This window comes from Capnocytophaga sp. oral taxon 863 str. F0517 (genome assembly GCF_000466425.1).
In the GTDB taxonomy this organism is placed as follows: domain Bacteria; phylum Bacteroidota; class Bacteroidia; order Flavobacteriales; family Flavobacteriaceae; genus Capnocytophaga.
Genome location: NZ_KE992086.1, coordinates 21,006 through 76,470 on the forward strand (window position 1 = coordinate 21,006; position 55,465 = coordinate 76,470).

Annotated in this window: 64 protein-coding genes and 1 pseudogene (1 of these 65 running past the window's edge); 58 read left to right on the plus strand and 7 right to left on the minus strand. The window is 43.4% G+C overall.

Annotated elements, in window-relative coordinates:
- The first annotated feature begins 150 nt into the window (after window positions 1-150).
- Window positions 151-1,704, plus strand: coding sequence for a mechanosensitive ion channel family protein (locus HMPREF1551_RS00645; protein WP_231374941.1), 1,554 nt, complete (start codon window positions 151-153; stop codon window positions 1,702-1,704).
- Here the strand turns inward: HMPREF1551_RS00645 and radC are convergent.
- Entirely contained in the window at window positions 1,696-2,403 is a 708-nt protein-coding gene (gene radC, locus HMPREF1551_RS00650; protein WP_021627055.1) for a RadC family protein, read from the minus strand. The genes HMPREF1551_RS00645 and radC overlap by 9 nt on opposite strands.
- 524 nt (window positions 2,404-2,927) lie before the next feature.
- Between radC and HMPREF1551_RS00655 the strand changes: the two genes are divergently transcribed.
- From HMPREF1551_RS00655 to HMPREF1551_RS00685, 7 genes are all read left to right on the plus strand, one after another.
- Complete coding sequence (locus tag HMPREF1551_RS00655; RefSeq protein WP_021627056.1) at window positions 2,928-4,724, plus strand: InlB B-repeat-containing protein; 1,797 nt, start codon at window positions 2,928-2,930, stop codon at window positions 4,722-4,724.
- A 7-nt stretch (window positions 4,725-4,731) separates the two neighbouring features.
- A complete protein-coding gene (locus tag HMPREF1551_RS00660) occupies window positions 4,732-5,412 on the plus strand; it encodes a hypothetical protein (protein ID WP_021627057.1) in 681 nt (226 codons plus the stop codon).
- 116 nt (window positions 5,413-5,528) lie between these two features.
- Complete coding sequence (locus HMPREF1551_RS00665) at window positions 5,529-6,959, plus strand: ATP-binding protein (protein WP_034544027.1); 1,431 nt, start codon at window positions 5,529-5,531, stop codon at window positions 6,957-6,959.
- A 52-nt stretch (window positions 6,960-7,011) separates the two neighbouring features.
- Window positions 7,012-9,849 (plus strand): leucine--tRNA ligase, encoded by a 2,838-nt coding sequence (leuS, locus tag HMPREF1551_RS00670; RefSeq protein ID WP_021627059.1) that lies wholly within the window; start codon window positions 7,012-7,014, stop codon window positions 9,847-9,849.
- A 161-nt stretch (window positions 9,850-10,010) separates the two neighbouring features.
- Window positions 10,011-10,583, plus strand: a complete 573-nt coding sequence (locus HMPREF1551_RS00675; protein ID WP_021627060.1) for a Uma2 family endonuclease — start codon at window positions 10,011-10,013, stop codon at window positions 10,581-10,583.
- 13 nt (window positions 10,584-10,596) lie between these two features.
- The gene (locus tag HMPREF1551_RS00680; protein ID WP_021627061.1) at window positions 10,597-11,838 is read left to right on the plus strand and encodes an AAA family ATPase; all 1,242 of its coding nucleotides are present in this window, start codon (window positions 10,597-10,599) and stop codon (window positions 11,836-11,838) included.
- A gap of 2 nt (window positions 11,839-11,840) precedes the next feature.
- Complete coding sequence (locus tag HMPREF1551_RS00685) at window positions 11,841-12,464, plus strand: RloB family protein (protein WP_021627062.1); 624 nt, start codon at window positions 11,841-11,843, stop codon at window positions 12,462-12,464.
- Here HMPREF1551_RS00685 and HMPREF1551_RS00690 read toward each other — a convergent pair.
- Together HMPREF1551_RS00690 and HMPREF1551_RS00695 are read right to left on the minus strand one after the other, a co-directional pair.
- Entirely contained in the window at window positions 12,435-12,875 is a 441-nt protein-coding gene (locus HMPREF1551_RS00690) for a hypothetical protein (RefSeq protein ID WP_021627063.1), read from the minus strand. The genes HMPREF1551_RS00685 and HMPREF1551_RS00690 overlap by 30 nt on opposite strands.
- A gap of 37 nt (window positions 12,876-12,912) precedes the next feature.
- Window positions 12,913-14,223, minus strand: a complete 1,311-nt coding sequence (locus HMPREF1551_RS00695; RefSeq protein ID WP_021627064.1) for a DUF389 domain-containing protein — start codon at window positions 14,221-14,223, stop codon at window positions 12,913-12,915.
- 229 nt (window positions 14,224-14,452) lie between these two features.
- Here HMPREF1551_RS00695 and HMPREF1551_RS00700 point away from each other — a divergent pair, with 229 nt between their 5' ends.
- The 44 genes from HMPREF1551_RS00700 (at window position 14,453) to rplQ (ending at window position 48,818) form a co-directional block, all read left to right on the plus strand.
- Window positions 14,453-17,497, plus strand: a complete 3,045-nt coding sequence (locus HMPREF1551_RS00700; RefSeq protein WP_021627065.1) for a virulence factor SrfB — start codon at window positions 14,453-14,455, stop codon at window positions 17,495-17,497.
- Window position 17,498: 1 nt separating this feature from the next.
- On the plus strand, window positions 17,499-20,279 hold the full coding sequence (locus HMPREF1551_RS00705) for a virulence factor SrfC family protein (RefSeq protein WP_021627066.1): 2,781 nt from the start codon (window positions 17,499-17,501) through the stop codon (window positions 20,277-20,279).
- Window positions 20,280-20,289: 10 nt separating this feature from the next.
- A complete protein-coding gene (locus tag HMPREF1551_RS00710; protein WP_021627067.1) occupies window positions 20,290-21,099 on the plus strand; it encodes a hypothetical protein in 810 nt (269 codons plus the stop codon).
- A gap of 3 nt (window positions 21,100-21,102) precedes the next feature.
- Window positions 21,103-21,579 carry a hypothetical protein gene (locus tag HMPREF1551_RS00715; protein WP_021627068.1) on the plus strand — a complete coding sequence of 159 codons (477 nt, stop codon included), beginning with the start codon at window positions 21,103-21,105 and terminating at the stop codon, window positions 21,577-21,579.
- Window positions 21,579-23,024 (plus strand): S8 family peptidase, encoded by a 1,446-nt coding sequence (locus HMPREF1551_RS00720; protein WP_231374942.1) that lies wholly within the window; start codon window positions 21,579-21,581, stop codon window positions 23,022-23,024. Before HMPREF1551_RS00715 ends, HMPREF1551_RS00720 begins: the two co-directional genes overlap by 1 nt.
- A gap of 6 nt (window positions 23,025-23,030) precedes the next feature.
- Window positions 23,031-23,987, plus strand: a complete 957-nt coding sequence (locus HMPREF1551_RS00725) for a SoxR reducing system RseC family protein (protein ID WP_021627070.1) — start codon at window positions 23,031-23,033, stop codon at window positions 23,985-23,987.
- A gap of 4 nt (window positions 23,988-23,991) precedes the next feature.
- The gene (locus HMPREF1551_RS00730; protein WP_021627071.1) at window positions 23,992-25,392 is read left to right on the plus strand and encodes a hypothetical protein; all 1,401 of its coding nucleotides are present in this window, start codon (window positions 23,992-23,994) and stop codon (window positions 25,390-25,392) included.
- Window positions 25,393-25,404: 12 nt separating this feature from the next.
- Complete coding sequence (locus HMPREF1551_RS00735) at window positions 25,405-26,997, plus strand: hypothetical protein (RefSeq protein ID WP_021627072.1); 1,593 nt, start codon at window positions 25,405-25,407, stop codon at window positions 26,995-26,997.
- A gap of 2 nt (window positions 26,998-26,999) precedes the next feature.
- Window positions 27,000-27,689: a hypothetical protein gene (locus tag HMPREF1551_RS00740; protein ID WP_021627073.1), complete on the plus strand. Its 690-nt coding sequence runs from the start codon at window positions 27,000-27,002 to the stop codon at window positions 27,687-27,689.
- Window positions 27,690-27,701: 12 nt separating this feature from the next.
- Window positions 27,702-28,373, plus strand: coding sequence for a hypothetical protein (locus HMPREF1551_RS00745; protein WP_021627074.1), 672 nt, complete (start codon window positions 27,702-27,704; stop codon window positions 28,371-28,373).
- 10 nt (window positions 28,374-28,383) lie between these two features.
- On the plus strand, window positions 28,384-28,923 hold the full coding sequence (locus HMPREF1551_RS00750) for a hypothetical protein (RefSeq protein WP_021627075.1): 540 nt from the start codon (window positions 28,384-28,386) through the stop codon (window positions 28,921-28,923).
- 181 nt (window positions 28,924-29,104) lie between these two features.
- Window positions 29,105-31,498 carry a fibronectin type III domain-containing protein gene (locus tag HMPREF1551_RS00755; RefSeq protein WP_021627076.1) on the plus strand — a complete coding sequence of 798 codons (2,394 nt, stop codon included), beginning with the start codon at window positions 29,105-29,107 and terminating at the stop codon, window positions 31,496-31,498.
- A gap of 255 nt (window positions 31,499-31,753) precedes the next feature.
- Entirely contained in the window at window positions 31,754-32,167 is a 414-nt protein-coding gene (rpsL, locus tag HMPREF1551_RS00760; RefSeq protein WP_002666477.1) for a 30S ribosomal protein S12, read from the plus strand.
- A gap of 28 nt (window positions 32,168-32,195) precedes the next feature.
- Window positions 32,196-32,672: a 30S ribosomal protein S7 gene (rpsG, locus tag HMPREF1551_RS00765; protein ID WP_009642347.1), complete on the plus strand. Its 477-nt coding sequence runs from the start codon at window positions 32,196-32,198 to the stop codon at window positions 32,670-32,672.
- Between the two features lie 13 nt (window positions 32,673-32,685).
- Window positions 32,686-34,806: an elongation factor G gene (gene fusA, locus HMPREF1551_RS00770; RefSeq protein WP_021627077.1), complete on the plus strand. Its 2,121-nt coding sequence runs from the start codon at window positions 32,686-32,688 to the stop codon at window positions 34,804-34,806.
- Window positions 34,807-34,818: 12 nt separating this feature from the next.
- Window positions 34,819-35,124, plus strand: coding sequence for a 30S ribosomal protein S10 (gene rpsJ, locus HMPREF1551_RS00775; RefSeq protein ID WP_021627078.1), 306 nt, complete (start codon window positions 34,819-34,821; stop codon window positions 35,122-35,124).
- Window positions 35,125-35,322: 198 nt separating this feature from the next.
- Window positions 35,323-35,940, plus strand: coding sequence for a 50S ribosomal protein L3 (gene rplC, locus HMPREF1551_RS00780; RefSeq protein WP_021627079.1), 618 nt, complete (start codon window positions 35,323-35,325; stop codon window positions 35,938-35,940).
- The gene (gene rplD / locus HMPREF1551_RS00785) at window positions 35,940-36,569 is read left to right on the plus strand and encodes a 50S ribosomal protein L4 (protein ID WP_021627080.1); all 630 of its coding nucleotides are present in this window, start codon (window positions 35,940-35,942) and stop codon (window positions 36,567-36,569) included. Before rplC ends, rplD begins: the two co-directional genes overlap by 1 nt.
- A gap of 4 nt (window positions 36,570-36,573) precedes the next feature.
- A complete protein-coding gene (gene rplW / locus HMPREF1551_RS00790; RefSeq protein WP_021627081.1) occupies window positions 36,574-36,864 on the plus strand; it encodes a 50S ribosomal protein L23 in 291 nt (96 codons plus the stop codon).
- Window positions 36,865-36,872: 8 nt separating this feature from the next.
- Entirely contained in the window at window positions 36,873-37,697 is an 825-nt protein-coding gene (gene rplB, locus HMPREF1551_RS00795; RefSeq protein ID WP_021627082.1) for a 50S ribosomal protein L2, read from the plus strand.
- A gap of 7 nt (window positions 37,698-37,704) precedes the next feature.
- Complete coding sequence (gene rpsS, locus HMPREF1551_RS00800; RefSeq protein ID WP_009642339.1) at window positions 37,705-37,983, plus strand: 30S ribosomal protein S19; 279 nt, start codon at window positions 37,705-37,707, stop codon at window positions 37,981-37,983.
- A gap of 5 nt (window positions 37,984-37,988) precedes the next feature.
- Window positions 37,989-38,396: a 50S ribosomal protein L22 gene (rplV, locus tag HMPREF1551_RS00805; protein ID WP_021627083.1), complete on the plus strand. Its 408-nt coding sequence runs from the start codon at window positions 37,989-37,991 to the stop codon at window positions 38,394-38,396.
- Window positions 38,397-38,403: 7 nt separating this feature from the next.
- Complete coding sequence (gene rpsC, locus HMPREF1551_RS00810; RefSeq protein ID WP_021627084.1) at window positions 38,404-39,138, plus strand: 30S ribosomal protein S3; 735 nt, start codon at window positions 38,404-38,406, stop codon at window positions 39,136-39,138.
- A 17-nt stretch (window positions 39,139-39,155) separates the two neighbouring features.
- Entirely contained in the window at window positions 39,156-39,575 is a 420-nt protein-coding gene (rplP, locus tag HMPREF1551_RS00815; RefSeq protein WP_021627085.1) for a 50S ribosomal protein L16, read from the plus strand.
- 11 nt (window positions 39,576-39,586) lie between these two features.
- Window positions 39,587-39,778 carry a 50S ribosomal protein L29 gene (gene rpmC, locus HMPREF1551_RS00820; RefSeq protein ID WP_021627086.1) on the plus strand — a complete coding sequence of 64 codons (192 nt, stop codon included), beginning with the start codon at window positions 39,587-39,589 and terminating at the stop codon, window positions 39,776-39,778.
- A 16-nt stretch (window positions 39,779-39,794) separates the two neighbouring features.
- Window positions 39,795-40,052 carry a 30S ribosomal protein S17 gene (rpsQ, locus tag HMPREF1551_RS00825; RefSeq protein WP_009642304.1) on the plus strand — a complete coding sequence of 86 codons (258 nt, stop codon included), beginning with the start codon at window positions 39,795-39,797 and terminating at the stop codon, window positions 40,050-40,052.
- A 2-nt stretch (window positions 40,053-40,054) separates the two neighbouring features.
- Window positions 40,055-40,423, plus strand: a complete 369-nt coding sequence (gene rplN, locus HMPREF1551_RS00830; RefSeq protein WP_021627087.1) for a 50S ribosomal protein L14 — start codon at window positions 40,055-40,057, stop codon at window positions 40,421-40,423.
- 11 nt (window positions 40,424-40,434) lie between these two features.
- A complete protein-coding gene (gene rplX / locus HMPREF1551_RS00835; RefSeq protein ID WP_196800697.1) occupies window positions 40,435-40,749 on the plus strand; it encodes a 50S ribosomal protein L24 in 315 nt (104 codons plus the stop codon).
- 2 nt (window positions 40,750-40,751) lie between these two features.
- Entirely contained in the window at window positions 40,752-41,303 is a 552-nt protein-coding gene (gene rplE, locus HMPREF1551_RS00840; RefSeq protein ID WP_021627089.1) for a 50S ribosomal protein L5, read from the plus strand.
- A gap of 1 nt (window position 41,304) precedes the next feature.
- On the plus strand, window positions 41,305-41,574 hold the full coding sequence (rpsN, locus tag HMPREF1551_RS00845; RefSeq protein WP_002666758.1) for a 30S ribosomal protein S14: 270 nt from the start codon (window positions 41,305-41,307) through the stop codon (window positions 41,572-41,574).
- A gap of 18 nt (window positions 41,575-41,592) precedes the next feature.
- Window positions 41,593-41,991: a 30S ribosomal protein S8 gene (rpsH, locus tag HMPREF1551_RS00850; RefSeq protein WP_021627090.1), complete on the plus strand. Its 399-nt coding sequence runs from the start codon at window positions 41,593-41,595 to the stop codon at window positions 41,989-41,991.
- 19 nt (window positions 41,992-42,010) lie between these two features.
- A complete protein-coding gene (gene rplF / locus HMPREF1551_RS00855) occupies window positions 42,011-42,553 on the plus strand; it encodes a 50S ribosomal protein L6 (protein WP_021627091.1) in 543 nt (180 codons plus the stop codon).
- 11 nt (window positions 42,554-42,564) lie between these two features.
- A complete protein-coding gene (gene rplR, locus HMPREF1551_RS00860; protein ID WP_021627092.1) occupies window positions 42,565-42,918 on the plus strand; it encodes a 50S ribosomal protein L18 in 354 nt (117 codons plus the stop codon).
- Window positions 42,919-42,924: 6 nt separating this feature from the next.
- Window positions 42,925-43,449: a 30S ribosomal protein S5 gene (gene rpsE, locus HMPREF1551_RS00865; RefSeq protein ID WP_009642374.1), complete on the plus strand. Its 525-nt coding sequence runs from the start codon at window positions 42,925-42,927 to the stop codon at window positions 43,447-43,449.
- Window positions 43,450-43,461: 12 nt separating this feature from the next.
- Window positions 43,462-43,647, plus strand: coding sequence for a 50S ribosomal protein L30 (gene rpmD, locus HMPREF1551_RS00870; RefSeq protein ID WP_021627093.1), 186 nt, complete (start codon window positions 43,462-43,464; stop codon window positions 43,645-43,647).
- 15 nt (window positions 43,648-43,662) lie between these two features.
- Window positions 43,663-44,115, plus strand: coding sequence for a 50S ribosomal protein L15 (gene rplO / locus HMPREF1551_RS00875; RefSeq protein WP_021627094.1), 453 nt, complete (start codon window positions 43,663-43,665; stop codon window positions 44,113-44,115).
- 13 nt (window positions 44,116-44,128) lie between these two features.
- Window positions 44,129-45,457: a preprotein translocase subunit SecY gene (gene secY / locus HMPREF1551_RS00880; RefSeq protein WP_021627095.1), complete on the plus strand. Its 1,329-nt coding sequence runs from the start codon at window positions 44,129-44,131 to the stop codon at window positions 45,455-45,457.
- The gene (gene infA, locus HMPREF1551_RS00885) at window positions 45,457-45,672 is read left to right on the plus strand and encodes a translation initiation factor IF-1 (RefSeq protein ID WP_021627096.1); all 216 of its coding nucleotides are present in this window, start codon (window positions 45,457-45,459) and stop codon (window positions 45,670-45,672) included. Before secY ends, infA begins: the two co-directional genes overlap by 1 nt.
- A 32-nt stretch (window positions 45,673-45,704) precedes the next feature.
- The gene (ykgO, locus tag HMPREF1551_RS13270) at window positions 45,705-45,821 is read left to right on the plus strand and encodes a type B 50S ribosomal protein L36 (RefSeq protein WP_002666762.1); all 117 of its coding nucleotides are present in this window, start codon (window positions 45,705-45,707) and stop codon (window positions 45,819-45,821) included.
- A 3-nt stretch (window positions 45,822-45,824) separates the two neighbouring features.
- Window positions 45,825-46,199 carry a 30S ribosomal protein S13 gene (gene rpsM, locus HMPREF1551_RS00890; RefSeq protein ID WP_021627097.1) on the plus strand — a complete coding sequence of 125 codons (375 nt, stop codon included), beginning with the start codon at window positions 45,825-45,827 and terminating at the stop codon, window positions 46,197-46,199.
- A gap of 11 nt (window positions 46,200-46,210) precedes the next feature.
- Window positions 46,211-46,603 (plus strand): 30S ribosomal protein S11, encoded by a 393-nt coding sequence (gene rpsK, locus HMPREF1551_RS00895; RefSeq protein WP_021627098.1) that lies wholly within the window; start codon window positions 46,211-46,213, stop codon window positions 46,601-46,603.
- A gap of 86 nt (window positions 46,604-46,689) precedes the next feature.
- The gene (rpsD, locus tag HMPREF1551_RS00900) at window positions 46,690-47,295 is read left to right on the plus strand and encodes a 30S ribosomal protein S4 (protein ID WP_021627099.1); all 606 of its coding nucleotides are present in this window, start codon (window positions 46,690-46,692) and stop codon (window positions 47,293-47,295) included.
- 20 nt (window positions 47,296-47,315) lie between these two features.
- Window positions 47,316-48,308, plus strand: a complete 993-nt coding sequence (locus HMPREF1551_RS00905; RefSeq protein WP_021627100.1) for a DNA-directed RNA polymerase subunit alpha — start codon at window positions 47,316-47,318, stop codon at window positions 48,306-48,308.
- A gap of 33 nt (window positions 48,309-48,341) precedes the next feature.
- Complete coding sequence (gene rplQ / locus HMPREF1551_RS00910; RefSeq protein WP_021627101.1) at window positions 48,342-48,818, plus strand: 50S ribosomal protein L17; 477 nt, start codon at window positions 48,342-48,344, stop codon at window positions 48,816-48,818.
- A 49-nt stretch (window positions 48,819-48,867) separates the two neighbouring features.
- Here rplQ and HMPREF1551_RS00915 read toward each other — a convergent pair whose 3' ends face one another.
- The 3 genes from HMPREF1551_RS00915 to HMPREF1551_RS00925 form a co-directional block, all read right to left on the minus strand.
- Entirely contained in the window at window positions 48,868-49,629 is a 762-nt protein-coding gene (locus HMPREF1551_RS00915) for a hypothetical protein (RefSeq protein ID WP_021627102.1), read from the minus strand.
- A 96-nt stretch (window positions 49,630-49,725) separates the two neighbouring features.
- The gene (locus HMPREF1551_RS00920; RefSeq protein WP_021627103.1) at window positions 49,726-50,049 is read right to left on the minus strand and encodes a hypothetical protein; all 324 of its coding nucleotides are present in this window, start codon (window positions 50,047-50,049) and stop codon (window positions 49,726-49,728) included.
- A gap of 46 nt (window positions 50,050-50,095) precedes the next feature.
- Window positions 50,096-50,677, minus strand: coding sequence for a hypothetical protein (locus HMPREF1551_RS00925; protein ID WP_021627104.1), 582 nt, complete (start codon window positions 50,675-50,677; stop codon window positions 50,096-50,098).
- A 135-nt stretch (window positions 50,678-50,812) separates the two neighbouring features.
- Here HMPREF1551_RS00925 and HMPREF1551_RS00930 point away from each other — a divergent pair, with 135 nt between their 5' ends.
- The 6 genes and pseudogenes from HMPREF1551_RS00930 (at window position 50,813) to HMPREF1551_RS00950 (ending at window position 55,146) form a co-directional block, all read left to right on the plus strand.
- Window positions 50,813-51,190 carry a helix-turn-helix domain-containing protein gene (locus HMPREF1551_RS00930; RefSeq protein ID WP_021627105.1) on the plus strand — a complete coding sequence of 126 codons (378 nt, stop codon included), beginning with the start codon at window positions 50,813-50,815 and terminating at the stop codon, window positions 51,188-51,190.
- Window positions 51,191-51,222: 32 nt separating this feature from the next.
- Window positions 51,223-51,423 carry a hypothetical protein gene (locus HMPREF1551_RS00935; RefSeq protein ID WP_034544012.1) on the plus strand — a complete coding sequence of 67 codons (201 nt, stop codon included), beginning with the start codon at window positions 51,223-51,225 and terminating at the stop codon, window positions 51,421-51,423.
- Window positions 51,399-51,554 (plus strand): annotated as a pseudogene (locus tag HMPREF1551_RS14115) (virulence protein); the annotation flags it as partial. The gene HMPREF1551_RS00935 and the pseudogene HMPREF1551_RS14115, both read left to right, overlap by 25 nt.
- Before the next feature lie 69 nt (window positions 51,555-51,623).
- Window positions 51,624-52,442 (plus strand): purine-nucleoside phosphorylase, encoded by an 819-nt coding sequence (locus HMPREF1551_RS00940; protein WP_021627107.1) that lies wholly within the window; start codon window positions 51,624-51,626, stop codon window positions 52,440-52,442.
- 59 nt (window positions 52,443-52,501) lie between these two features.
- Window positions 52,502-54,160, plus strand: a complete 1,659-nt coding sequence (locus HMPREF1551_RS00945) for an RNA-binding domain-containing protein (RefSeq protein WP_034544015.1) — start codon at window positions 52,502-52,504, stop codon at window positions 54,158-54,160.
- A gap of 263 nt (window positions 54,161-54,423) precedes the next feature.
- Entirely contained in the window at window positions 54,424-55,146 is a 723-nt protein-coding gene (locus tag HMPREF1551_RS00950) for a Fic family protein (RefSeq protein WP_021627109.1), read from the plus strand.
- Window positions 55,147-55,206: 60 nt separating this feature from the next.
- Here the strand turns inward: HMPREF1551_RS00950 and HMPREF1551_RS00955 are convergent, their stop codons facing one another.
- Window positions 55,207-55,465: the 3' portion of an HmuY family protein gene (locus tag HMPREF1551_RS00955; RefSeq protein WP_021627110.1), read on the minus strand. It continues 845 nt past the right edge of the window; the window shows 259 of its 1,104 coding nt (coding positions 846-1,104); its start codon lies beyond the right edge, outside the window — the gene reads right to left on this strand; the stop codon is at window positions 55,207-55,209.

The following is a 55,465-nucleotide window of genomic DNA, read 5'->3' on the forward strand; positions in this document are numbered from 1 at the left end:
TTACTATATAAAGTATATTATTTTAACTATTGATCTGCATTAATGAATAATCCTGCTTGGGGGGTGGAATTGGCAGTATGAGGATACAGCGCAGCCAAGATTCGCTTAAGGTGAATGTACTGAAGCCAAGAGTTGCAATCACTGCTACTTATGGATACTCGGCATATAGAGACGGAGAAAGATTCCCTCTACAAAATCCAGCGCCAAGAAGAAATCAAGCGTATCTATTCCAAGGTCAATGGAGCTCCTGTATGCTTGGAGCATGATACCCTTTACACCATCTATACTACTTTGGGGCTTAATACTCCCTTGGAACGTACCGAATATACCAAGGAGAAACTCCGCAAGCTGGCCGAACTGCCTATTTTCCATAAGGATTCGCTTAAGATAAGTTCCTACAATAACCTTCTTATGGTAAGCTATCAAGGGGAATGGATCCAGGCTGTCAGTGAGGAAGATGCTATCTTAGCCTACCTTCCCCAAGAGGAATTGGCCAAATCCTTCCAAAGGGATATCTTGCGAGCGGTAACCCACTACAGGGAGGAACACAGTATGCAAAAGCGCCTTTTGCGTATAGGGGAATTGGTCTTGCTCATTACCGCCATTGCGATCTTGTTCTATCTGCTGAACTTTCTCTTTAGGAAACTACAGGAACAGCTGCTAAAGCATTCTTTCTTCAAAAAAGGAGTCAAGCTGAAGAACTATCAGATACTTAACCGAGATAATATGAAGTATATCTTGGGCAAGGTACTGACTTTGATTCGATTGATACTGTTTTTTATCATCATTTTTGTAAGTATTCCCTTTGCCTTGAAGCTCTTTCCCTCTACCCAGATGTGGGCGGAGCGGCTCTTGAAACTCATCTTAGACCCCTTAAGTGAAGTAGGAAATGCTATAGTGAATTATTTGCCCAACTTGGTAATCATAGGGATCATAGTCCTGATTGCACGTATGATACTGAACTTGATGCGCTTTTTCCTCTATGAGATAGAGCGGGGAGCGCTTAAGATCAAGGGTTTCTATAAGGAGTTTGCCAAGCCTACTTATAACATCTCGAGGATATTATTTATTTGTTTTATCTTTATAGTGATTTTTCCTTACCTACCAGGTTCTGGCTCCTCGGCTTTTCAGGGAGTATCTATTTTCTTAGGACTTTTGATTTCCTTTGGTTCGTCCTCTACGATTTCCAATGGATTGGCAGGGATTTTTATCATCTATATGCGTGCTTTTCGGGAGAATGACTGGATCAAGGTAGGAGACTATATAGGAATGGTAATCCATAGGGATAGCTTGGTAACGCGGCTTAAAACGATTAACAATGAAGAGATTACGGTACCCAACTCCATGATTCTCTCCTGCTCGACCATGAACTTTTCTTCGATAGGGCGTAGCATTGGGCTGGTGATCACCACTCAGGTGAAAGTGCGCTATGATGCTCGCTTGGAAGAGGTCGATGCGACCCTTATCGCAGCCGCTCAAGCCACCAAAGGGGTAACGGATAAGATCACCCCTTACATCTATCACATTTCGCTCAATGAGCTGAATGCCACCTATGAGATCAATGCGGTAACCTTCGAGCCACAACATATGTATATCATCAAGTCCGACCTGATTATGAATATCTATAACGCTTTCCGTGAGCGTGGTATAGAGCTCACCTCGGTTGAATTTGTAGAGATCAAGGGCAACACTCGCTCAGCATAAGCCCTCTTCGGCGAGGCTTCTGTAGTTTTTCTCGGTGATAATGACATGATCTAAGAGGCGGATGTCCAATAGCTGTCCTGCCTCTTTGACCCTCTGGGTAAGCTGGATATCCTCCTTGCTGGGGGTAAGGCTCCCTGAAGGATGGTTGTGTATCAAGATCATAGAGACCGCCCCTTGCTCCAAGGCCGTTTTCAGTAACAAGCGAATATCCACCACCGTATGGGTGATACCCCCTACCGAGAGCCGTGCCTTGTGCATTACCCGAGCGGCACTACTGAGATACAAGACCCAAAATTCCTCATGAGGAAGTTCGCCAATAAGGGGCTGCATAAGGGAAAAGACATCCTCGGCACGCTCAATCTTGGGGAGGGGTTCGGGTGTTTCTGCACTGCGCCTGCGCCCGAGCTCGGTAGCGGCTAAGATGGTAATAGCCTTGGCCTGGCCGATACCCTTGAAAGCCAGTAGCTGTGGGAGGGTCAGCTTGCCCAGAGCTGTTAGGCTATTGGCTACCGAGGCCAAGATACGTTGGCTTAGTGCCACCGCACTTTCGCTGGCACTGCCCGAGCCGATGAGGATAGCTAAGAGCTCGGCATTGGTGAGTACTGCTTTACCCTGGGAGATCATCTTCTCTCGTGGGCGATCGCTATCTGCCCAGTCCTTGATAGAGAGCCGCTGGGAGGAGGAAGGATTTTTAGTCATAAGATTTTTTGTATTTTTGAGTACAAATTTACGAAAAAAAAGACAATTGGTCAATGAGGCAATGTACTTTTAATCTATTGATATTTAGGATGTTTTTTTCTACATCCCCCCTCACATACTTCGCTCTTGCGAATACACATCCCCCCTCACATACTCCGCTCTCGCGGATTTGCCTCAAGGGGGGAGTTACAGAGTGGTATCAAGTAGAGTGGTGAAAGTTTAACCTAAATATACTGATAACCAGCATGATAGTTCAGCGTTCTACATCACATACTCCGCTCTCGCGGACTTCCCTCAAGGGGAAAGTCCGCGAGAGCGGAGTATGTGAGGGGGATGTGAAAAATAAACATTGATAATGAATTACTTACAAATTACATAAACACCTATGCTTCTATTTTTTAACTATTTATTTGAATTATTGGCAAATAATCCCTATCTTTGCCGAAAATTACCATGATGAGAACCATAAAGAAAGAAATTTTATTTGACACTATAAACTAATATAACTAAAAAAACACCTAAAAATGAAAAATAAGATTCAAAAGCTGATTGCGTTCCTACTGCTGACGCTTGGCATAAGCTTTGTTTCCCTTGCGCAGAGGCATTATAAAGAAACCGTTAGAACACAAGGGGAAGACGTCTCGATAGAATCTTTAGCTATCAATAAAAGACCTCGAGGCCCTGAATTTAAGCGAACTCGGATTTTAGCAAAAAATGGAGTAGAATTTGCTATTACCTTCCCAGAAAAATATCAAAACTTAAGTATTGTAAGAAGTAATCGAACGATTGAAATCCAAGGTAGAAAGGTGTTTGTTGTTGAAGCAGGAGTTTTATCTTTTGAGTTCTCTTATACTGAGAATGGGGTATCCTATATCTGCGATATCTTAGGTGATATAAACTACTATGGTGAGCTAAGTTACAATGGGAAAAGTGACCTCCAAGCAAATCCAATAGAGGTTAAAGCGACTAATGAAAATGATAAATTAGTTGTTCCTAATGTTTTCCCAGCCAAAGGATGGGGATTTGCGACTCCTGGACTAGACCCTGAAAATCTAACTCTTGAAATGCTTGAAAAATTTGAGGAAACTATTTTTTCAGAAAGTAGTGAAATGGCTCTCAAAGACTTATTGCGAATTGGAAGAGAGAAAGGATACTTTGTAAACGGTAAAGTAAAAATTGTTGTTGCATTTGGAGATACCTCTTCGAATGCACTTCCAAATGGAGTGCCTGGTGCATCAAGTCTTCAGATTATTACGCTTATAGACGCTCGAACCTATAATCTGAATCTCTCACAAGAAGGACAAGGCACCGTCTCTGTATCCAAGAATCAATTGAAGCCTGGAGAAAGCGCTACGCTTACCGCGCAAGCTGCTCAAGGCTGGAGATTCGATCACTGGGAAGAAAATGGTCAGAACGTAACTGAAAATCCCCTTACTATAACGATGGAGACTCAAGACCGCTCTATCAAAGCAGTCTTTACAGAGCTTCCTAAGCCGAAGGTTAATGTTGTCTTGCAAATCGTAGATACCAATGGAGGAGAATTAGCGCCATCTCAGTCTCAAGAAGTAACGAGTGGAGGAAGTGTAACTTTCCAAGTTCCAAACTTGGCAAATGTGAATTTTAAAGGCTGGAAAAGAAATGGTCAAATGGTTGATACAGGAAGTAGTTATACACTATCCAATGTCACACAAAATGAAACTATTCAAGCTATCTTTGAAGTTCCAGTGCAGTCACTTAGTCTTTCCTTCAGTACCTTAAGCCTTAAAGAAGGAGAAAGTAAGGGGTTGCCAAGTGTAACGGTGGTACCCTCCGATGCAGCAGACCAGGCGATCATATGGACGTCTAACAGCCCCGCGGTAGCGAAGGTGGAAAACGGCAAGGTAGTAGGCTTGGCAGCAGGAACTGCAACGCTGGAAGCGAGCTCCACCAATGGCAAGAAGGCGGTGCTTACCGTAACGGTAAGCCAGAGAGAGGAAACTCAACCTCAGCCCCAACCAAGTCCAGAGCCTCAGCCGCAACCCCAGCCATCGGAACCTTCTGAACAAGAAGCACTACCTCCTTATATTGCTTCATTCCCTACAGAGGTAGCCCCTCAAGAGCAGATCTCTTTGACCCCTTGGCAAGGCTTGGGTAGCATAGCTGTAGAACAGATACGCTACCACCTTACCGATGCCGATGGAAATACGCTATCGCAAGCCATTGGGAAAATAGAGAACCAAAAATTGGTCTTCACTCAGGCAGGTACTTACCGATTGGTAGCCGAACTACCCAATAACCCAGAGGGTTGGACTGATATAGAATACCTTATAACTGTAAAATAAAACTAAAATGAAAGCTATCAAAAGAACCTTCCTAATGGCTTCCCTATCGCTGACATTGCTTGTCAGTAGCTGTAAGAAAGATGAGGATCCTGTTGCTACTGCTCCAGTTGAAGAAACGAAACTTACCCTCACCCAAGGGCAAGGGGCTCCCCTTAGTGAGCATAGCGCCCTTACCATAGGGGTAGGGAGTAGCACCAGCCTAACGGTCAATGTACCTGAAAATGAATATACCGCTACGGTAAGCCCTAGCAGCTCTGCCCAGGCGGTGACCGTTACAAAACAAGGGAACCAACTTCTTATAAAGGTACTCCAACAGCCTACTGAGCCTACAAGTGTAGTGATCACCTATAAGAAACAGACCTTCACCCTGGGGATAGCAGTACCCCAGGTGGCTCCTCTGGTACAAGGACTCTACAATGCCCAAGGAGAACGCGTATCGGAGATCAAGTACGTAGCACGCAAGGCAAATGGACTTTGGCTTGCCCAAAATGTACAGAAGCTCTCCACCGATTACCTCAAGGTAACAGCTAACGAACCCCTTGCTACACTAACCGATGGAAAAAAAGTTCAAGTAACCGCCAAAGGGATAGACCCCACTAAGCTACAAGGCGACTTTACGGTAAAAGTATTCCCTAACCGATACCAGCTGAGCAATACACACTATACCATCGTAGTGAATAAGCCATAGAAAGAAGCGATAACTATAGAATGTGCTAATTAACTAATTTATTCATTAGCTAATTAGCACATTAGTTTTATTGGAGAATTGGCAAATTATCACTATCTTTGCCCAAAATTACCATGATGAAGCGTTCAGGACTTATTCCTTCTGAGAAAATAATAGAGCGGTTACAGTATGAAAATCCTTGGTGGACAAGTCATCAGATTCTTGATACCTATGAGAATATGCCACGTAGGTTGTATTTTGAGTGGTTTTATCCTTTTGTAGCTGACCTTAAGCTACGCCGTGCGATCGTACTGATGGGTCCTAGGCGGGTAGGCAAAACGGTGCTTATGTACCACACCATCGCACGCCTTATCAGTGAAGGGGTATCCCCTGGGAAACTATTCTTTGTAGGAATTGATAACCCTATCTATATCAATCTGAGTTTGCAGGACATTTTGGATATATGTCAGAAAGCGGTCAATGGTACCGATTTTAAGGGATGTTATGTATTCTTTGATGAGATACAATACCTCAAGGATTGGGAGCGACACCTTAAGATATTGGTAGATAGCTACCCTGAGACGAAGTTTGTCGTATCAGGCTCGGCAGCTGCGGCACTCAAGTGGCATAGTACGGAGAGTGGTGCGGGCAGGTTTACCGACTTTATGCTGCCCCCACTTACCTTTGAGGAATTTATTCATCTAAAAGGGGAAAGTCACCTATTACAACAACAGACCATCACTTATGCAGGAGCAGCGCTGCCCTATTGGACAACGCCCCATATAGGAGCGCTTAACCAGCTTTTTGTACAATATCTGAATTTTGGAGGTTATCCCGAAGTAGTTTTCTCTGAGAAAATACAGCAGGATATGGGGCGATATATCAAAAATGATATTGTAGATAAGGTGCTCCTAAGAGACCTACCCAGCCTCTATGGTATCAAAGATGTACAAGAACTCAATAGGTTCTTTAGCTATATAGCCTATAATACAGGCAATGAATTTTCCTATGAGAAGATAGCCAAGGAAAGTGGTATCTCCAAAGAAACCCTCAAGAAATACTTGGAATACTTGGAAGCGGCTTTTCTTATAAAGGTACTTAACAAGGTAGATATCACGGCTAAAAAACTGAAGCGGGTAACTAGTTTTAAGATTTATCTGACCAATCCATCGCTGCGGACGGCTCTTTTTTCACCTATCAAGGAAGATGATGAAGAGATGGGCAATATGGTAGAGACGGCCATCCTCTCCCAATGGATGCACCATGAACGTATGCATTTGACTTATGCACGCTGGAAGGAAGGACGTGGTGAAGGAGAAGTAGATTTGGTACGGATAGATCCTCAGCGCTTCAAACCCCAGTGGGCAGTGGAGATCAAGTGGAGCAATAGGTACTACCAAATGCCGCAAGACCTTACGAGCCTTATGAGCTTTTGTAAGGCAAACGCTCTGAAAAGTGCTTTTGTAACTACCAAAGATACCATAGGCACTAAATCTTTGGAAGATATGAGTTTTACCTTTGTACCTTCTGCCCTTTATGCCTATAATGTAGGACAATTAGCCCATTGACAAAATTATCACTATCTTTGCACTTAGAACTAATACCTCAAACCCAACACCTATGACCTATAATCACCAAGAAATAGAAGCCTATTGGCAGGCTTATTGGGCTGAACACCAAACCTTCAAAGCCCAGAATAACAGTACAAAACCTAAGTACTACGTGCTTGATATGTTCCCCTACCCCTCAGGGGCGGGCTTGCATGTGGGGCACCCGCTGGGCTATATCTCCAGCGATATCGTAGCGCGCTACAAGCGCCATAAGGGGTTCAATGTGTTGCACCCCCAGGGGTATGACAGCTTTGGCCTACCTGCCGAGCAGTATGCGATCCAGACAGGGCAACACCCTGCCCTGACCACTGCGAAGAATATCGCTCGCTATCGAGAGCAGTTGGACAAATTAGGCTTTTCCTTTGACTGGAGTCGTGAGGTGAAGACCTCCGATCCGGCCTACTACCGCCATACCCAGTGGATATTTGCTCAGCTCTTTAGCTCTTGGTATAACAACGAAACCGATAAGGCTGAGCCTATCGAAACACTTGTTGCCCTTTTTGAAAAAGGAGGTAATGTAGGGGTTAGTGCCCCTTGTGATGAGGATACGCCGACCTTCACCGCCGAGCAGTGGAAAGCCTTTACAGAGGGGGAGCAGCAACGTATTCTGCTTAAGTACCGCTTGACTTATTTGGCTGAAACGGAAGTGAATTGGTGTCCAGGCTTGGGTACTGTCTTGGCCAATGACGAGGTAATCAATGGGCTCTCCGAGCGTGGTGGCTACCCTGTAATTCGCAAGAAGATGACCCAGTGGAGCATGCGTATTACCGCCTATGCGGAGCGCCTCTTGCAAGGCTTGGACACTATAGACTGGAGTGAGAGCATCAAGGAAAGTCAGCGTAACTGGATAGGTAAGTCGGTAGGGGCGAGTATTGATTTTACAGTTGCCGGAGGCAGCCAAAAGATTACCGTCTTCACTACCCGTCCTGATACCCTCTTTGGGGTTACTTACCTTACTTTGGCCCCTGAGCACCCCTTAGTGCTTGAGATTACCACCGAGGAGCAACGTGGGGAAGTGGAGGCTTATATAGCCGATACTGCTAAGCGCTCCGAGCGCGATCGTATGGCCGATACCAAGACTATATCAGGCGCCTTTACAGGAGCTTATGCGGTACATCCCCTTACAGGGGAGCAAGTGCCTATTTGGATAGGGGACTATGTATTGGCAGGTTATGGTACGGGAGCGGTGATGGCTGTACCTGCGGGGGACGAGCGCGATTACGCCTTTGCCCAGTACTTCAAAGGAGCCAAGGGGATGCCTGATATGATTAATATTTTTGACAAAGATATATCAGAAAATGCCTTTACTGACAAGGAAGGAATGACTTACCAAAATTCGGATTTCTTGGATGGTTGCACCAGTTTCCAGGAGGCTTTTGATAAGGTCTTAGCCGCCTTAGAAGCTAAGGGAGCCGGTAAGGCTAAGGTAAACTACCGCTTGCGCGATGCGGTCTTCTCTCGTCAGCGCTATTGGGGTGAGCCTTTTCCTATCTATTACCAAGACGGTTTGCCACAGGTAATTGAGCAGCAGTACCTGCCTATCCTTTTGCCAGAAGTAGAGAAGTACCTCCCTACCGAAGAGGGCAATCCACCCTTGGGCAATGCCACCACTTGGGCATGGGATACAGTCAATCACGAGGTAGTGAGCAATGAGCTGATAGACCATAAGAGTGTATTCCCCTTGGAGCTTAATACCATGCCAGGCTGGGCAGGCTCCTCTTGGTATTGGTTAGAATATATGATGGAGAAAGACGACCGCGCTGTCTTCCCTACCAAAGCTGTAACCGACTATTGGCAAAATGTAGACCTCTATGTAGGAGGTAGCGAACATGCTACGGGGCACCTCTTGTACTCCCGCTTCTGGAACAAATTTCTCAAAGATCGCGGTTTTGCCCCTACGGAAGAACCGTTTAAGAAACTCATCAACCAGGGAATGATCTTGGGAATGAGTGCCTTTGTCTATCGCTTGGAGGGTACTCATACCTTTGTCTCCAAAGATCAGGTAAAAGGCCAAAAAGTCCAACCCATTCATGTGGATATTTCTCTTTTGAAAGATACTTCCGATGAGTTGGATATTGATAAATTTAAGGCGTGGCGCAAAGAATTTGCGGATGCTGAGTTTATTTTAGAAGAAGACGGCAAGTATATTACAGGGCGTGAAGTAGAAAAGATGTCCAAATCCAAATCCAATGTGGTCAATCCTGATGATATTTGTGAGCAATATGGGGCGGATACCTTGCGTCTCTACGAAATGTTCTTAGGCCCCTTGGAACAAGCCAAGCCCTGGAACACCGCAGGGATTTCAGGTACATACAATTTCTTGCGCAAGCTATGGCGCTTGTATTTCTCAGAGAGCGGCTGGCAAGTGACCGAAGAAGCCCCAACGGCCGAGATGCTCAAAGCGCTCCATAAGACGATTAAGAAAGTTAATGAGGATATACAGAGCTTCTCGTTCAACACCTCTGTAAGTCAGTTTATGATCTGTGTCAATGAACTGACTGCCCTTAAGTGTCACCATAGGGCTATTTTGGAGCCTTTGGCGGTACTGGTAGCTCCATTTGCACCCCATATAGCGGAGGAACTTTGGAAACACTTGGGTCATAACGAAAGTATCACCTATGCGCCTTATCCGACCCACGAAGAAAAGTATTTGCAAGAGGATAGTAAGGAATATCCTGTATCATTTAACGGCAAAGTACGCTTCAAGCGTGCCTTCCCTACCGATATGTCTGCTGCTGAGATAGAGCAAGCCATCCTTGCCGATCCTCAGACCGCAGAACAACTCCAAGGCAAAGCCCCTAAAAAGGTCATCGTAGTGCCAAATAGGATTATCAATGTAGTGAGTTAGTTATTAGTGGTTAGTTGTCAGTGATTAGAAATTGAGGGCTAACCACTTAAACAACTTGGAGCATGTAGGTACTTATTATGAACTCAAATAAAGTAGGCAAAAATATCTAAAGTATAACATTTGAGGGATAAATATTTAGTAACTCAAAACTTAAAACTATTATGGTAACGGATATCAATCAGTTAGACCCTATCAATGGGTTATATACCTATGCAGAATATCTGCTTTGGAAGTTTGAAGAGCGTGTGGAACTCCTAAAAGGGAAACTCTTTAAGATGGCAGGCCCTTCTATTGATCATCAACGAATATCAAGGAAATTAATGCTTACCATAGGTAATTACCTTGAAGGGAAGCCTTGTGAGCTTTTTGCAGCTCCCTTTGATGTGGTGCTTCCTTCAGCTGACGGTAAGGAGAATACCGTACTACAACCTGACTTGTGTGTGGTATGTGACCCGAAGAAATTGGCCGATGGCAAGCGTTGTTATGGAGCGCCTGATTGGGTTGTAGAGATTGTCTCACCGAGCAACGTAGAGAAGGAGCTTAGTAAGAAATTAAGTATCTATGAGGAAGCAAAAGTAGGGGAGTACTGGGTTGTACGCCCTGACCATAAGGAAGTAGATATCTTTGTCTTACAAGGAGATACCTATATAGGTCTCAGACCACGCTTTGCAGATGAAACCATCTCGCCTGTGAAATTCCCAGACTTACAGATCAATCTGGCGGAGATTTTTTAAATCCTTTATTGAGATGATTGTAAATTTTAGCATACAAAACTTTGGCTCCATAAAAGATAAACAGATATTGTCGTTTGAAGCTGATACTTCTGAACATTTGGAAGATACTTATGTAGTACGTGCAGCAGGTAAGCGACTCTTGAAGTTGGCACTTATCTATGGAGCCAATGCTTCAGGTAAAACAACAGTACTTAAAGCCCTTGATTTCTTAAGAGATTTGGTAGTGAATCCTAAAGAAAAAAAGACAGATATACTGGATTTCTCACCTTATCTTTTTGATGCTAATACACCTGAGCAATCTACCGAACTTACTATAGAGTTCGTGCAAGAGGAGGTTTGCTATGAATATGGAGTTACTTTTACAAGCCAAGCAGTCATTTCAGAAGCCTTGTACAGAGATGCTCCTGAAAAAAAATTAGTGTATAAGCGTACTACTGATATAGAGGAACAGCTTACTAAAATTAACTTTGGGAATCTAATAGCACTTGATAAAAGCGCTCAACAAGTATTAGAACTCAATACCTTGTGGAACAATACCGTACTGGGAGGTTTTTTAAAGACAAATATCAATCTCGAAGAATTTAGACAAGTAATGGATTGGTTTGGAAGTTATTTGAAGTCTATTATAGCACCTGATACAAAATTAGACACTTATATAACCAATAAAATAGATGAAAAAAAATTAACTAAGGGAGAAGTTCTAGAGATATTAAAGAAAGCTGATTTTAATATCTCAGATATGGTTATAAGAAAGAAAGAAGAAATTATCCCAGAAGACTTACTAAGATTTTTTAAAGGACAAATAGAGATTAAAGGGCGTATTATTGTTCAACATACGATTAATGATACTCATTATAATCTACCAATGGAGCAAGAATCCGAAGGTACTAAGCGTTTTTATGGATTTGCAGGGTTATTAGCATTGCTTATCAAAAAACCTACTATCTTCCTTATTGATGAATTGGAAAGCTCTTTGCACCCCGACCTTTATACTCATTTCTTACTTTCTTTCTTACAGAATGCTCGGCAGTCGCAACTGATTGCCACTACTCACAATCGAGAGCTTTTGGGCGATAGGGATATTTTTAGAAATGATGTGATATGGTTTACTGACAAAGGAAGAGATTGTGCTACTGAACTTTATTCCTTGGCAGATTTTGATACCTCTGCTATAAAGAATGTACTGAATGCCTATAAGATAGGGAAATTCAGTGGAGTACCTCGTTTGTCTGATACTTTTATTGATGTAGAGTAGTTATGAGAAGAGGAAGAAACAAACTTACCAAACAAGCTTTTGCGGTAGTGGTAGATGGCCAAACAGAATATTGGTATCTGCAAATGCTCAAGCAGAATGAACCCAATATCCTTTTTGACATAACGCCTAAAATTCTACAGAAAAAGAATATTGACCAACAATATGAATTGGTTATAGCCCTCTCAGAGCAGGAGTATGATAAAGTTTTTTGGATTGTAGATCTTGATGTATTCCTAAAAGAAGAACGAGAGAAGAAGAGTAATTCCTCATCACTTCAAAAGTTTTTAGCCTATTACAAGAGTCTTTCAAAGAATCAAAAGGTAGTGGTGATAGTAAATAATCCTTGTTTGGAATATTGGTTTTTATTGCATTTTAGAAAGACCACAAAAGTATTTGCAGCCTGTGCTGATGCTGAAAAGGAAGTTAGCCAGCACCTGAAAGACTATGAGAAAACAGAAAAATTCTTTAAGAAAAGCAATAATGACATTTATAAGCAACTAAAGCCTTATCTCAAAACAGCCATAAGCCATGCTACTGCTTTAGGGAACTTTGATACCCAAGCATATAATAGGGCTATGTGTGAGATGCCTTTGCTATTAGAACCCGTATATATTGACAATAAGTGAAAAGGTACGTCCTTTGAAGCTGGTTTCTTCTTTGAAGGGGAAGGATTGTCCCCAGTAGAATTCTAAGACCCCAAGCAGTGAGATACCTATACGGGGTGTTATGGCCTCCGTATTTACAGAGACACCGGCGCCTACGGGTAAGATAAAGAAGGCATCGGTGCCTATTTCGGGGATTAGCCGCCAGTGGTCGCGCTTTCCTATGTGAGTGCCTGCATATACCTTAGCCCCTATGGCGGCCAGGCCACTGCGATCTACAGCGATACTATTGAGCGAGGCTCCTACAAAGCCGAAGTCGCGGCTGCCATTGGTATGGGTATAGGCGGTACGTACCCCCCATTTGTCCAAGGGTTCAAATAGTTGTGCCTTGACTGATAAAGAGAATAAGGATACGAGGAATAGAAATAATCTCATAAGGTAAAAAGTTAAGTACCTGCCAAAGAACTATCATTTACTCCTTGATAATCTTGATATGCTTGTCGGCAAACTTTTGGGCAAGCCACTCTTGGAGGCGTGCTATATCGACCTCTTTATCCACTTCCTTGCCCTTGACTTGTTCCCTGATAGGGGTATAGAGCATGAGCGTAGTGGTGGAGAGGCTATCAGAAGCAAAACTATTTAGGCGACCAAAAGAGAAATCCCTGATATTAGGAAACAGAATCTTCACTTCCTTGGCAAAATCGGAATCTTCTATTTTATACTTTTCTAACTCCTCGGTAAGCTGTTTTATTTTTACATCTTTGCTGGAGAGTGAAGCCTTATTTTTGTTGATTTCAGAGAGTATTTCTTGACTAATATCCGATTCTTTTTGGCGGATAATAAGCTCTGTATTGGAGATATTGAATTTTCTGAGGTTGTCTTGTAGGTTTTTCTCCTCTTCATCGCTGAATTTCTTATCTAAGAAAGCCAATTCAATTGTTTTAGGAGAGGCATTGTAGCGGATACGTTTGTAGATGATTGTATAGCCATTGTTTTCAAACTCAGTGGTGATATAGTGAGCGACATTCTCATGGAAACGCTTTTCCTGAAAAAGCGTATAGGCTAAGTAAAGGCTGGGAGTGGTAATGAGAATCACCAAGGAGGTAATCACATAACGTAGGCGTTGGTTGAGTTTTTCATTGCCTGTATTCTTAGGTGTATATTTCAGGTATTTGATAATTAAGAAAGTAGCGATTCCAATAAAGAAACAGTTGATGCTATAGAGGTAGAAAGCGCCTAAGAAATAGCTTAAATTACCTGTTGCCAAGCCGAAGCCAGCGGTACAGAGGGGAGGCATAAGGGCGGTGGCGATGGCTACCCCTGGGATAGGGTTTCCCTTTTCTTCTCGGGTGAGGGAGATAGCGCCCACTACACCACCGAAGAAGGCAATCAGTACATCATAGATAGTGGGGGAGGTACGTGCCAATAATTCTGATTGGGCATCTTTGAATGGGCTGATATAGAAGTAGATAAAGGATACCAATAGACTGACGATAGTGGCTATCAGCAGGCTGCGTCCGGTCTTCTTAAGCAGATCGAAGTCATAGGTAGCCAAGGCAAACCCAGCCCCGACGATAGGCCCCATCAGTGGGGAGATGAGCATGGCTCCGATAATTACTGCTGTAGAATTGACATTCAGCCCAATGGAGGCAATGAGAATGGCACAAGCCAAAACCCATAGGTTTGCTCCACGGAAGGAAATATTACTTAGGATATCCTCTATCACCTTTTCTTTTTTCTCCTCTCCCTGATGTAGGTTTAGGAGGTTCTTGAAGAAACTCATACTTTTTCGAATAAGAATTTTACGACTGCAAAGATAGGAATTAATATTCAATTAAACAATAATCAATGACGAGATGATAATATAATGATAATCAATCGATTAGATAAATATAAGTAAAAATGAGGATAAAAAAATCTTCTAAAATTTTTATTTATCCGAGGAAATGTTGTAATTTTGACGAATTTAAGGTACACTATTTGCCAAGATAAGTTAATGAAAAACAAAAAGGATGAAGAAAACAACACTGATTGCCAATTCGGGCATCCAATATTTAAAATTTTCGACGGCTATAGATAAGGATTTCGGGAAACGTCCTGAGAATATCCTCTATTATAGAGATTCTTTCAATACTCATACAGATGAGTACGTATTGGATCCTCTCTTTAAGTATACCAAGGAGGGGGATACGGTCTATTATAGATGGCAGCAGCTTCAGGAAGGAGACTTTGTGGCCAATGGCCGTATCAAGGAGGATATGGATAGGAGTGGTTTGCAGGAATTCATGGATGCTTATCAGGAGCGCGACTTGATCAAAGCACTCAAAAAGTTCCAACGCAAGTGGATTCCGTTGCCTTATTTCAAGGACAATGCGATCAATAAGGATGTACTCTATCCTACCGATTGGGTGCGGGTATTCATCGATTGTGAAGAGACAGAAGAGGGCTTTACCTCGGCAAAGATTATTTTAGCGGTAGATACGCTTTTAGCCCAGAATGCCTCGGATAAGACCAGTCCTGAGCTGAGCCTGAATGAAGATGAAAATATCTTTAGGTTGGAGACCTCGGCACTGAATATAGGGCATGTACTCTCGGATCCTGATTTTGCATCTCCGTGGATTAACAGATATATAGAAGACCTTTATTATGGTAAGAATGAAGACTTACGCTTGGAACAGCCTTATAAGCAGTATGTAGCGAGTTATCTGATGCTACTTCGGTGGTTGGGCAGCCTTTCGCAGATGCCAGAGATACAGCTTTTCTCGGATAGGACGAAGAAAAAAGAGGTAGACTTGGTGATAGATATAGGCAATTCGGCTACTTGTGCCTTACTTTTTGAGAATAAGGATGATAACACCTTCAATTTCGAGAGTGTCAAGAAGCTCATTATACAGGACTATACCTATCCTCATCGGGAATATGCAGATCCTTTTCCTATGAATGTGGTCTTTTCTGAATCCAAGTTTGGGGAGATCAATGATACCTCGGACAATAAGAAGTTCACCGTACCGAGCCTGGTGCGTATCGGCTGGGAGGCAGAGCACCTGATTGGTTCCCTCTCGGTGGATTTCTCTCGAGGCTACGAACTGAAGGCTTATAACTCCAGTCCGAAGCGCTACCTATGGGATGATGGTGCTTCGGAACGGGAGTGGGAGTTCAACCCTAAGGATGCACGCAGTGTCAAGAAGGTATACCTCAATGGAATTACCAACCAAATCAAGAATGATGGGGAGCTGGTCACCGGCCATGAGATGTTCATGTCCAAGCCGCTTTTCTCCCGCAAGTCACTGATGAAGTTTGTCTTCTTGGAAATTTTGGTACATGCCTATGCCCAGATTAACTCCTATGCTTTCCGTGAGGAACATGGGGATATGAAGATTCCCCGTACGCTCAAGCGTATTACCATCTCCTGTCCTACGGCCATGATACAGGCCGAGCAAGTAGCCCTACGCCAGGCAGCCGAAGAGGCCTGTGAGCTGCTGAAGAACTATGTGGCCTATTACTTTGACGATGAGAACTATAAGGAATTTTGGTTCGAGAAACCTGAAATTATCCCTTCTACTGCCGATATCAAGAAAAACCTCTCCCAGCTTGAGGAGCGTAAGGACTGGAGCTATGACGAGGCTACTTGTTGTCAGTTAGTCTTCCTCTATAGCCTTATACTGAAGAAGCTCAAGGGGGATAACTATGTGATAGACAACTATTTGTTCAAAGGGAAGAATACCCTCAGGGTAGCCTCGGTAGATATAGGGGCTGGTACGACCGATATATTGGTGAACCAATATCAGCTCAAGGAAAACGGTAAGGACTCCGACTTGCTAATTCCGACGCCTTTGTTCTGGGACAGCTTTAGATTTGCCGGAGATGACCTCTTAAAAGACCTGATTCAGAAGATTATTATAGAAGGAGAAGAACAAGAGGAGCAGGATCAGGGCTGTGTAGGGGTGATAGAGAACTATGGTAGGAGAAAAGGGATTGGTAACATGTCCGAACGATTGAACAATTTCTTTGGGGAGAATGCCAATAATATGGGACAGAAAGGACGTATCAATCGCCAAATCTTTGTTCATCAGGTGGCTATTCCCATTGCGATGGCCTACCTTAAGAGTGCCAATGCGCCTGATAAAGAGCTTGAAACAAAGACCTTTGAGGAAATCTTGGGCAGGAAGTTCCTTAACAAAGACCTATTAGACTATTTTGAGAAGCACTTTGGCTTTAGCCTATTGGAAATCCCTTGGCGTATCAGTCCCAAGCAAGTCAATAAGATAGTGTCTTCGGTATTCGATAGCCTTATTCGCCAGATAGCGGTTGTTTTCAACCAATATCAGTGTGATTTTGTGGTGCTTTCCGGCAAGCCTGCTTCTTTGAACAGCTTTGAGGAACTGTTCAAGAAGTATCTGACCATCTCACCCAGTAAATTGATCAACCTCAATACCTATTGGGTAGGGCGTTGGTATCCCTTTGCCGATGGGAATGGCTTTATAGAAGACCCCAAGACGGTAGTGAGTGTAGGGGCAATTGTCGCCCTTATGGCCGGGAAGCTCTTCAAGATACAGGACTTGCGGTTGGAGACTCAGCAGCTGACCCAAAGGCTTGTTTCTACGGCTGATTACATCATCCGTACCCATACCGGAGAGAAGGAAGCCATCCTCAGTCCTAAGAAGAATGAAAATGAGTGGGTAGTGAGTACCCTCCCTTATCACTTTGGCTACTCCAAGTACCTAAGTAAGAACTACCCTTATGCGGATCTGTATAGCATACGTGTCAATGACAGGGAGTTGGAAGCCCATGTAAGGCGCAAATACCCCACTCAGGGGGAGGACTATATCAAGCGCCAAATAGAGGTAGAGAAGAACGCTATCCGCCAAAACCTTCCCCTTAAGGTACAGCTCTCTAGAGACTATGAACTGAGCAAGGAAATCATTAAGATAGAAAGTGTAGAGGATGCCCAAGGCAATGAAAAGCCTCATAAATACTTTACCATGCACTACCAAACCTTGGAGGATGAGAAAGGCTATTGGTTGGACAAATGTGAATTTATATTAAACACCAAGTAAGATGCGAACAAACTATTCCCAGCAAGATATAAGCCAAATCAAGGATTTTATTCTACAGAAGAAGGCTGTAGTGGATGATACGGTCAAGTGGGTGGAGAAAAACCTCAAGTACGAAGAGCGCAATGAGGTACTCTTGCAGCTCAAATCGGCTACCAATACCTTTGCGAAGATCCTACAACATATTGATTCCAAGCCTGTGATGGCGCTTTTTGGTGCCAGCCAGGTAGGGAAGTCCTACCTGATCAAGAACCTCCTTTCCACCGAGGAACATCCTTTTGAGATTCGCAATGGGGAGCAGTCCTTTGACTTTCTCCAGCGCATTAATCCGGCAGGAGGGAAGGAAAGTACCGGCTTGGTTACCCGCTTTACCATTAGCCAAACAATCAAGTATGCGGACTTTCCGCTTGCTGTGAAGCTCCTCTCGCCTAAGGATATCCTTATTATGATCTTGGATACCTTCTTCTTGGATCTGAAGAAGATTCCCGCCTTTCTCTCCAAGCGAGACTTAGAGGCACATATCAATCGGTATGAGAACCAGTCAGGTGTTCCACAACAGGAATATCTCAGTGAGTTTGACGTATTGGAGGTAAAAGATTATTTTGAAAATCACTTCTCCAAGCATACCAATTCTATTTTCTTTCAGTGCTTGGTGGAGACCCATTTTTTCCAACGCATCGCACGGCTCATCTCCCTTTTTGACTATAGGCAATGGGGGGCTATCTTTGAAGTGTTGTGGAACAAGAATGTACACCTGACGGCTATTTTCAATCAGCTCTTAGAGCGGCTGCATAGCCTGAATTATGCTAAGGAAGTCTACCTGAAGTTCGATACTGTCCTAAGGGACGGAGGTGCCATCCTGGATGTGGAGCGTATCAAGCAACTGGGCAAGGTACACAAGGATACAGTGGTGAAGACCGCCCAAGGCCAGGAAGTAACCATAGACCTGAACTTCCTTTCGGTACTCATTCAGGAGCTGATATTTTCTATTCCGGAGGCTTTGGCCACTTCCAAACCCTTTTTGCAAAATTCCGACCTATTGGACTTTCCGGGGGCACGTACCCGCTTGGCTATAGAGGAAGAAGGTATTGAGAACGAAGACAACCAAAAACAGATGCTTATCCGTGGTAAGGTATCCTACCTTTTCAATAAGTATTCGGATGACTATTCTATCAATAACCTACTGTTTTGTAATAACGACAAGCAGTTGGAAATCAATGAATTGTCCTATTTGCTATTTAACTGGATTAGCAAGAATATAGGTGCAGATGCCCAGGAACGTACCCTTGCCTTGGCCAATGCGCCAGTACCTCCGCTTTTTGTCATCTATACCTTTTTCAATGAGCAACTCTACTACAAGGATGGGGCGGACAATGAGTATTTGAACGACTATACCGCGCTGAATCACAAATGGATTGCCCGGTTCAATGCTATTTTCGAAGGAGAGATCGTTACCAAATCGCGCGATTGGCATACCCATTGGTCGCTATCGGCGCCGAACTTCAAGAATATGTACCTGCTAAGGGACTTCAACTATTCGAAACATACCTTTGATGGGTTCGAACAGTTCAAGCGAGAGACCCAATTGTGCCCTGATCGACAGGATTTTATGAACGCCCTACGCAAGTCCTTTGTGGAATTTGACTTTGTCAAGAAGCACTTTGAGTCACCTGAAATCTCTTGGGATGCAGCTACTCAAATCAATCAGGACGGTTCGGAGCTGATTGTGAGGAATTTAGAAAAGGTATCGACCAATCTTACCAAGATCAACCATTACATCAGTCTACTGAACCAAACCTTAGAGCGCCTCAAGGAGACCCTTTCGGGGCATGTACATACGGACGATATACAAGCAGCCCGAGCGAAGAACATGCAACTGGTGGGTCAGTTCCAGCTACAGTTCAATATGGCACTCACCCGCGAGTTCGGCCTTTTTAACCGATTCATAGAGCAGCTGAGTGTCTCCCCCATAACCATTTATAATCTGCTGAATGACCACATCATCATAGATATCAAGCAGGAAGAGAACAAGCACTTGGATGCCGCAGCGGTACTCCATACCCAATATCCGGAATTGGCACAAGCCAGCTCGGAGGAAGAGGTTGTGGAAATCCTCAAGCGCCATATGTGGCTAAGCTCCAAGGAGGAAGTGCTCCAGCAACTCTCGGCCTTTGGCATAGCCATAGATGACCTCTATACCGCCAAGCGCTCCCACAGCAAGTCCCAGCACTATACCCAGCTGATGCTCGATCACTGGTATGAGCAATTGGATAACAACACCTATGAGGACTTTACCCAATACATGATAGGCAAGCACAACATTGTAGCTATAGTGGATCACCTCAAGACGATTGTTCAGAAACGAGGCATCGCCCAGAAGCTCACCAAGCTATTTGACAACCGAATATCCGAGATCAAGGGGATACAGGGAGAGGAAGTCTTCATGGCTGAGACCTTTTCCTTGCTGATCAATACGATCGTCTATGATTTTGATATGCAGTTTCTTAGCACAGAGGAATACCGAGAGATTAAGCAAATGGTCTCCGATAAGCCTCATTCTTTCTTTGCCAGAGAAAAACCGACGGATGAGGCCACCATTGCAGCCTTGTTCGACAACAGTAAGATGGATGTCAATACCATAGCCTTGGAGAAATACAATCGCTGGATAGAGCTCTTGCGTATTTCGCTACTGATTAACAGTGGCTTTGTCACTTACGATGAGGCAGAGAACAATGCCCTCAAAGCCCTTTTGGAAGCCTATGAACCCTTTGTGATAGCCCACTAAAAAGATATTTATGAACCAATTTTTTACCCTTTCCACGGATAAGTTTGTTCCTATCTCTTATGATAACAAACACCTGTTCAATACCTATGAGCTGGTGAACAACTTTATCCGTACTCGTATTTCATCCTCCTTCAAGAATATATTAGCCAAGCCTATCCTTGAGAATCATCAGGTGGACTGGTATTCCCCCTTTTCGGGACTTAAGGAGACGGTGGAGGTAGCCGCTCAGCGCAAGTACTTTGCCTTCAAGGACGAACTGCAACAGCATATAGCGAACCTCTCGCGCAGCAATGATCCCAATGCCCACTATTGGGTAGGGCTATTGCAGAAGGTATTTGAGCAGAAAGACAACATACTCTTTACCAATGGGCAGGATATTTGTGTGGTGTGGGGATGGGCTTTTGATAACTACCAGATACAGCGCCCTGAAATAGATGCATCGCAAGAAAAGCCCCAGGAAGCTCCTATGGAGGAGCCTTTTGCTGTGGTACTTCCCCCCCAGGAGACAAAGCCTGTGGAGGCACCCACCCCTGAACCCCCGAGGGAGGAGCCCCCTCTGCCGGAAGAAGAGGAGGAAGAAACCCCTGAAGAAGAGGAAATCCCTGAGGAGGAAGAAACTCCTGAGGAGGAAGAAACCCCTGAGGAACCCCTTGCTGAAATCCCTTGGCAGGAAACGCCTCTTGCTGAAGCGCTCCCTCAGGAGCAAGGTAAGTCTTTCTTAGAGTTCCTTAAGGAGTTTGCCGCGACCTATTGGTGGTTTTTGGTATTACTTTTAGCACTTATCAGTGCCGTATTTTTTGTCCAATCATTCATATATTAGGCTATGGAAAAGAAATTTTGGTATAGAAATTGGTGGTTATATTACCTACTATTCTTTTTACTTTTAGGGCTATTGATTTATGCACTATTATGGAAGCCCCGTTGTGAGGGTGCTTATACTCCTCCTACAGCCTCTCAGATCTCTGAACCTCAAGAGCCTCAAGAACCTTCGCCAGTTGAAGTGGTGGAGTGTAATGCGACGGTAGAGTCGGGCGGTCAGGGGCGTACGGTGATCAAACACATATTAGGCAATAAGCCTGGTAGGGTAGTGGTACAATATCAGATGTATAGCCAGCCCGATAGGCTTACTATTACCTATAAGGGAAAAGTAGTGGCTACCACTAAAGATTTGGTATCAGGGGAGGGTATATTGGAGTGGAACTATACCCCCAAAGAAGGAGATCCTCAAGAATGTGAAGTGGAGATGTATGCACCTCAAGAGGGTACTGAGTGGGATTATCAAGTCAATTGTCCTCAATGATGATGAGAGATCGGTATCCATTCTATTACAATCTATATCTGTACTTAGCACTTCTACTGGGCATAGGAGTGTGGTACTTAGTCTATACAAACACAGCAATGATGAAAAAATACCCAACACATTATTATTTTTGGTTGATCTTGGCTTTTCTGCTAAGTATCTTCTTTTGGGTGGCGGTACTTTGGAAGTTCCAAAGGCCTGCACAGGCAGCCCCTCCCTTGGTGGGCTTTCCTACTCAAAGAGCAGGGGGTGTGCGCTCCCTACCGGATCATTATTACCAAATACAGCCTATTGATAGAGACCGTATTATCCGAGATAGTATCAGTCACCGAGAGATCATATCAGACTTGGTCAATATAGCTATTAAGGATACTACCTACCGCACCGAGCAGTTTGTCAAGGACTTCGAGGGGAAGTATGATCCTACTGAATATCTCTTTAGCTATGTGGATAGCACGCTGAACTATGTACAGGTACGCGTGCCGGAGGGAGAACGGATGAACTTCAAGGCAGAAGTCAAGCAACGGATGAGTGGTTATAAGCTCTTGGTATGGGATGAAGCCCTATTTAACATGTCCGCAGGGGCGCAAGATGCCAATGATGTGGCCTGGAGAGGGGAGAACCTCTATCCCTTACGAGGGGTGGATGCTCGGCAGCTGACTGTAGCGGTGATTGATAATGGCTTTGATCTTAACCATCCCACCCTTAAGGGCAAGAGTATCAAGCCCTACAATGCTACTGATGGAAGCACAGATGTACGCCCAGCCCAGCAGAACCATGGTACAGGGGTAGCTTCGCTGATTATGGGAAGCCGCTTTGAGGATATAGAAGGACTGGTACCCTCCTGCCGACTGATGCCTATCAAGGTAGCCGATGCCAATGAACTGATGAGCAACTCCTCGGTCATTCGTGGAGTGCTCTATGCCATCAAGAACCGCGCCGATGTGGTCAATCTCTCCTTGGGTGCCAACCTACAGATGCTACAGGGAGCTCCAGAGGCCTACCAACAGGCCTATATAGAAAGGGAAGGCAAGGACGAAGAGGCCTTTTGGGAAGAACTCTTTGGCTATGCCCAGCAGAACAAAACCATCATCGTAATGGCCGCAGGCAATGACAATGTGATGACCGGTTTCGATCCCTTTCAGCGCTCACAGACCACCATCAAGGTAGGGGCTACCACCCCCGATGGACAGAAGGCGGAGTTCTCCAATTATGGCAGCTATACGACCCTCTATGCCCAAGGGGAGGAACTGAAGGTCGCTCGCCCAGGCAGTCAGTCGGAAGTGATGCAAGGGACGAGCTTTTCAGCGCCTATTGTCAGTGCCTTTATGATCGCTCTGAAGGCCAAGTATCCCGATTATGACGGGGATCAGCTCTTAGCCAAGTTGCTTAAAAATACTCAAAGGAAGCATAACTTAACTATTTTACATAACAAAACATTCTAATACATTATGTTCAAGCAAGAAAATTTTACCTTTGTCGATGTAGTATCCCTGATTTTCCTCCTTTTGCTCTTTGTAGGGAATTTTGTAGGAGCCCTTTTTCTATTCTCCAACCTTTGGGTAGCTGTAGGGATAGGTCTGCTGATTTTCTTAGGATACTATGGTATTATCCGATTACTTAAGCGCAATAAGCAGACCCTTGTGAGCAAGCACTATAAGACCCCTTTGAGTGTACTCTTTGTGGGCTTTTTGCTCTTAGCACTTGCCAGCGGTGTCCTTACTGCCCACACCATCAATATACAGACGAATGTCAAAGAAAAGGTACAAGCTGAAGCTCAAGAAAAAATAGCCCAGGTAGCAGATCTTTTTGCTATCTATCGCGATGCGGAAGAGGCCTCCATGCAGCAGTATCATGGGCAATTGGAGCGACTGCTCAAGGCCTATAAGAAGAAACCTACCCATGGGCTCGAAGATCAGCTCTTAGCCCCTCCTTATGAGATAGATGAGCAGACCTTAGCCGATATCAAGCACAATTCTATCAAAGATATTATCGCTTCTCGCAAAGGAGCCTATGAGCTTAAGATCCGCGAACATTTCGATCAGCTCAATCAGATCATGGCAAAGGATAGGGCTTATGCAGAAAACTTTAAGCATTGGAATTGGTTTAAGGTAGCCACCGATTATCAGGAGCTGAATCAGTTTGTACAGCAGAGTTATGATGAGGTAGGGCAAATGCTTGCCGCGCTTCCTTTCCCTGCTGAGGTGCCCCTCTCCTTGGAGATGGATAACACTCGCTTACCCTTGGATAGCTTCACCGAGCTCAATGAGCAGTATTCACCTAATTACCTGCTTATTGTAGGGGTATTTGTAGTGATCCATTTCTTTATACTCATTCCTTATTTCCTGCATAAGGTAAGAGCCTACAAAACCGAACAAGAAAAAGACGACCGAATCATAGAATACTAAGCACATGGAACCTATCAAGAAGAAACGTATCCTACAGGATAACGCCCTTATCAACTCATTTCCTATAGAGAAGTTAGACCAATATGTAGCCCAGGGAGATATCAGCATAGAAGAGTTCAAACAGTACAACCTGGAACTCTCCAAGGTAAAAGAGCTGGAGCGCCTCGATGATTTGCGCAAAGGGATTGTCAGGGAACCTGAACCAGCTGCTGTGAAGGTAGCTCAAGAGGCATCCGCCCAGCCGGCAGCCTCCTCTATAGAAGATCAGATTTCTGACTTTTTCAACAGCTTAGGTGGGCAGCTCAGCCCCAATCCTGTCCCTACTAAGGTCGCTCAGGAGCCTTTTGTGCCCCCTACCTCGTCCTCTGTAACACCTCCCTCCAATACTAAGAAGGAGCTTATTGATAAGGTTATAAGAGAAGAGGTAGGTATAGACCAAATAAAAAAGGAACTCAATAACAACCTATATACCTATAGCGATTTAGAATCCGCTGGAGTACCCAAGCGCATCATCCATGCCATGCAATACTACTTCCAGTTGCGCCCTATTCGTTCCTTTGCCATTGAGGACTTACCCCCTATGGATAAGGGACGAACCGACCTTTTCTTTGTAGGAATCGCCGGTTCGGGTAAGTCGGTCATGCTGGCAGGGCTGTTACAGTATGCCAACAAGAAAGGCATCATGATCCCTGATTCCTATAACCAAGAAGGGAATAAGTACTCCGCCCAGCTGACCTCTGACCTGGAGCGCGGTATCCTCCCCCAAGCGACCGTATCGGGTAGCTATAACTATATAGCCGCCTCCTTCAAGGATGATGATAGGGTGCCCCATCCCCTTAATATCGTAGAGGTGCCAGGGGAGAACTATGCTAAGATATTTGAAAATGGCATACAAACCGAGGAAGTAAGCGGCTTTGTCAATTATATAAGAAATGACAACCGCAAGATACTCGTCTTTGTGCTCGATGCCTTGGAACACCGCAATCGCTTGGAGAACTTCTATAGCACCTATAAGCAGGGAGACATCTATGCCTCTATCCTAAATATGCTCAAGGACAACAAAATCTTGGAAAAGACCGATGCTATCTATATAGTAGTCAATAAGTTCGATGTAATCAAGAAGGAGAAAGACCCAACGAATCAGGCCAAAGACATCACCTTAGCAGGAGAATTTGTAGAGGAAGAGTTCCTGAACCTCTTAGAGAACTGTAAGACAGCCAAGGAAGAGACCCATAACAAATTTATGATAAAGATATTTCCCTTCTCCATAGGGGAGGTCTGCTATGACAAAATACTAAAGACTTATCATACCCAATACTCACAACTCATTATGGAACAAATTCTCAAGGATAGCTTCGTGGTCAAGGATGGCGGTTTCCTAAGGAGTTTTTTCAAACGTTTTTAAATACAGATAGTTATGAATCAAATAGGACTTCTCATACAACGCACCTTCAATGGGCTGACTATCGAATACAGCAGCAGCCCTGAGTATCAAGCACTTTCCCCATCGCTTTTCCTTACCGATGAGCGTACGATGGCCATGCAGCTCTCACCGGATACCCCAGTGGTCTCCATAGCGCAAGACACCCGTTATAAGTGTTATTCCTTTATCAATGCGACTTTGGACAGGGAAAGGCGCAGTGGCTTCTATGCTGTTCGTTTGTTCGTAGAGGCAGGCAAGGAGCTGGATCACGTCACACAACACCTGATGCGTATTACCAAAGCCTATGCAGTGGGGCTGGAGCATCAGCAGCCATCGCATGATTATGCGAATCTGCTCACCGAAGCACAAAAAGATATCAAGGACAGTCCCTACACCCTTACCGAGACGAATATACAAAAGGGGAACTACTACCTGGCTGGGGCAGAGGGTGCCAACTTGGATGCGGTCTTTTCAAATAAGGAAGCCGCTTTTGTCGAGAAACTCTACGTATTTAGGAAAGCGATAGCCCCTGACCATATACAAGAGTTTCAGCTCAAGCCCTTGAATCATATCTCAACTAAGGAGGTGTATTTTCATGATCCGGTAGGGCATATCAAAGGCTCTGTATATATCAACGGGAAAAAGGTTAACCGCTATAACCTCAAGGGATCCAATGGAACAACCCTGACCATGTTGGCCTCCGATAAGCTCTCCTATGAGGAAACCTCTGGAGGAAAACAAAAGGAGTTTGTAGGGAAAGAACTTGTCACCCGAGAGGTCACTATAAAAGGGCCTTTGGATTATATCAAGGCACTCTATATCAATGGCCAAGAGGTAGCCCTTAGCAGCCACCTTACGATGCTCACCTCCGATGTATTCTCCTATCAGCATATCTATGATAAGCAGCTACATCACTTTGGAGGAAATATCCTTGTTATCAAGACGTTAAAGGTAGATAATCAAGAAGGACAGCTGGAAGCCCTATGGGCTGAGAATACTCCTATTCCCTTGAAAAACAAGGTGCAGCTGGTATATGCCTTGGAAGGGGAGGCTTTCTATTACAAAGTAAAGGGAGGGCAAAGGCAAAAGCTACCCGACGGACAAGCGACCCTGCTCTCTCCCCACAAGCCCGTACAGAAAGGCGCTACAACTTCAGGCGTATCCTCTAAGGAGCGTCCTATGGATTGGCTCTTACTTATCTTGGTAGCTCTTGCAGGGCTTCTCTTGGGTGGCATAGCAGGCTGGTACTTTACCAATAAAAGTGAGGAGCTTGCACAAAAGAACCAAGAGATAGCTGAACTTGACAAGCAGTTAGTAGCTAAAGATCAGGAAATCAAAGCACTACAAGACCTCCAAGCTCAAAAGCAAGAGACAGAAGCCAAAGCAGTGGCTGATAAAGAAGCAGCCGAGAAGGCTAAGAAGGAAGCTGAAAAAGCCAAGGAAGCAGCTGAGAAGACTAAGAAGGAAGCAGCCGAAAAAGCTAAGAAGGAAGCTGAAAAGGCCAAGGCTAAAGAAGCAGCCGAAAAAGCCAAAGCTAAGGAGAAAGCTAAACCAGCACAAAAACAGGGAGAAACTAAAAATAAGTAGTTATGAAAGGTAGATATTATGTCCTAATAGGGTTGCTTGTGATAGGCGGTATTGTGTTCTTTACCATTGCCTCCTCCAAAGAGGTAGTCGTCCCACAGGTGGGAAATACTTATGTATCAAGTAATTATGAAGCTATAGAAGCACAATTCGAAGCTAAGATAAAAAGCTTGGAATCCCATAATGTAACCCCAGAGCTGTATAATAAGTACCGCTTGGAGATTCTCAACTATACGGATTTGGACAAAACCATACGAGAAAACCTCCAGAATGAACTCAAGGAGCGCTATATAGAGAAGTCTCGTGAGCGTGCTCAGGGGCTACTCTCCAAGGATCCGGAACAGAGTTCCGCTATCTTGGAGCACCTTAGAACCATTGGAGTAGAAGACAGGGCACAGGTAAAACAGCTCAAAGAAATCAGTACCAAACTCAAGTGGTATTATCATTATATTCAAAAACTTCCCAATGAGATAGAGGACTTCTGTGCTCAGGAAAATATTCAGATAGAGGAACAGGATTTCCAAGCACAGCGGCAAAAACTCTCCATAAGCTATAACGAATTTAAGAAAAACCAAAAACTCCTAACGCTAAAAGAAGCGATGGAGAATAAGCTACAACAGCGCAAAGATCACTGGAGTGAAGAGAAAATGGAGATCAGAAGTATCTATGATAAGCGATACTATTATAACGACTAATGATTGAAAAAGATGTATAAAAGACTATTATTTCTATTATGCCTATGGGGGGGAACCCTTTGGGCACAGCGTGAGGATAGGCTTCTTTCGGCCGTTAAGGAGTTTAAAAACAATAACTACCAACAAGTACTGACCCTCTTGGAGGGAGAGGACTTGAAAAAGAATTTGGATGCCTACTTCTTAGTAATCCAATCCCAATATGCCTTGGTCACTCAGGATTATCATAAGAATATTGTCAAGTTCGACTTCAATCGCCTGATACAGCTTCGCCAAAGCATAGATGACTATCTCTATCGCTCGACCAATGCTAAAGGGATAGCCCGAGTACGGGAGATTAAGGAAGCCTTGGCGAAATATCCTACCCTTGAGTTAGACTTTATCATCGCTCGTTCTGAAAAAGCCCAACAGCAACAGTTGGACTCTCTCCGATATAGCTTAGATCGTCGCCGCTATACCAAGCTCTTGGACTTGGTAGAGGAGTACGAACAAGATAAGGTCTTGGCACCTTTCCATTTGGAGTACTATAGACTTATGGCATTGGCCAAGCAGTACAACAAGCGCACCACTCCCCCCGAGCAGAAAGCAGCACTTAAGGAGCAGCTCAAGGCCTACAAGGAAGCCCATCAGAAGAAGAACATTCTCTATGATCAAGCCATAGAAGAGGCTTTGCGAAAGGTTCGATAAAAATTTGATTATGAAACAGATAAGGTATTTTCTTTTTCTTTTGATCTTAGCTCAGCAGGCAATGGCTCAGCCTAAGACCTCACGGGCTGAGGAGCGAGCAGCCTATTGGGGACAGTTCTTAGCCTTTGGCTACGAGGGGGGAACGATAACCCCCTATGGTATCCGAGCCGAATCGGGGAGAAGTGATCGCTTCATAGGTGCCTTTTTGAGCTTTAGAACCTCCATGCGTTTTGCTTCCCAATTGGAGAAATATACCAAGGAGAATTTTCCAGCCAACAAAAGCGAGTTTGTGGGCGGTATCTCCCTGCGATTGGATCACCAGCTCTACCTTAATGTAGGGGCAGGAATAGGGGAGCATTATTACCCCTTCTATAACGAATATAATCGCAGTCAGAGCCTGGAGAAAAAGACTTATCTGCCGGGCTACTTAGGAGCTACCTTCCGACTGACAAGGCGGCTGAACCTCATAGGAGGGATGTCCTATATTGCCTTTACCGAAAAGCTATATGCCCCCGAATATACCTTCGGATTTACTATAAACGTTAAATAGTGACTGGTGACCAGTGAACAGCGAACAGTGAATAGTGAACAGCGATTAATAATTGAGTGTCTTGTAGGGGCTAATGGCAATTAGCCCATTAACCATTGATAATTGACAATTAACCATTAATAATTAACCATTGATCATTGACCATTGACCATTATTATTGACTATTGATTCCTAAGTATTTATGAAAAAATATCTATTATGTATCCTGCTGTGTCTCTCTTGCAGTAAGGAGTCGTATAATTTCGCAGAGGTGTTCCCTTCGGTGTTCAAGGATTTGGGCGTATTGGAGCTTAAGGGGGCGTCGGTGACACTCTCCATCACCATTGCACAGGACTACAATCGTATGGTTACCCGCAGGGGGTTCTATTACGCCACTACCCAAGAAGCCTTAGCCGACCCTACCACCCGTAGGGTTTTCAAAGATCCTTCTTTTGGGACAGGGCACTTCACCGCTCATATAGAACACCTTTTGGCCGAGACAACCTATTACTATCAGGCCTTTGCCACCAATGCCCAAGGAACAGCTTTGTCCGAAATTAAGAGCTTCACCACCCTGCAAGGGACACCCGCTCAAGTGGTTACAGAGTCCCCTCGTATCGAAGAGCATAAAATCATGCTCAAGGGTAAAATAGCCGATACAGGCGGCTATCCCATCACCGAATATGGCTTCTACTACTCCACCACTCAGAGAGAACCCTCCGATGCCGACCTTACCCTACATAGGGAATCCCCCTCCTACCGAAGAGCAGAATTTGCCATTCCCTTGGAGGACTTTCAGGCAGGAGCACGCTACTATGTAAGAGCCTTTGTAGTTACCCGTATGGGCAAATCGTTGGGAGAGGTCATTACCTTTGACACCAACCAAGCTCCCCCTATCTTGGAGGTGAGCCTCGAAGCCCATGAGCAGGTGACCAATACCTCCGCACGGCTGAAGATGAGAACGACCCAGGGAAGGGATATGACAGGTTATATAGAAGGATTCCTCTATAGTGAGTTTGTACAAATCCCAGTATTAGAAAAAGAAGGCGTTCTCCAAAAAGGAGCCACCAAATCCGCTGAACACCAGTACTATGCGGATCTTATGGACTTACGCCCAGCCAAGAGATACTATGTACGGGCTTATCTGCAGAACCAAGCTGGGATCGTCTATAGTGAGCCCTTGACCCTACATACACTGCCCACGAAGGTTCCTCAGGAAGTGCGTTTGGATCATTATGACCGCCTCACCTCCCATTCGGTGGTATTCTATGGCTCGGTAAGCTCAGCCGAAGGAGGGGTAATCACCCACCGAGGCCTTGTCTATAGTACCTCAAGCGAATCTCTAACCATAGAAAGAGGCCAAAAGCTTGGTGTTTTACCTGAAACGGGAGATTTCTCGGCCCATCTTACCTCACTTGAACCAAACACACAGTATTTTGCAAAGGCCTATGCAGCCAATGAATATGGTATCGCCTATAGTGAGCCGATGACCTTTGTAACCGAGCCTATAGGAGAACCCTCACAGCTACGTATCACCTTCAATCAGGCTACAACCAACAGTATAGAACTCCGCGCCACAGTAAGCCAAGAAGGGGGCGGTACAATCCAAAGCCGAGGCTTTGTCTATAGTGCCTCCCATAACCAACCTACCTTAGAGCACCAAAAGCAGGAAGCAGGCAGTGGCTCGGGTAGCTTCTCGGCGATACTCTCCGGCCTTCGTATGAATACCACTTACTATGTACGTGCCTATGCGACCAACCAAAGAGGTACTTTCTATAGTGAGACACACCCTATCACTACCCAAAATATAAGCCTCCCGACCTTGTCCACCGTGACTCCGCGCGAGATTAGCTCCACCAAGGCCAAGCTCATAGGCGAGCTTACCTCCAATGGAGGAGGGCATATCCATCGTTATGGCTTTATCTATAGCCCACGTGATACATCGCCTACAATAGAGGGAGATGCCATCCATCTCTCCTTCTCAGGGGAAGTATCGGGGGTATTTCAAGGGGAACTTACCGGACTGGGTAGGAATACCACCTACTATGTACGAGCCTATGCAATCAACGAACGAGGGGTGAGCTACTCGCCTGTATATTCCTTCAAGACAGCCTCTCTTAGTATAGGTGATAGCTACCAAGGCGGTGTAGTGGCCTACCTTTTCACCCCCTCCGACATAGGCTATGTAGAAGGACAAGCCCATGGCTATCTGATCCCCCCTATAGAACGATGGCCAGCGATGCCTTACACATGGGGCTGCGACCTATCTCCCCATACCACTGGTATCCTCTTGGGAACAGGACGAGACAATACCATCATGATAGCAGAGGAATGCTCCAACACCTCGGCCAGTTATTATATCAAGCATTATTTCAGAGTCTCAGGGCATGAGGACTGGTTTATCCCAAGCCGTATGGAGTTTGCCAATATAGCCGATCAGCGAGCTCGCTTGGGCTTACCCACAGGAGAATACTGGACATCCAGTCAAAAGGACAAGGAACAAGCCTACTATATGTCCATTACTCCCACTACAAGCCGTATCGGGGTAGCTGGCAAAAGTGAGACTAAAAAAGTGATTCCTATAAGGGAGTTTTAAGTAATGGGGAAATAGTAATATGCTATATGGTTTCTACCCTGTTAATAACTTTTTTCAAGAAAATTTTTCTTTTTAAAGTATTCTATGAGAATAATTAAAAGTATTGAAAATCAATTAGTTGTTATAGATTAGAAAATGAAAAGTGGTAAAAATCACTATGTTAGCAGGCAGGGGATATTGAAAATAAATGATTTACATTTTGTTAGTTTGCAAAAAGTTTGTATCTTTGCCCTCGCTTAAAAAAATATTTTATAAATGCCAACAATTTCACAATTAGTACGAAAAGGAAGAGCTAAAATAGCCAAGAAGAGTAAATCGGCTGCTTTGGATTCATGTCCTCAACGTCGTGGCGTATGTACGCGTGTGTACACCACTACCCCTAAGAAACCGAACTCTGCGATGCGTAAGGTAGCGCGTGTTCGCTTGACTAATGGTAATGAGGTCAATGCGTATATCCCAGGAGAAGGACACAACCTCCAAGAGCACTCGATAGTATTGGTAAGAGGCGGAAGAGTAAAAGATTTACCAGGGGTACGTTACCACATCGTACGTGGTGCACTGGATACTGCTGGGGTAAATGGAAGAACCCAAAGACGCTCTAAGTATGGAGCTAAACGCCCTAAACCAGGACAAGCAGCTGCTGCACCAGCAAAAGGAAAGAAAAAGTAAATTTTTAACAATCGTCTAAAACAACCAAATGAGAAAGAGACAAGCTAAAAAAAGACCTCTTTTACCAGATGCAAAGTACAATGACCAATTGGTAACTCGCTTTGTAAATAACCTGATGTGGGATGGTAAAAAGTCAGTGGCTTTTAAGATTTTCTATGATGCGATCGATATCGTAGAACAAAAAAAGAATAATGATGAGAAGACAGCCTTGGAAGTGTGGAAAGATGCCCTCTCCAATGTGATGCCTCATGTGGAAGTACGTTCTCGCCGTGTGGGTGGGGCTACTTTCCAAATACCTATGCAAATCCGCCCAGACCGCAAAGTGTCTATGGCAATGAAGTGGCTTATCGGCTATGCGCGTAAGAGAAATGAAAAATCTATGGCGCAGAAGCTCGCAGGAGAGATCCTCTCTGCTGCTAAAGAAGAAGGGGCTGCTGTGAAGAAAAAAATGGATACACATAAGATGGCAGAGGCCAACAAGGCTTTCTCCCACTTTAGATTTTAATTCGTGAGGTAGTATGAGTAGAGATTTAAAATATACAAGAAACATTGGTATTGCAGCACACATTGATGCTGGTAAGACTACTACCACCGAGCGTATCCTTTTCTATACAGGTAAAACTCACAAAATAGGGGAAGTGCATGATGGAGCCTCCACCATGGACTGGATGGAGCAAGAGGCTGAACGTGGAATCACTATCCAATCAGCTGCTACCACTTGTAAGTGGAACTTCCCAACTGAAAATGGAAAACCTACAGCGGATGCTCAGGAATACCATTTCAATATTATAGATACCCCAGGCCACGTGGACTTTACCGTGGAAGTGAACCGCTCTCTCCGTGTATTGGACGGATTGGTGTTCCTCTTCTCTGCCGTTGATGGGGTAGAACCACAGTCCGAAACCAACTGGCGCCTTGCCGACAACTACAAAGTACCTCGTATGGGCTTTGTGAATAAGATGGACCGTCAAGGTTCTGACTTCCTTAAGGTGTGCCAACAGGTGAAGGATATGCTCAAGTCCAATGCCGTGCCTATCGTACTTCCTATAGGGGAAGAAGCTGATTTCAAAGGTGTGGTGGATTTGATAAAAAACCGTGCTATCATTTGGCATGAAGAGACACAAGGAGCTACTTTCGACATCGTAGACATTCCTGAAGATATGAAAGCCGATGTAGCCAAATATCGTGCACAACTTATCGAAGAGGTGGCCGGATACGATGAAGGTCTCTTGGAGAAATTCATGGAAGATGAGAACTCTATCTCCGAAGAAGAAATCCACAAAGCACTTCGTGCAGCTGTAATGGACATGGCTATTATCCCTATGACCTGTGGATCTTCTTTCAAAAACAAAGGAGTACAGTTCATGCTTGATGCAGTATGCCGCTACTTGCCTTCTCCATTGGACAAAGAAGCGATTGAAGGAACAAACCCTAACACCGGAGAGCCTGCACTTCGCAAGCCTGCGGTAGAGGCTCCTTTCGCAGCCTTGGCCTTCAAGATTGCAACAGACCCTTATGTAGGTCGCTTGGCGTTCTTCCGTGTATATTCAGGACACTTGGATGCAGGTTCTTACGTGCTTAACACTCGTTCTGAAAGCAAAGAACGTATTTCTCGTATCTACCAAATGCACGCTAACAAGCAAAACCCTATCGAATATATCGAAGCTGGAGACATTGGAGCTGCTGTAGGGTTCAAGGATATCAAAACAGGGGATACCCTTTGTGATGAGAAATATCCTATCATATTAGAAAGTATGGTGTTCCCTGATCCAGTAATTGGTATCGCGGTAGAGCCTAAGACTAAGGCAGACGTGGATAAGCTCGGAATGGCCTTGGCTAAGCTTGCAGAAGAAGACCCTACCTTCCAGGTAAAAACAGACCAAGCCTCTGGACAGACTATTATCTCTGGTATGGGTGAGCTTCACTTGGATATCATCGTTGACCGCTTAAAACGTGAGTTCAAGGTAGAGGTAAACCAAGGAGAACCTCAGGTAGAGTACAAAGAAGCTATCACCGGTAAGGCAGATCACCGAGAAGTATATAAGAAACAAACAGGTGGTCGTGGTAAGTTTGCCGATATCGTCTTCACTATGGAGCCTGCCGAAGAAGGAAAAACAGGATTGGAATTCATCAACGAAATCAAAGGTGGTAACATTCCAAAAGAATACGTTCCTTCTATCGAAAAAGGATTCAAGGAAGCCATGAAGAACGGGCCATTGGCTGGCTTCGAAATGGATGCGATGAAGATTACCCTTAAGGATGGTTCTTTCCACCCTGTGGACTCTGACTCCTTGTCATTCGAATTGGCAGCTAAGTTAGGTTACAAAGAGGCCGCTCGTGCAGCGAAGGCTGTACTTATGGAACCTATCATGAAGCTCGAGGTAATTACACCAGAAGAGAACATGGGGGACATCGTAGGAGACCTTAACCGTCGTCGTGGTCAGGTAAATGACATGGGCGATAGAAATGGAGCAAAGGTAATCAAAGCCAATGTACCACTTTCTGAAATGTTCGGTTATGTAACCACCCTAAGAACCCTTTCTTCAGGACGTGCTACTTCTACTATGGAGTTCTCACACTATGCAGAAACCCCTTCTAATATTTCAGAAGAGGTGATCAAAAAAGCAAGAGGTAATTAATTTGTAAAAGAAATGAGTCAAAAAATTAGAATAAAGTTAAAGTCATACGACCACAACTTGGTAGATAAGTCTGCTGAAAAAATCGTAAAGACCGTAAAGGCAACTGGTGCAGGGGTAGTAGGACCTATTCCACTTCCTACCCACAAGAAGTTATTTACAGTACTTCGTTCTCCGCACGTGAACAAGAAAGCCAGAGAACAGTTTCAGCTTAGCTCCTACAAGCGCCTATTGGACATCTATAGCTCTTCACCAAAGACTATCGATGCACTTATGAAGCTTGAGCTACCCAGTGGAGTGGAAGTAGAGATCAAAGTGTGATAAAAGCAAAGCGGAAGTTTTGCTTGACTTGTCCCAAAACAATAGCGTGAGGGAAAAACGGTAAAACTATTGATATTCAGGGTTTGAAATAGTAACCCTGAATATCAAATTATAGAATCAGGAGACCCCAAGGGCAGAAGTCCATAGGAGTTCCCCTTGATTTTGTATCATATTAGTAAATTCATTAAATATTTAAATATGTCTGGGTTAATCGGAAAAAAAGTAGGTATGACCAGCATTTTTGATGAGAATGGAAAGAATGTTCCATGTACCATCATAGAAGCAGGGCCATGCGTAGTTACCCAAGTCAGAACCAAAGAGGTTGACGGGTATGAAGCTCTTCAGCTTGGTTTCGATGACAAAAAGGAGAAACACACCAACAAGGCAGAGGCAGGACGTTTTGCCAAAGCAGGAGTGACTCCTAAAAAGAAATTAGTCGAATTCCAAGGATTTGAGAGCACTTACAAAATAGGCGACGTGATAGCCGCTGATTTTTTTGTAGAAGGAGAATTTGTGGATGTAACAGGAACTTCCAAGGGGAAAGGATTCCAAGGGGTAGTTCGCCGTCATGGCTTTGGCGGGGTAGGACAATCCACTCACGGTCAGCATAACCGCCTTAGAGCCCCAGGTTCTGTAGGAGCGTCCTCTTATCCATCACGTGTATTCAAAGGAATGCGTATGGCAGGGCGTATGGGAGCTGAAAAAGTAACAGTACAAAACTTGAAAGTGTTGAAAGTAGTCGCTGAAAAGAACCTCATTATCCTAAAAGGTTGTATTCCAGGACACAAAAATGCTTACGTAACGATTCACAAATAATGGAAGTAGCAGTATTAAACATACAAGGAAAAGAAACAGGAAGAAAGGTGACCCTTTCCGAGGCTGTTTTCGGGATCACCCCTAATAACCACACTATTTATTTGGATATCAAACAGTATTTGGCCAACAAGCGCCAAGGTACTCACAAGTCCAAAGAACGTAACGAAGTGGCAGGAAGTACCCGCAAGATTAAGAAACAAAAAGGAACTGGTACCGCTCGTGCCGGTAGCGTGAAGTCTCCAGTGTTCGTAGGTGGAGGTCGTATCTTCGGACCACGTCCAAAAGATTACACACAGAAGCTGAACAAGAAGGTAAAACGCTTAGCACGCCGCTCTATCCTAAGCCAAAAAGCACAACAAGGAGCGATCATCGTCTTAGAAGATTTCAACTTGGAAGCGCCTAAAACTAAGGATTTTACTCAGATTTTGGCTGCCCTTGGTATCCAAGATAAAAAATCACTTTTTGTATTGACAGATACAAATAAAAATGTATATTTGTCCTCTCGCAATATCCCAACTGTAAATACTGTAACAGCCAGTGAGCTAAATACTTACGATATTGCCAATGCAACAAGTGTAGTCCTTTTGGAGGGAGCTGTAGAGGTTATTCAGTCAAATTTAACAAAGTAATATTATGAGTATATTGATCAAACCTATCATTACAGAGAAAGCGACCTCTGATGCAGAATCAAAAAATCGCTATACTTTTTCAGTAGATAAGAAAGCGAACAAGATTCAAATCAAAAAAGCAGTAGAGGCAGCCTATGGCGTTACTGTAGAGAAAGTACATACACTCAACTATGCCCCTAAGCGTTCGGTACGTTATACCAAAAATGGCTTACAACTTACCCAAACCAACGCGGTGAAAAAAGCGGTAGTGAGTGTCAAAGAAGGAGAAACAATCGATTTTTATAACACAATTTAAAAGACTGTATGTCAGTAAGAAAATTAAAACCCACGACTCCTGGTCAGCGTTTTAGAGTGGTGAATAATTACGATGCGATCACCACTGATAAGCCGGAAAAGAGCTTGCTCGTTCCGTTAAAAAAGACTGGGGGTAGAAACAATCAAGGGAAGATGACCATGCGCTACATCGGTGGTGGTCATAAGAAAAAGTATCGTATTATCGATTTCAAGAGAAACAGATTCGATGTGCAAGCCACTGTTGTTTCTATTGAGTACGACCCAAACAGAACAGCCTTTATCGCCTTGGTGCAATACACCGACGGAGAGAAGCGATACATCATCGCACCGGCAGGCTTGAAAGTAGGTCAGGTAATCGTATCAGGAGAGAAAGTAGCTCCTGAGATTGGAAATGCGATGCCTCTTTCTCAAATTCCGCTTGGTACCGTAATTAGTTGCATCGAGCTTCGTCCTGGACAAGGAGCCAACATCGCCCGCTCTGCCGGTACTTTTGCACAGTTGATGGCCAAAGAAGGCAAATACGCCACTGTGAAAATGCCTTCAGGTGAGACCCGTATGATTTTGCTTACTTGTCTGGCGACTATCGGAGCCGTATCGAACTCCGATCACCAGTTAGTCCTTTCAGGAAAAGCAGGTCGCTCTCGTTGGCTTGGTCGTCGTCCTCGTACACGTGCTGTAGTAATGAACCCTGTAGATCACCCCATGGGTGGTGGTGAAGGACGTGCCTCAGGAGGTCACCCACGCTCACGCAAAGGTATCCCAGCCAAAGGTTACAGAACTCGTTCTAAAACCAAGGCTAGTAATAAGTATATTGTAGAACGTAGAAAGAAATAAGTAAGATATGGCTCGTTCATTAAAAAAAGGTCCTTATGTTCATTACGCCTTGGAGAAGAAAGTACTCCAAAATAAGGAAACAGGAAAGAAAACCGTGATCAAGACTTGGTCAAGAGCTTCGATGATTACCCCTGATTTCGTAGGTGAAACCATCGCAGTACACAACGGAAAACAATTCGTTCCTGTATATGTAACCGAAAACATGGTAGGACACAAATTAGGAGAATTCGCACCTACTCGTTCCTTCAGAGGACACGCAGGCGCAAAAAATAAAGGTAAAAAATAAAAGCTATGGGAGTTCGTAAAAGAGAAAAAGCAATAGAGATTAAAGAAGCGAAACGAAATGTGGCTTTTGCAAAATTGAATAACTGCCCTACATCACCTCGCAAGATGCGTTTGGTAGCGGATTTGGTTCGTGGTATCCCCGTAGAGAGAGCTTTGGCTGTCCTAAAGTTCAACCAAAAGGATGCGGCTGCTTCTTTGCACAAGTTACTTCTTTCAGCTATTGATAACTGGAAAACAAAGAACGAAGGTGCTGATATAGAAACAGCTCAAGTATTCGTCAAAGAAATCCGTGTAGACGGAGGTGCGATGCTCAAGAGACTTCGCCCAGCTCCACAAGGAAGAGCACACAGAATTCGCAAACGTTCCAACCACGTAACCATCGTATTAGGAGCTAAAAATAACACTGAAAGCTAAAAAAAGTATGGGACAAAAAACAAATCCAATAGGCAATCGCCTTGGAATTATCAGAGGATGGGAATCCAACTGGTACGGAGGAAATGACTACGGAGACAAATTGGCTGAGGATGACAAAATCAGAAAATATGTGCATACTCGATTGGCTAAAGCTAGTGTTTCTCGCGTAATTATTGAAAGAACTTTGAAGCTTGTAACCGTTACTATCACTACCTCCCGACCTGGTAGCATTATCGGAAAGGGTGGCCAAGAGGTAGACAAGCTAAAAGAAGAGCTTAAGAAAATTACTGGCAAAGATATCCAAATCAATATCTTTGAAATCAAAAGACCAGAACTTGATGCGCCCCTGGTAGCGGCCAGCATCGCACGCCAAATCGAGAATCGTATCTCTTACCGTCGTGCAATCAAAATGGCCATTGCCTCCACTATGCGTATGAATGCTGAAGGTATCAAAATCCAAATATCTGGACGCCTTAATGGAGCTGAAATGGCTCGTAGTGAAAACTACAAAGAGGGTCGTATTCCTCTCTCTACCTTCCGTGCAGATATCGATTATGCTACCGATGAGGCTCACACCACTTACGGACGTATGGGTATCAAGGTATGGATCATGAAAGGTGAAGTATATGGTAAAAGAGAGCTTTCCCCACTGGTAGGAATGACAAAGAAAAACCTCAATGGTGCTTCTTCAGGTTCCAAAGAAGGAAACTCCGATGCAAAACGTGCTCGCCGAAAAAAATAATTTAAAATCAGTAAGCAATGTTACAACCAAGAAGAACAAAATATCGTAAGGACCAGAAAGGCCGTATGAAAGGGGTATCCCAAAGAGGACACCAGCTCTCCAATGGTACTTTCGGAATCAAATCCTTAGAGTCCGCTTTTATCACTGCTCGCCAAATAGAATCAGCTCGTGTGGCTGCTACACGTTATATGAAACGTGAAGGACAGCTTTGGATCAAAATCTTCCCAGATAAGCCTATCACCAAAAAACCTTTGGAAGTACGTATGGGTAAAGGGAAAGGAGCTGTAGAATACTGGGTAGCTGTTGTAAAACCAGGACGTATCCTTTTCGAAGTAGGGGGCGTACCTTTGGATATTGCCAAAGAAGCGCTTCGCCTTGCCGCTCAGAAGTTACCTGTAACGACTAAGTTCGTTGTAGCGAGAGATTATCAAGATTAATTTTATTAACAATGAAACAGTCAGAAGTTAAAGGTTTATCAGTCGCTGAGCTTTCTCAAAAGCTCTCCGAACTTAAGAAGACGTATTCAGAACTAAAAATGGCGCATGCCATATCTCCAATAGAAAATCCACTTACTATCCGAAGCCTCCGCAGGGATATCGCTCGCGTAGCAAGTGAGTTAACCCGTAGAGAATTACAATAATCATTGTGGCTTTAATATGGAAAAGAGAAATTTAAGAAAAGAAAGAATAGGGGTAGTTACCAGCAACAAAATGGAAAAATCCATTGTGGTATCTGTAGTAAAACGTGTAAAGCACCCTATGTACGGAAAATTCGTATTGCAAACTAAAAAGTTTGTTGCACACGATGAGAAAAATGACTGCAATATCGGAGATACCGTGCGCATTATGGAAACCCGCCCACTTAGTAAAACCAAGTGCTGGCGATTAGTAGAAATCATAGAAAGAGCGAAGTAATTATGGTACAACAAGAATCAAGATTAAAAGTAGCCGATAACACAGGGGCCAAAGAAGTTTTGACCATCCGTGTTCTTGGTGGAACCAAGCGCCGCTATGCCTCTGTAGGAGACAAAATCGTGGTCTCTGTAAAAGAAGCCACTCCTAACGGAACCGTAAAGAAAGGCCAAGTATCCACCGCAGTAGTGGTAAGAACCAAAAAAGAAGTAAGACGCCAAGATGGTTCTTACATTCGTTTTGATGAAAATGCTTGCGTACTACTCAACGCTGCTGGTGAAATGAGAGGTACCCGTGTCTTCGGCCCTGTAGCACGCGAACTCCGTGACAAGCAGTTTATGAAAATTGTGTCATTAGCACCTGAGGTGCTTTAATCCATGCAATGATGATAAAGCTAAAAATAAAATCAGGCGATACTGTACAAGTAATCGCAGGCGACCACAAAGGGGAAAAGGGAAAAGTACTCAAAGTGGATCGTGAGAAAAACAGAGCCATCGTGGAAGGTGTGAATCTCATCTCTAAGCATACCAAACCCAGCGCACAGAACCCTCAAGGGGGCATCATCAAAAAAGAAGCTCCTATACACATCTCTAACCTTTCCCTCTTAGACCCTAAGAGTGGAGAGCCTACTCGTGTAGCGTATCAAGTGCAAGATGGTAAAAAAGTAAGAATTTCTAAAAAATCAAAACAAGTAGTGTAATTATGACATATATACCTCGACTCAAACAGGAATATAAGGAGCGCATAATTGCAGCTCTTAAAGAAGAATTCGGCTACAAGAATGTAATGCAAGTGCCTAAGCTTGAGAAAATTGTAGTAAGCCGTGGCGTAGGTTCAGCCGTAGCTGACAAGAAACAAATCGAATACGCCATAGACGAAATTACCAAAATCACCGGACAAAAGGCCGTAGCCACTACCTCCAAAAAGGACGTGGCTTCCTTCAAGCTCCGTCGTGGGATGTCCATCGGGGCTAAGGTGACCCTCCGTGGAGAGCGTATGTATGAGTTCCTCGATAGGCTCATCACTACAGCCCTTCCTCGTGTGAGAGATTTCCAAGGAATCAAGGCAACAGGTTTTGACGGACGTGGCAACTATAACTTAGGAGTTACCGAACAGATTATCTTCCCTGAAATTGATATTGACAAGATCAATAAAATCGCAGGTTTTGATATCACTTTCGTTACTTCAGCCAACACCGACAAAGAAGCAAAATCATTATTAACCGAATTAGGATTACCTTTTAAAAAGAACTGATATGGCTAAAGAATCAATGAAAGCTCGCGAAGTGAAAAGAGCGAAGCTAGTGGCTAAATATGCTGAAAAAAGAAAAGCACTTAAGGAGGCTGGAGATTACGAAGCCCTACAGAAGTTGCCTAAAAATGCCTCTCCTGTACGCTTGCACAACCGTTGCAAGCTCACAGGACGCCCTAAAGGATATATGCGTACCTTCGGGATCTCTCGCGTACTCTTCCGTGAAATGGCGAACAAAGGTCTTATCCCAGGGGTAAAAAAAGCAAGTTGGTAATTTAAAAAAAAGAAATTTATGTACACAGACCCAATCGCGGACTACCTAACCCGCATCCGCAATGCTAGTAATGCAGGGCACAGAGTAGTAGAGATTCCTTCCTCTAACCTTAAGAAGGAGATTACTAAAATTCTTTTCGACCAAGGCTATATCCTTAGCTACAAGTTTGAAGAAAGTGATGTGCAAGGCACCATCAAAATAGCACTCAAATACGACAAAGAAACCAAACAACCCGTAATACGTAAGATAGTAAGGGTAAGTACTCCAGGACTTCGTAAGTATGTAGGAGCTGCCAAGCTTCCTCGTATCCTCAACGGATTAGGAATCACAATCGTATCTACTTCCAAAGGAGTGATGACCGGAAAGCAAGCGCGTGCGCTTAATATCGGTGGGGAAGTAATTTGTAATGTTTACTAATAATTAACGACTTAAAACAATGTCAAGAATAGGTAAAGCTCCCATCAGTATTCCTCAAGGAGTAACGATTACCATCAAAGAAAACATCGTTACTGTAAAAGGAAAACTCGGCGAATTAACCCAAGTGGTTAAAGACGTTGCTGTAAAGCAAGAAGATGGAAAACTCATAGTGGAAAGACTAGGAGATACCAAGCAAGGCAATGCCTTGCACGGACTATACCGTGCCCTACTACACAATATGGTAGTAGGGGTATCCGAAGGTTTTACCAAAGAGTTGGAACTTGTAGGGGTAGGGTACCGTGCAAGCAACCAAGGTCAGAAACTAGACCTTGCACTCGGTTTCTCTCACAACATCCTTATGGAACTCCCTCAAGAAATCAAATTAGAAACTATCAATGAGAAAGGTAAGAACCCAATTATCAAGCTTACCTCTCATGATAAACAATTACTCGGTCAAGTAGCTGCTAAGATCCGTTCTTTCCGTAAGCCTGAACCTTACAAAGGAAAAGGTGTTAAATTCGTAGGAGAAGAACTCAGAAGAAAAGCAGGTAAATCAGCTTAAAACGTAACATAATGGCATTATCAAAAATAGAAAGAAGACAACGTATCAAGTACAGAATCAGAAAGACCGTTTCTGGAACTCCTGAAAAACCTCGTTTGGTTGTTTTTAGAAGCAATAGCGAAATCTATGCACAGATCGTCGATGATACCAAAGGTGTTACCCTCGTAGCGGCTTCCTCTCGTGATAAGGATCTAAAAGCAACAGGTACCAAAACCGAGAAAGCAAAGCAAGTAGGGGAGGCTATCGCTAAGAAAGCATTGGCCGCAGGTATCGAGACTATTTCTTTTGACAGAGGTGGTTATTTGTATCACGGACGTGTAAAATCCTTAGCAGAAGGAGCAAGAGAAGGCGGACTTAAATTCTAAGAAACTATGTATCAGAACTATAAAAATGTAGAATATGTAAAACCAAGCGGCTTAGAGCTAAAAGACCGCTTGGTAGGCGTACAACGTGTAACGAAGGTTACCAAAGGAGGACGTGCTTTCGGCTTCTCGGCTATCGTGGTGGTAGGCGATGAGAATGGCGTGGTAGGACAAGGTCTTGGAAAATCTAAAGAAGTATCCGAGGCTATTGCCAAAGCAGTGGAAGACGCTAAGAAAAACTTAGTACGCATCCCACTGAATGGAACTACGCTACCTCACGAACAAAAAGGAAAATTCGGAGGTGCTCGTGTATACCTACAGCCAGCCGCTGAAGGTACTGGAGTAATCGCCGGTGGTGCTGTACGTGCCGTGTTGGAAGCGGTAGGAGTACATAATGTACTTTCTAAATCTCAAGGTTCTTCCAACCCTCACAACGTGGTAAAGGCTACTTTCGATGCGTTACTGAAGCTCAGAAGCGCTAAAACTATTGCCGAGCAGCGTGGCATTTCCTTGGAAAAAATGTTTAAAGGTTAATATCTATCACTCATGGCAAAGAAAATTATCGTAACACAAACCCGTAGTAGCATAAAGCGTGCGAAAACCCAGAAACTCACTCTCCTTTCTTTAGGATTGGGAACTATAGGCAAAACCGCTACGCATGAGGCTACCCCAAGCATCTTGGGAATGATTAATAAAGTAGAACACTTAGTTTCTGTACAAGAAGCGCAATAAAAAGGAGTATTTAATATGAATTTAAGTAATTTGAAACCTGCACAAGGTTCAGTACACAAAGACGGGAAGCGCGTAGGTAGAGGTCAAGGTTCTGGTAAGGGTGGTACTTCCACCCGTGGACACAAAGGAGCTAAATCACGCTCTGGGTTCTCTACCAAAATCGGTTTCGAAGGGGGACAAATGCCTCTTCAACGACGCGTACCAAAATTTGGTTTCAAAAACTTCAACCGTAAGGAATATACCGGTATCAACCTCGGTAAGCTACAAGAATTGGTAGATAAGGGAGTGGTAACCGATACCATCAATTTGGATATCCTAGTGGAAAACCGCTTGGCTAAAAAATCTGACTTGGTGAAAATCCTCGGAGGTGGAGAGTTGAAAACAAAACTTAAAATCTCTGTTCACAAATTTACAGCAAGCGCTAAAGAAGCGATTGAAAAATTAGGAGGAGAGGCTATAACGCTCTAAGAATTAATATTTTATGAAGAAATTTATAGAGACCTTAACGAATGTTTGGAAGATAGAGGAGTTACGTAATCGTATCATTCTTACCGTGGGGATTTTGTTGGTGTACCGTTTTGGTGCCCACATTATCCTCCCAGGCATCGATGCCGAGAAGTTAAGTAACCTAACTCAGAGAACTTCGGAAGGTGGCTTGTTGGATATTCTCAATGCCTTCACAGGGGGAGCCTTTGCGAAGGCTTCTGTGTTTGCATTGGGAATTATGCCCTATATCTCTGCCTCTATCGTAGTGCAGCTGATGGGAATTGCGATTCCTTATCTGCAAAAGCTACAACAAGAAGGAGAAAGTGGGCGCCGTCGTATCAACCAGATTACTCGTTGGCTTACCATCGCTATCTGTATCGTACAAGCCCCTGCCTACCTCTATTCCATCAGTGCTTTAGGGGTACCTGAAGAGGCCTTCCTACAGGGAAAAGGCTTAGGATTCATCATTCCATCTGTAATTATCTTGGTTACAGGTACCGTATTTGCCATGTGGTTAGGTGAGAAAATCACCGATAAGGGGATAGGAAATGGTATTTCCTTACTTATCATGGTGGGGATTATCGCCCGTATGCCGCATGCTTTCTTCGGTGAGATGAACAGAGTACACAGCCCTATGTTGGTCATTGTAGAGATCCTTTTGTGGCTCTTGGTGATCTTGGGTTGTATCTTCCTGACCCTTGCTGTAAGACAGATTCCAGTACAATATGCCAGAAGAACCACTGGCGGACAAGTGGAGAAGAACATTTTTGGGGCAAGACAGTACATCCCTCTTAAGCTCAATTCAGCTGGGGTGATGCCTATCATCTTCGCTCAAGCTATTATGTTCGTCCCTGCTGCCTTGGCTGGACTTTCTAAGTCCGAGTGGGCGCTAAGCATCCAGAATGCGTTCCGCTCTCCTTTTGAGTTCTGGTACAATGTACTCTTCGGCTTGCTCATCATCATCTTTACTTACTTCTATACGGCCATTACAGTGCCTAGTAACAAGATGGCCGATGATCTTAAGCGCAACGGAGGGTTCATCCCAGGAGTGAAGCCAGGACAGGAGACCAGTGAGTACTTGGACAAAATCATGTCGCTCATTACCTTCCCAGGATCTCTATTCTTAGTGGCTATAGCAGTGCTTCCCGCCATAGTAAATAAGTTACCTTTGTTAGAGATTGACCAGCAATGGGCACTCTTCTACGGAGGGACCTCCTTACTGATCTTGGTAGGGGTAGCTATTGACACTATGCAACAAGTCAATTCATACCTACTCAACCGCCACTATGATGGCCTTATGAAAACAGGTAAAAAGAGAAGATAATGGCAAAGCAAGCAGCGATAGAACAAGATGGAACCATTATAGAGTCCCTCTCTAATGCTATGTTCCGCGTGGAATTGGACAATGGTCATGTGGTGACCGCTCATATCTCCGGGAAGATGCGTATGCACTATATCAAGCTACTTCCTGGCGATAGAGTGAAACTCGAAATGACACCTTATGACCTTTCCAAGGCACGTATCACTTACCGATATTAATAAAATAATTCGTTTTTAAAAACAGACAACAGATGAAAGTAAGAGCATCTATTAAGAAAAGAAGCCCCGAGTGCAAGATTGTGCGTCGTAAAGGGGTATTGTACGTAATTAACAAAAAGAATCCGAGATTCAAACAAAGACAAGGATAAATTATGGCACGAATAGCAGGTATTGACTTACCAAAACACAAAAGAGGAGTCATAGGACTTACCTACATTTTTGGAATTGGTAAAAGTAGAGCTAAAGAAATTTTGAAAACAGCTCAAGTAGATGAAGACATCAAGGTAAACGAATGGAACGATGACCAGATTACTCGTATCCGTGAGGCCGTAGCTTCTTATAAAATAGAAGGTGAATTGCGCTCTGAAGTGCAGCTCAACATCAAGCGACTCATGGATATAGGTTGCTATCGTGGTATTCGCCACCGTTCAGGATTGCCTTTGCGTGGTCAAAAAACGAAGAATAACTCTCGTACAAGAAAAGGAAAACGAAAAACTGTTGCTAACAAGAAGAAAGCAACTAAATAATAAGTAGCGATATGGCAAAAACAAATACAAAAGTTACCAAAAAACGTAAAGTAGTTATAGAATCATCTGGAGAAGCGCATATCTCAGCTACTTTCAACAATATCATCATCTCCTTGACTAACAAAAAAGGAGACGTGATTTCTTGGTCTTCTGCAGGAAAGATGAAGTTCAGAGGCTCCAAAAAGAATACGCCTTATGCCGCTCAAGTAGCCGCTGAAGATGCAGCTAAAACTGCCTTCGATGCGGGTCTTAAGAAGGTGCGTGTATTCGTAAAAGGCCCTGGTGTAGGACGTGAGTCTGCCATCCGTAGCATCCACAACTCTGGTATCGAAGTTACTGAAATCATTGACGTAACTCCACTACCACACAATGGTTGTCGCCCTCCTAAAAGACGTAAAGTATAACACTTAACCCCAAGAGAGAGGCTACGATTATCGAAGGATAAGCCTTAATTCATAATCCTCTCTCCTTTTAATTAAAAAAATTCAAAATGGCAAGATATACAGGCCCAAAAACAAAAATCGCTCGTAAGTTTGGTGAAGCGATTTTCGGTGAAGATAAGTCTTTTGCTAAGAAGAACTATCCACCAGGACAGCATGGAATCAACCGCAAAAGAGCCAAACGCTCTGAATATGCAATCCAGCTACAAGAAAAACAAAAAGCAAAATATACCTATGGTATCCTAGAACGTCAGTTCCAAAATATGTATGAAAAAGCGCGTCGTAGCAAAGGGGTAACCGGTGAGGTGCTACTCCAGCTCTGTGAAGCACGCTTGGACAATGTAGTATACCGTATGGGAATCGCTCCTTCTCGCCGTGCTGCACGTCAGCTGGTTTCTCACCGTCATATTACAGTTAATGGCGAAGTGGTGAACATCCCTTCTTACTCCCTAAAACCAGGAGAGGTAGTAGGTGTACGTCACAAATCACAATCTCTTACGGTGATCGAAAACGCCTTGGCAAGTAATAGCTCCGTGTACGAATGGATCACTTGGAACCCAGAGAAATTGGAAGGAACTTTCGTAGCACTCCCTCAGCGTATCCAAATACCTGAAAACATTAAAGAACAATTAATCGTAGAGTTGTACTCTAAATAATACTAGTCAGCAGTCAGATTATGGCATTATTCAATTTTCAAAAACCAGATAAGGTTATCATGATTGAATCCTCCGAGTTCGAGGGCAAATTCGAGTTTCGCCCTCTCGAACCGGGTTACGGACTCACCATTGGTAACGCATTACGACGGGTGATGCACTCCTCTCTCGAGGGCTACGCAATCACTTCGGTTAAAATAGACACGGTAGAACACGAATTCTCTACCATCGCAGGGGTAGTGGAAGACGTTACCGAGATTATTTTGAACTTGAAGCAAGTGCGTTTCAAACTGCAAACAGAAGGTACCGACCACGAAAAGGCCTCTATCACTGTAACCGGTAAGAAACAATTGACTGCGGGTGATTTTCAAAAATTTATAACAGGCTTTCAAGTACTTAACCCTGATTTGGTAATCTGTAACATGGAGCCTACGGTGAATATCAAAATGGATATCACCATAGACAAAGGGATGGGTTACCTCTCAGCCGAAGAAAATGCGAAGCCTAATATGCCTATAGGTACCATCCCTACCGATGCGATCTTTACCCCTATCAAAAACGTAAAATATAGCATCGAGAACTATCGTGTAGAGCAAAAAACCGATTACGAAAAGCTGATTTTTGAAATCAAAACAGATGGCTCCATCCATCCTAAGGATGCTCTTATGGAAGCGGCTAAAACCTTGATTCATCACTTTATGCTCTTCTCAGACGAACGTATCACCATCGAGACAGAAGAGGTGGTACAGCCTGAAAGCTATGATGAGGAATCACTCCATATGCGCCAGCTCCTTAAGACCAAGCTAATAGATATGGATCTCTCTGTTCGCGCTCTTAACTGCCTCAAAGCAGCCGAAGTAGATACCTTGGGCGACTTGGTTTCCTTCACCAAAACAGACTTGATGAAGTTCCGTAACTTTGGTAAAAAATCCCTTACCGAGCTCGACGAATTGGTCGAAAGCAAGGGACTCACCTTCGGAATGGATCTCTCAAGATACAAATTGGAAAAAGAGTAATAGATTCTGTTATAATACATTAATTCAACGAAAATGAGACACGGAGATAAAATAAATAACTTAGGAAGAACCGCCGCTCATAGAAAATCTATGTTGGCGAATATGGCTTGCTCGCTGATACAACACAAACGTATCAACACTACCTTGGCCAAAGCTAAGGCCTTGAAAGTGTTCGTAGAGCCTTTGATTACCAAATCAAAAGAAGACACTACCCACAACCGTCGTGTAGTATTCAGCCGCTTGCATAACAAATATGCCGTTACGGAACTTTTCAGAGACATCTCAGTAAAGGTAGCCAACCGTCCTGGAGGCTACACCCGTATCATCAAGCTGGGTAACCGCTTGGGTGACAACGCCGAGATGGCACTCATCGAGCTGGTAGATTACAATACTACTTACGATGTGAAAGCAGGTAAGAAGAAGAAATCTACTCGTAGAAGCCGCGGAGGCAAAAAGGCAGAACAAGCTGCTGCCGCTCCAACACAAGAGGAAACTACTTCTGAAGCATAAAACAAAAACCGCTCCAATTTTGGAGCGGTTTTTTTATGGGTATTTGTTATTAATCTATTCCGAAAAGGTTAAAATTAGAACCATCTAAAGTAACAGCGTACTCACCTGCTTGGTCTATATTTAGCTCTATCAAGAAAGAAGTTTCCTTATAAGGATAGGCTTTGAAAGGCAAATAATCAATATTATTACTTTTGCTTATTCCAAAAGAATTGGCATTTGTAACAATAATAGAACGTTCATTTCTACCTTGATCTAGCTTAAAGATTCCGATAACTTCATTGGGGTTGACCTGATTACTTATAGTCTTAGCAAGTAGAAGGACTTTTCCTTTCTTTATACGCAAAGGGGAACTTTTCCCCTTTACATATTGTCGGGTCTTGGCGGTACCTATACCTACAATGAAGGTGCTTGCACTAAGATTAGAACGAGTAGCTACTTTTTGATTCTCTAAGGATTCTAATACTTTTCCACTTTCGTCTAATAGCAGGATGGTTCCCACATAGTCAGGTTCAGGAATATTGAATGAGTAAGGAGAATGGTTGGCAGCGCTATTATAAGGCTCATAGTTCTGCTGATTAGCCAACTCAAATTTCTGTACCCTACCCGATTTGAATTTGATTTGTGAGATTTGAGCAGTTGGAAGCTTATTGATAACGGTTTCCTTCTCATAAGTGAATACGACCTCACGATCGCTTACTTCCTTGATGTTGGCCTTGATTTCTTCGCCATTTCTCAGAGAAATCATATCTTGACTATAGGCAGAAGCTACCGCAGCCAAATTGAAAAGTATTATTTTTGCTATTTTTTTCATGGATAAATAATATTTTTGTAGGTTTTGTAAAAAAGAAAACCCTCTTTCACAAGAGTGTGAAAAGAACACTTCTGTGAAGAGGGTCTTAGCAATCTCTTAGTGTCCTGAGGCGGCAGCACTAGCGGCAAATATGCCAACGACGGTAAATAGGATAATTAGTCCTATCAGGGAAATACAAAGGCCTGCTATAGCTAAGCCTCTTGGTCGTTTGAAAACACCTATCGCAGAAAGGACAAGACCTAAAAACCAAACAATACCATTAAGAATAGGCACTAAACAAAATACAAGGGCTATCAAAGCCAATACGAATCCAGCAGTCCCTACACCATTGCTTTTGGAGGGTTGATTCTGGATGATGATAGTTTGTCTGTTCTCTCCACTATTTTGTCCTTGTGGAGCTTGGGAATTTGTATTTTCCATAGAATAAAAAAATTGAATTATGATTTATAATAAGGTAGGTTTTCTACTATCTATAGACTTTCCAGCCTTCTTTCTCTGTTTTGATAAAAGTTATTTTCTTGGAAAAGAAATCTGTTTGGTCTTTTTCGAATGGGAAAAAGGGTGTCTTGTCTCTTTTTAAGAAGGTAACATTTGCTTCAGCTTCTTTTTCAGATACAATATGAAAGTCAGCTAATTTGTCCATTTTAGCGGTGTAGCTTTTCACAGTATTTTCGTAAACATTCCCGTCACTATAACTCTTTTTTTGAGTTTCTAGTAAATAATCTTTAGATTTTTCTGTAAGAGAGATTATGGGGTATTTTTCGAACTCTCCTTCTTTAGGATTTCCTCTCCAGTCTAAAACGGGCAATTCTCCAATAGACATTTTTAAATAACCCTCTTTTTGTAGATTTTCATAAAGGTTAAATTCTTCTCTAGTAAAATAACCTCTATTCTCTTTAATTTCCCCTGTATAGATAATAATTTCTCCATACATTGGATTTTCTTCAAGAGATTCTTTTACTAGATCTTCTGCCTTGGAGGAAGAAAGTTTGCCAGAACAGGCACCTAAAAGGAGCCCAAGGGCTAAAAATGCTAAAATTTTTTTCATACGATTGAATTATTTAAATTATTAATAATGAATTAATTACAAAAGTATTTTTCTTTTGTAGAATTATTCTACAAAAATAATACGAAAAAAATCAGCTGTTTATGCTGAAAATAGATATTTTTACCCTATTTTTGCATGAAAATACAAGAGATGAACGAGATCGTAGGGGAGAAAATCAAGAACCTCCGCAAAAGTAGAAACCTTTCCCAAGAGGAAGTGGCCGAGTCCTTACATGTGTCCCAATCTACCTATGCCCGTATAGAGAGCGGTGCAAGTAACTCATGGGCGGGCTATATCCTCCCCTTATGCGAGTTCTTTGGTATACAACCCGAAGAACTCCTCAAGACCGACCATATCGTCATCAATAACCATAATACCTCTTGCCAATATAGTGGGGGTTATGTAGTTAACCAACTCTCGGATAAACTGATAGAGCAGTATGAAAAACGTTTGGCGGAAAAAGATAACTTTATCGCCTTTCTGCAAAGGGAGCTGGAGCAGCGGAGGAAATAGTGACTAACAACTCAAAACTAAATTGTATGACAATGAAAACTGATTTTAAAGTAGGACAGCGTGTATGGGTTTCTCCACAACTTACAGGCAAGGCTGATTGGGTGGAGGCAACAATCACAGAGGTAGAACACAATCCTTTTGTAGGCATCGTTATTGAAGTAAAGACAGATGCAGGTGAGCTTTTTTTTGAAAAAGAAGATATGTTTAAACCTATGCAACTAAGGGAGATCTGAGAACACTTTTTAGGGCTATACAGAGTTTAAAGAAACTACAATGGTTTTGTCTCTCTGTAAGAGATATACGTGCTTTTAAGATAGAGGATTACTCAGATTTTACTGAGGAATTTCAAGAAGCTGCAAAATGAGGAAAATTTAAAACTATTTTGCAAAATCCCCAAAATTGCCGTATCTTTGTGGCATAAAATCCTTACTATATGTACACAAAATACGAGCAGACGGCTCATTATATTCGACAATTCATCACGGAGGATACTCCTGAGTTCGCTATTATCCTCGGTTCAGGACTTTCTCCTTTGCAAGACGAGGTCACTCCTATTATGGAAATTCCTTATGCAGGAATTCCTAACTTTCCCCAATCTACCGTAGAAGGACACGGTAATAAGCTGATATACGGCACTCTATCGGGTAAATATGTACTGCTGATGAGTGGCCGCTTCCACTACTATGAGGGTTACCCCATGGATGCGGTGACCTTTCCTATTCGTATCTTCCACCTCTTAGGAATCAAAAAACTGATTGTCTCCAATGCCTCCGGAGGCGTTAATCCCAACTTCTCTGTAGGGGACATCATGCTTATTCGCGACCATATCAATCTATTTCCGGAGCATCCTCTGCGGGGTAGGAACTTAGAAAAATTCGGCACCCGCTTTCCTGATATGAGCCAGGCGTATGATCGCCAAATGATTGATTTGGCAGAGACTATCGCTATGGAGCAAGGGACACCTCTGCAGAAGGGTGTCTATGTAGGTTTGCAAGGCCCTACCTTCGAGACTCCCTCCGAATATGGGATGGTACGCGCCATAGGGGGCGATGCTGTCGGGATGAGTACCGTGCCTGAAGTGATAGTTGCTCGCCATCAAGGTATGCGGGTTTTTGCACTCTCTATCATCTCGGACTTGGGAGGAAAGGACATCTCCCCCAACGTGTCCCACACCGAGGTACTCAATGCGGTGAATGCCACCATGCCGAAGGTCTTAGCCTTAGTAAGGGAATTTGTCAAGAGAAGCAAGTAGATAGTGACTAACGACAAGTGACCAGTGACTAATGGCTAATAGCTAAAATCTATATGACAATGAGAGTGAAAGATACTCAGGAACTAGATGGCTTATTAGATGAACTACTACAATCTCAAGAAAATGAGTGCGTAGAGTTCAAGGAGGCTAAAAATGATTTTGATAGTAAAAAATTAGGACAATATTTTTCTGCTATTTCCAATGAAGCAAATCTAAGAGGCAAGGAAGAGGGTTGGCTCATTTTTGGTGTTGATGACAAGACCCATCGTATTGTCGGCACTCAATATAGGAATAGTCCTAAGAGCCTAAATAATTTAAAGGGAGATATCGCCAGAGGAATGACCCAACAAATCTCCTTTATAGAGATCTATGAGCTCATCAGAGAAGGGAAGCGAGTACTTCTATTTCAAATACCTGCTGCTCCTAAGGGAATTCCTATGGCTTTCTTAGGACACTATTATGCACGTAATGCGGAGGAATTAGCACCTTTGCATATAGAAAAGATAGAGCGTATTCGTAGGCAGTATATTGAGGACTGGAGCGAACAGATTGTTCAGGAAGCCACCATAGAAGACTTAGACCCAGAGGCTATCGCGCTAGCACGGGAGAACTATGCGAACAAATTCCCACATATGGCCGCAGAGGTAGTCTCCTGGGATGATAGTACCTTTCTGAACAAGGCTAAGCTAACTAAAAAAGGGAAGATTACTCGTACGGCACTGATTCTGTTGGGTAAAGATGAAGCCTCGTATTTGTTGGATTCTGCTGTAAAAATTCGTTGGAAACTAATAGATCGAGATAATAACGACTTAGACTATGAGTTTTTTGGTATTCCCATGTTGCTCTCAGTAGAAAAAGCCTTTGTTAAGATACGAAACTTGAAGTATCGTTATCTGCAAGAAGGTACGATTTTTCCTACAGAAGTAACCCAATATGAGCCTTTTTCTATTCGAGAAGCACTGAATAATTGCATTGCACATCAGGACTATACAAAAAAGGCCTTTATCAATCTGATAGAGGGGGAAGATAGGTTGGTTTTTTCCAACTATGGGACTTTTATTCCTCAAAGTGTAGAGAAGGTAGTACTAGAAGATGCTCCCGAGGAGACCTATCGGAATCGGTTCTTGGGACAAGCAATGTTTAACCTCAATATGGTAGATACCGTAGGAGGTGGTATCAAGAAGATGTTCAACTACCAACGGAAACGCCTATTCCCTATGCCCGAATATGACCTTTCGGGAGGGAAAGTAAAAATGACCCTCATAGGTAAGATTTTGGATATGAACTACGCCCAGCGCTTAGCACAAGATGAGGAACTTACCCTTGAGGAAATCATCTTGCTTGACAAGGTGCAAAAGCGAAAAGAACTTACTGCAATAGAAGAAAAACATCTAAGAAAGAAGCATCTTATAGAAGGGCGAAAGCCTAATTACTTCATTTGTAAAGAAATCTCGCAAAAAACAGGACAAAAAGCAGATTATTCCAAAAATAAGGGCTTAGACAAACAGTACTATTTGGATTTTATCCTTAATGCTGTCAAAGACCATAGCAATATGACTCGTGCAGATATTGATAAGCTATTATGGGAGAAACTTCCGGATATACTGACTGATGAACAAAAGAAAAATAAGGTCAATAATCTATTAGCAGAACTCAAAAAGCGAGATAAGATTAAGAATATAGGGACATTTAAAACTTCTGTTTGGGTCTTAGTGTAAATATTTTTTCTAATAAATATTATAACCCGACTAAAATTTATTAGAAGAGGAATATGTAAAATATTGTATATCAGGAGCTTTCTTCTAATAAAATATAATGTTAAAGAAAAAATTATTAGAAGAATAAGAGTGAGTATATCTTTAAATATTTCAAAATCAGCTATATAGTACTCTCTTAAAACAAGAACTAAGATAAAAAATAAGAGAGAAGCAAGTAGATAGTGACTAATGACTAATGACAAGTGACTAATGACAAACGACCAATGAGCTTACTGAAAAGATTATTAGAAGAGAAAGAATGCCAACTAAGGGGCGGAATCTATCACCGTACCCAGATTGATTTCTGCTATAATAGCAATCATATAGAAGGCAGCCAACTGACCCATGAGCAAACACGCTATATCTTTGAAACCAATACCATAGGGATCACAGACCAAGCGGTTAGGGTAGATGATATTATAGAGACCTCCAACCACTTTAGGGCTTTTGATTTCATGTTGGCTCATGCTATGGAACCCCTTACAGAGGAGATGATCAAGGAATTCCACAGGATCCTCAAGACAGGTACTTCCGATAGCGGGAAGGATTGGTTTGCAGTAGGGGATTATAAAAAACTGCCTAATGAAGTGGGAGGTAAGGCCACTACCCTCCCCGAAGATGTAGCCACTCAAATGGGCTATTTGTTGGAGAATTATTATCAGGAGCGCGCCAAGTCATTTCGAGATTTGGTGGCTTTTCATTGGCGTTTTGAGGCCATTCATCCTTTTCAGGATGGCAACGGACGAGTGGGGCGTTTGCTGCTTTTTAAGGAGTGTTTGGCTAATGATATTACTCCCTTTATCATCACGGAGAAGCTCCGCTGGTACTACTATCGAGGGCTGCAAAACTGGCCACAGTTAGAGGGTTATTTGTTGGATACTTGCTTGGCAGCGCAGGACGAATATCAATTGTTGTTGAAATACTTCAGGGTAGGGATTAGTAGTTAGTGGTTAGTAATTAGTTTCAAACCACTAACTACTAACCACTAATCACTAAAGAAGTCGTATTTATTTCAAAAGGGCATACTCGAATACCGGATAGCCACGTTCTCCATCTTCTTTGGAAAGTGCTAAGAAGCGGAGCTTGTATAGGTTGCCACTACCATCTTTGATAATATAGAAGATAGTATCCGCTAATTTTCTATCATAAGTACTTCTCCAAGAAGCCCCTATACCCAATTGGTGGTTGAGTGAAGGATCATCGAAGTTGACTTGGCTGGCTTTGGCTTTGTCGTAGGCTGCATATTCAGTGTCGAGTTTTTCGGCT

Excerpts from the sequence above, each read along its gene's own strand:
- rplX (WP_196800697.1), top strand. The coding sequence starts at position 40,435 with ATGATAAAGCTAAAAATAAAATCAGGCGATACTGTACAAGTAATCGCA.
- rpsK (WP_021627098.1), top strand. The coding sequence starts at position 46,211 with ATGGCAAAAACAAATACAAAAGTTACCAAAAAACGTAAAGTAGTTATA.
- HMPREF1551_RS00940 (WP_021627107.1), top strand. The coding sequence starts at position 51,624 with ATGTACACAAAATACGAGCAGACGGCTCATTATATTCGACAATTCATC.
- radC (WP_021627055.1), bottom strand. The coding sequence starts at position 2,403 with ATGACTAAAAATCCTTCCTCCTCCCAGCGGCTCTCTATCAAGGACTGG.
- infA (WP_021627096.1), top strand. The coding sequence starts at position 45,457 with ATGGCAAAGCAAGCAGCGATAGAACAAGATGGAACCATTATAGAGTCC.
- rplC (WP_021627079.1), top strand. The coding sequence starts at position 35,323 with ATGTCTGGGTTAATCGGAAAAAAAGTAGGTATGACCAGCATTTTTGAT.
- rpsG (WP_009642347.1), top strand. The coding sequence starts at position 32,196 with ATGAGAAAGAGACAAGCTAAAAAAAGACCTCTTTTACCAGATGCAAAG.
- HMPREF1551_RS00925 (WP_021627104.1), bottom strand. The coding sequence starts at position 50,677 with ATGAAAAAAATTTTAGCATTTTTAGCCCTTGGGCTCCTTTTAGGTGCC.
- HMPREF1551_RS00750 (WP_021627075.1), top strand. The coding sequence starts at position 28,384 with ATGAAACAGATAAGGTATTTTCTTTTTCTTTTGATCTTAGCTCAGCAG.
- HMPREF1551_RS00950 (WP_021627109.1), top strand. The coding sequence starts at position 54,424 with ATGAGCTTACTGAAAAGATTATTAGAAGAGAAAGAATGCCAACTAAGG.
- HMPREF1551_RS00680 (WP_021627061.1), top strand. The coding sequence starts at position 10,597 with ATGATTGTAAATTTTAGCATACAAAACTTTGGCTCCATAAAAGATAAA.
- HMPREF1551_RS00730 (WP_021627071.1), top strand. The coding sequence starts at position 23,992 with ATGGAACCTATCAAGAAGAAACGTATCCTACAGGATAACGCCCTTATC.
- rpsS (WP_009642339.1), top strand. The coding sequence starts at position 37,705 with ATGGCTCGTTCATTAAAAAAAGGTCCTTATGTTCATTACGCCTTGGAG.
- HMPREF1551_RS00685 (WP_021627062.1), top strand. The coding sequence starts at position 11,841 with ATGAGAAGAGGAAGAAACAAACTTACCAAACAAGCTTTTGCGGTAGTG.
- leuS (WP_021627059.1), top strand. The coding sequence starts at position 7,012 with ATGACCTATAATCACCAAGAAATAGAAGCCTATTGGCAGGCTTATTGG.
- rplD (WP_021627080.1), top strand. The coding sequence starts at position 35,940 with ATGGAAGTAGCAGTATTAAACATACAAGGAAAAGAAACAGGAAGAAAG.
- rplO (WP_021627094.1), top strand. The coding sequence starts at position 43,663 with ATGAATTTAAGTAATTTGAAACCTGCACAAGGTTCAGTACACAAAGAC.
- rplN (WP_021627087.1), top strand. The coding sequence starts at position 40,055 with ATGGTACAACAAGAATCAAGATTAAAAGTAGCCGATAACACAGGGGCC.
- secY (WP_021627095.1), top strand. The coding sequence starts at position 44,129 with ATGAAGAAATTTATAGAGACCTTAACGAATGTTTGGAAGATAGAGGAG.
- rplQ (WP_021627101.1), top strand. The coding sequence starts at position 48,342 with ATGAGACACGGAGATAAAATAAATAACTTAGGAAGAACCGCCGCTCAT.
- rpsM (WP_021627097.1), top strand. The coding sequence starts at position 45,825 with ATGGCACGAATAGCAGGTATTGACTTACCAAAACACAAAAGAGGAGTC.
- rpsD (WP_021627099.1), top strand. The coding sequence starts at position 46,690 with ATGGCAAGATATACAGGCCCAAAAACAAAAATCGCTCGTAAGTTTGGT.
- rpsH (WP_021627090.1), top strand. The coding sequence starts at position 41,593 with ATGTACACAGACCCAATCGCGGACTACCTAACCCGCATCCGCAATGCT.
- rpsL (WP_002666477.1), top strand. The coding sequence starts at position 31,754 with ATGCCAACAATTTCACAATTAGTACGAAAAGGAAGAGCTAAAATAGCC.
- rplP (WP_021627085.1), top strand. The coding sequence starts at position 39,156 with ATGTTACAACCAAGAAGAACAAAATATCGTAAGGACCAGAAAGGCCGT.
- rplV (WP_021627083.1), top strand. The coding sequence starts at position 37,989 with ATGGGAGTTCGTAAAAGAGAAAAAGCAATAGAGATTAAAGAAGCGAAA.
- rpsC (WP_021627084.1), top strand. The coding sequence starts at position 38,404 with ATGGGACAAAAAACAAATCCAATAGGCAATCGCCTTGGAATTATCAGA.
- HMPREF1551_RS00720 (WP_231374942.1), top strand. The coding sequence starts at position 21,579 with ATGATGAGAGATCGGTATCCATTCTATTACAATCTATATCTGTACTTA.
- HMPREF1551_RS00905 (WP_021627100.1), top strand. The coding sequence starts at position 47,316 with ATGGCATTATTCAATTTTCAAAAACCAGATAAGGTTATCATGATTGAA.
- HMPREF1551_RS00935 (WP_034544012.1), top strand. The coding sequence starts at position 51,223 with ATGAAAACTGATTTTAAAGTAGGACAGCGTGTATGGGTTTCTCCACAA.
- HMPREF1551_RS00705 (WP_021627066.1), top strand. The coding sequence starts at position 17,499 with ATGCGAACAAACTATTCCCAGCAAGATATAAGCCAAATCAAGGATTTT.
- HMPREF1551_RS00695 (WP_021627064.1), bottom strand. The coding sequence starts at position 14,223 with ATGAGTTTCTTCAAGAACCTCCTAAACCTACATCAGGGAGAGGAGAAA.
- HMPREF1551_RS00915 (WP_021627102.1), bottom strand. The coding sequence starts at position 49,629 with ATGAAAAAAATAGCAAAAATAATACTTTTCAATTTGGCTGCGGTAGCT.
- rplE (WP_021627089.1), top strand. The coding sequence starts at position 40,752 with ATGACATATATACCTCGACTCAAACAGGAATATAAGGAGCGCATAATT.
- rpmC (WP_021627086.1), top strand. The coding sequence starts at position 39,587 with ATGAAACAGTCAGAAGTTAAAGGTTTATCAGTCGCTGAGCTTTCTCAA.
- rplB (WP_021627082.1), top strand. The coding sequence starts at position 36,873 with ATGTCAGTAAGAAAATTAAAACCCACGACTCCTGGTCAGCGTTTTAGA.
- HMPREF1551_RS00655 (WP_021627056.1), top strand. The coding sequence starts at position 2,928 with ATGAAAAATAAGATTCAAAAGCTGATTGCGTTCCTACTGCTGACGCTT.
- rpsN (WP_002666758.1), top strand. The coding sequence starts at position 41,305 with ATGGCTAAAGAATCAATGAAAGCTCGCGAAGTGAAAAGAGCGAAGCTA.
- HMPREF1551_RS00740 (WP_021627073.1), top strand. The coding sequence starts at position 27,000 with ATGAAAGGTAGATATTATGTCCTAATAGGGTTGCTTGTGATAGGCGGT.
- HMPREF1551_RS00725 (WP_021627070.1), top strand. The coding sequence starts at position 23,031 with ATGTTCAAGCAAGAAAATTTTACCTTTGTCGATGTAGTATCCCTGATT.
- HMPREF1551_RS00660 (WP_021627057.1), top strand. The coding sequence starts at position 4,732 with ATGAAAGCTATCAAAAGAACCTTCCTAATGGCTTCCCTATCGCTGACA.
- rplW (WP_021627081.1), top strand. The coding sequence starts at position 36,574 with ATGAGTATATTGATCAAACCTATCATTACAGAGAAAGCGACCTCTGAT.
- rpsQ (WP_009642304.1), top strand. The coding sequence starts at position 39,795 with ATGGAAAAGAGAAATTTAAGAAAAGAAAGAATAGGGGTAGTTACCAGC.
- HMPREF1551_RS00645 (WP_231374941.1), top strand. The coding sequence starts at position 151 with ATGGATACTCGGCATATAGAGACGGAGAAAGATTCCCTCTACAAAATC.
- HMPREF1551_RS00735 (WP_021627072.1), top strand. The coding sequence starts at position 25,405 with ATGAATCAAATAGGACTTCTCATACAACGCACCTTCAATGGGCTGACT.
- HMPREF1551_RS00710 (WP_021627067.1), top strand. The coding sequence starts at position 20,290 with ATGAACCAATTTTTTACCCTTTCCACGGATAAGTTTGTTCCTATCTCT.
- HMPREF1551_RS00755 (WP_021627076.1), top strand. The coding sequence starts at position 29,105 with ATGAAAAAATATCTATTATGTATCCTGCTGTGTCTCTCTTGCAGTAAG.
- HMPREF1551_RS00920 (WP_021627103.1), bottom strand. The coding sequence starts at position 50,049 with ATGGAAAATACAAATTCCCAAGCTCCACAAGGACAAAATAGTGGAGAG.
- fusA (WP_021627077.1), top strand. The coding sequence starts at position 32,686 with ATGAGTAGAGATTTAAAATATACAAGAAACATTGGTATTGCAGCACAC.
- HMPREF1551_RS00690 (WP_021627063.1), bottom strand. The coding sequence starts at position 12,875 with ATGAGATTATTTCTATTCCTCGTATCCTTATTCTCTTTATCAGTCAAG.
- HMPREF1551_RS00700 (WP_021627065.1), top strand. The coding sequence starts at position 14,453 with ATGAAGAAAACAACACTGATTGCCAATTCGGGCATCCAATATTTAAAA.
- HMPREF1551_RS00745 (WP_021627074.1), top strand. The coding sequence starts at position 27,702 with ATGTATAAAAGACTATTATTTCTATTATGCCTATGGGGGGGAACCCTT.
- ykgO (WP_002666762.1), top strand. The coding sequence starts at position 45,705 with ATGAAAGTAAGAGCATCTATTAAGAAAAGAAGCCCCGAGTGCAAGATT.
- rplR (WP_021627092.1), top strand. The coding sequence starts at position 42,565 with ATGGCATTATCAAAAATAGAAAGAAGACAACGTATCAAGTACAGAATC.
- HMPREF1551_RS00675 (WP_021627060.1), top strand. The coding sequence starts at position 10,011 with ATGGTAACGGATATCAATCAGTTAGACCCTATCAATGGGTTATATACC.
- rpsJ (WP_021627078.1), top strand. The coding sequence starts at position 34,819 with ATGAGTCAAAAAATTAGAATAAAGTTAAAGTCATACGACCACAACTTG.
- rpsE (WP_009642374.1), top strand. The coding sequence starts at position 42,925 with ATGTATCAGAACTATAAAAATGTAGAATATGTAAAACCAAGCGGCTTA.
- rpmD (WP_021627093.1), top strand. The coding sequence starts at position 43,462 with ATGGCAAAGAAAATTATCGTAACACAAACCCGTAGTAGCATAAAGCGT.
- HMPREF1551_RS00715 (WP_021627068.1), top strand. The coding sequence starts at position 21,103 with ATGGAAAAGAAATTTTGGTATAGAAATTGGTGGTTATATTACCTACTA.
- rplF (WP_021627091.1), top strand. The coding sequence starts at position 42,011 with ATGTCAAGAATAGGTAAAGCTCCCATCAGTATTCCTCAAGGAGTAACG.
- HMPREF1551_RS00945 (WP_034544015.1), top strand. The coding sequence starts at position 52,502 with ATGAGAGTGAAAGATACTCAGGAACTAGATGGCTTATTAGATGAACTA.
- HMPREF1551_RS00930 (WP_021627105.1), top strand. The coding sequence starts at position 50,813 with ATGAAAATACAAGAGATGAACGAGATCGTAGGGGAGAAAATCAAGAAC.
- HMPREF1551_RS00665 (WP_034544027.1), top strand. The coding sequence starts at position 5,529 with ATGAAGCGTTCAGGACTTATTCCTTCTGAGAAAATAATAGAGCGGTTA.